Consider the following 57,671-nt stretch of genomic DNA (forward strand, 5'->3'; position numbering starts at 1 on the left):
TGTGAAGCTTGTAGGCTGTAGCCCATTCTTCTTCAGTGTGTTTTTTATACATGAAAACCCCGAAAGTTATGTCCAACTTTCGGGGTTCACATCATAGCCGGTGGTTCTTCATATGCGGGCCCTGCCCTAGAATACTAGCCACGCGTCACGTCGCGTTGCACGAATTGGCACCTGCATGATGTCCTTACCGGCGAGCCCGTAAACGGGCTAGACCTTCCCGAACATTGTCAGTTGGTCTCCGTACTTGTCTTCCTTCAGCTGATTTTGAATATACGCTGCTATTTTCGCAGTATTTTTACCAGTCGTGTCGACATAATAGCCTCGACACCAAAATTCCCGACCTCTGTACTTGATCTGTAGAGCGGGAAACTTTTCGTACAGCATCAGACTACTTTTCCCTTTCAAGTATCCGATAAAACCCGATACGCTAACTTTGGGCGGTATCTCAAGAAGCATATGGACGTGGTCGGGACACATTTCCGCCTCCACGATATTTATGCCTTTCCAGTTGCATAGCGTACGTAGGATTTTCCCGATCTCAACCTTTTTCTCTCCAAAAAAGACCTTTCTTCGAAATTTGGGAGCGAAAACTACATGATACTTGCAATTCCACGTTGTATGAGCCAACATGTTATGATTATTACTATTTTGCATTTTAACCTCTTGGTTGTTTTTGTTTTGCAGGATGCCAGTCCGCATTTCAAATCTAACCAAGAGTTTTTTGCTTTCTCAAGGACGCAACGCCAGAAGGCTCTATGGAACCACCAGCCTAGCTGGTGGTTTTCGTTTATACAACAAACGCCCCGACCACAAGGATCGAGGCGCTTGGTGTTTGGAGTGTTTAGAATGAATAGTTAGAAGTTCTTGCAGGTGCCTTTCCAGTGGCCACGTTCACCAATGATTTCACCATTGATGTAGCGACCGCTCGTGCCTACGAAATCAGCCTTGCGGAAGTCTTCGCCACCGAGGTGCCAACGCATCCAGGCAACCGTTGCAGCCATGCCGCCCCACGGACCGGAACCATGACCCCAGCCGCATTCACCCTGCTGGCATTCATTGCCCTGGCCGCCCGTCATCTTGATGAGGCATGCCGGAACCTTGACGCCGGGGTTGTTGTAGTCGGCTTCGGCGTTCGGGCGTTCCATACCGCCTTCGCCATACACGATACCGATTGTTTTGCCCTGCGGAACTTGAGACATTGCAGTATGTCCAAGGTCACCGCTATTGTTGAGCATAGCGGTAATAACGCGCTTGTCTTGAATGACCATTTGTTCGGATTCGAGTCCGCCCATAGAGTGTCCGGAACAACCAACAACATTCATGTCAAGTTTCTGGTACAAAGGATCATTCGGATCGTTATTCTTCTTTGCAAGCCAATCGAGAGCGGGCTTACCCTGCGAAGCGTTACCCGGAGATTCGCGGAGCGCAATCACCACGAAGCCATGAGAAGCAAGGCGACGGATCATTCCACCGTATGCACCCGGTTCCGTGCCGCCACCCGGACCCCACACGACAATAGCGTGCTTCTGGTCGTTAGAAAGCTGTTCCGGATAAGCAAGGATTCCACCACCATCGTGACCGGTGCGTTCAATGTACTTGACTCGCATCTGGTCCTTCGTTTCGTCCTTACCTTCGGCAAGGAAAACGCCCTTCGGCTTCGCCTCTTCGCTCGAGCTAGATTCGACCTTCTTTTCGGAGCTAGAAGAGCTAACAGCAGGAGCCTTTTCGGAACTGGAACTTGCAACCTTAGCTTCGCTAGAGGAACTTGCCGGTGCAACATCTGCGCTAGATGCGGGATCCGCTACAGAGCTGGAACTTGCAACAACATCAGCGGAAGATGCCGGATTTTGGGCTGTCGCGCTGCTAGATTCTGCTGCAGAGGAAATTTCAGTACCACTTTGCTGGTTTAATTCACTGCCCTGAACATCGGATGTAGAACTAGACGATTCATCGCCCGGCTGAACTTCTTGAACAGAGCTAGACGAAAAATTGCCATAGTTATTCATCGCAGAGGTGACTGCGTCTTCACCGCAATTCATGAAGGCCAATGAGCTGGCCAACACCATTGTCTTTAAGAGTTTAGATTTCATTTTGTTCTCCTATTTACCATAACCTGATTAGAAATTACCTAAAAAATCCTTGATATTACAAGGGTTGGAGAAAGTCTCATGGATAAAAAATCCAAATGATTAATTTATTCAAAATTCACAATTTACGAAAACATGATTTTCGAAACCACAATTTTTCAAATTCGCAAATCACAAAAATTAATTTGTTATAAACACAAAAAAATCCCGACCGCATGGGTCGGGACCTTTGGTTGTTGGAGTGTGGAAATATCTATTGCTTAATTAGAAGTTCTTGCACTGGGTTTTCCATTTACCCTGCTTACCAATGATGGAACCGTCAATGTACTTGCCACTGCTGCCGACGAAATCAGCCTTGCGTTCCGTTTCGCCACCGAGATGCCAACGCATCCATGCAACTGTTGCAGCCATGCCGTCCCAAGAACCGGAACCATGACCGTAACCGCCTTCGGAGTTACGCGGACCACCCGTCATTTCGATGAGGCAAGCCGGAGCCTTCACGCCAGCGTTGTTGTAATCGTTCTTGGCGTTGTCCTTTTCCATACCGACTTCACCGAAGAGGATTGCAATCGTTCTGTCCGTTGCGACCTTGTTGGCACCTGCACCATTCCAGTCACCACTGTTGTTGAGGAACGCTGTCAAGACGCGCTTATCCTTGATAACAGCCTGTTCAGATTCAAGACCACCCATGGAGTGACCGGAGCAACCGACCGTATTCATGTCGAGCTTGCCAAACAGCGGGCTATTCTGATCCTTGTTCTGCTTGTCGAGCCAATCCAAAGCCTTTATGGCCTGGGAAGCATCACCCGGAGATTCCTTGAGTGCAATCACAACAAAGCCATGCGAAGCCAAGCGACGGATCATGCCTTCATAAGCACCCGGTTCGGTACCGCCACCCGGTCCCCAAACCACGACGCCGTGCTTTTGAGTCGAAGAAAGTTGCTTCGGATACGAGAGGATTCCACCGCCATCCCAGCCGGTGCGGGTCTTGTATTCCACCTGCATCTGGTCCTTTTCTTCTTCCTTGCCACTAGCAAGGAAAATGCCCTTCGGGGCTTCGGCACTGGAGCTAGACTCCACCTTCTTTTCGCTGGAAGAAGACTCCACTTTCTTTTCGCTCGAAGAGCTTGCCGGTTTTTCAGCTACGCTGGAGCTAGAGGCCGGTTTTTGCACATCAGCGCTAGAAGTTGCACTTTGGGCGCCGGCGCTAGAAGCAGGCACAGCATCGCTGCTAGATGTCGGAAGCGGATTCGTGCCCGGGCCACAAGCGTCAGGCAAGCTAGAAGCCAAGCAGCTTTCATCGCTGCTAGAACTGAATACAGCATTCTCAGCCGTCGAACTGGACGAAACTTCGGCAGCTCCATTCTGCCCCTGCTGCTGACCAGCCTGTTCCACAGAGCTAGAAGAGCCCTCAACGCCCGGCTGGACTTCGCCTGCGGAACTGGAAGAGAATCCAGCTGCATAATTGTTAATTGCAGAAGTGACAGCCTCGTCTCCGCAATTGAAGAAGACCAATGAGCTGGCCAACACCACTGTTTTTAAGATTTTTGATTTCATTCTTTGTACTCCTCGTGTTTTTGGCAAAACCTACAACCCATCCATTAGCCTTTGAGGAGGCTATTTTTAAACTAAATCAAAACGGAAGGAGTAAATACTTATGTAAAATTCCTTTTATTGACAAAAAATCCATAACACCCCTAAAACAAAGAAAAGCCGGAACAAAAATTTCCGGCAAAATTGCATAAAACAGAATTTCAGCCCCAAAATGCACATGGTTTTTAACCGGGACAGGGCTCAAAAGGCAATCTAGACTATCTAGGAGCGTAAATGCGCGACATGAATTCCGCGCGGGTCTTTTCGTCAGTCTTGAAACGGCCCAAAAGCTGAGTGGTCACCATGGTTGCACCCGGCTTTTTCACACCGCGCATCGTCATGCACATGTGGCTAGCTTCGAGAACCACGGCAACACCCTTCGGCTGCAAAACCTTCTGGATGAGTTCTGCAATCTGGCGCGTCATGCGTTCCTGGATCTGCGGGAAACGTGCGTAAAATTCCACCACACGCGGGATTTTCGAAAGACCGACCACACAATCACCCGGGATATAGGCCACGTGAGCCTTACCCGTAAACGGCAGAAAATGGTGTTCGCACATGCTCGCAAACTCGATATCCGGCACGATAATCATTTCATCGTACTTTTCGTGGAAACGCGTCTTGAGGATGTCCTCGGCCTTCATTTCGCCCGTAAGGCTCGTCATGAGTTCGGCGTACATCTTCGCAACACGCTTTGGCGTATCGATAAGGCCTTCACGGTTCGGGTCTTCGCCCATGCCTTCCAGAATCATCCGGAAGCCGTCTTCCATTTTCTTGAAATCCATCATGCGAGCAATTATAAAAAAATATCCAGTGTCGGGCAACCGCAACCGGGTTGAAATTGCATCACGGCTTTTAAATCCAGCAATTGCGCCAGCGAGTAAATATCACTTTTTTACAAAGTAATAAGAACGTTTGCAAAGTCTTTCGCGTTTTGATTGTTAGACTATATGATACGCTATTTAATGATACACGAACGTATCATTATTAAAATTTCGCTTTAAAAAATTAAAAAAATTGATGTTTTTGCTCAAAAATTCGAGACTTTGTAATATTTTTTTATTGTCTTCAGAAATGTCGCGAAATTAAATTTATAGATGTCGGGGCGCATTGGTGCCAACTGAAAACGAAAGGAAAGTGAACATGAAGCCCATTCTTAATTATTTGGATTATCGTTGCTACATGCGCGATTTCTACGAGGAGCGGAAGAAGTCATCCGCGTTTTCGTGGAGGGAATTCGCCAAGCTAGCCGGATTCGTCTCGCCCACGTACTTGAAACTGGTGTGCGACGGAAAGACAAACTTGAGCAAGCCCGGCATTCAAAAAGTCGCGAAGGCTATGGGTCTCGAGGGATTCGAACGAACCTTCTTTGAAAACCTAGTGCAATTGGGCCATGTGAAAAGCGATGCCGAGAAGAAGACCGTGCTTGCAAAAATCCTGCAGTCGGCCAAGGAGAACAAGATGCACGTCCTGAATGCGGACGGTTTCCGCTTCTGTGAACATCCGGTGTGCCCGATCGTGCGGGAACTTGCCCCGCTGATGCCCGGCGCACTTCCAAGCGAAATGGCCGCAAAAATCAATTCCGAGGTCACGGCGCTCGATGTCCGCGATACACTCCAGTTCTTGGTAAAGACAGGACTTCTAAAAAAGACGGGCGAGAATTCCTACGAGCAGACTTCGAAAATGGTGAAGATTTCGAAGGACGCCTTGCCCCTGACGGTACGCTCCATGAACCGCGAAATGGGCCGTCTCGGCTTTCTGTCGCTGGACAACACAGAAGTTGACGAACGAAGCGTCTCGGGCCTCACCATGGGCGTCGACGAAATTACCTACCGCCGTATCGTGCGCGAGGTGGACGAGTGCCGCCGCAAGGTGGCCGCCATCGCCGGCGAATGCAAAAAAATTAACCAGGTCTACCGCCTGAATCTGCAACTTTTCCCCCTGACGAAAAAAGTCGATGAAACCTAGAGGAATGTATGAATATGCTGAAAACTTTGAGTAGCCTACCAATTGCCGCATCATTCCTTGCCGTCGCATTTTTCGGCGCCTGCTCCGAAACCGAGAACCCGCAGGATGCCGGCGTCTGGGTAGACGAACCCGCCATTGCGATTAATGAAAGTTCGTCCAGTTCAGAAAATTCGTCTAGTTCACTTTTGGAAATCAAATCCTCAAGTTCTGTCGTGGAGGAAAGCAGTTCCTCGGTGAAAGTAGAGTCATCGAGTTCATACAAAGTCGGAATACACTTTCCGGAACATAACGGATGCGGAATAGCACCCAAAATCTACACAGACCCACTGGAAACAATGCCCACTGCGAAAGCAGCAAAGATAAAAGCGGGATCCGCCAAGGAGCCCTCGTACGCAGCCATTATGATGAAAGATGAGGAACATGGAGTCCTGAGCGCCTTTGTCGAAAAACGTCTCGAGGTTCTTGAAAAACAAGGAGCAGCACACGATTCCGCTTGGATACAGGCGGCAGAAGAACTGTTGCAAGAACTCGGTCTAGACTCCCTGCTTGCCGATCGTCAAATGCCGGTATATTATATGGAATATACCTTGTTCTACCTTTACGGAAGTGGCAGCAATCAATTGAAAGCGTATTTGGTTGACGATTTTGCCGACGGCAAGCTTGAACCGAAAAATTACTGCTTCAGTAATAAGCCTTACGATAAATTTGACCAAGTTGCCTTTAATTTCATGCCCATAGGATGCGTATACGATGAACACGAGATTTTGGACCCGGAAGCCATCATCAAGAACATCTGGCGCAAGTGCTCCGGAATGCCGTACTGCAGCGATGCGATGGTCGGGATGTTCAACAAAGACAGTTCATTAGTATGCAAAAGTAGCAGGTATTACGCCTATACCATAAATGACGATACCTATACCAATTGGGAAATAGCCTCTCCACTGGATGTCGAAACGTCGGGAAACCCTTGCGACGCCGACGGCAAGTTCATCGTGAGCCGCAAGAACCCCGATCGCTCCTATATTTGCACAGCCGATAGTGGATGGGATTCAACAACGACCGTCAAGATCGAAATGAAGCAAATCCCGTGCGATACAGTAGGAGCATTGTTCAAGAGCAAACTGAATCCTGGAGGGGTTTATATTTGTAGGGATACCGTCTGGACCGGGGAATATCTCTGGAATCGAGAATATACCCTAAATACATGGGACAAGGCGACTCCTTTTGAAGCCGAAGTCGCGGACGTTCCCTGTGAAAAAAATGGGGAAATGATAAAAAGCGTCGTGGCTCCGGATTCATTCCATATTTGTAGGGACGGCATTTGGGGATTAGCCACCCGCTTGGAAAGGGAAACCTACAAGATCCCATGCGACGAAGAGGGCAAACATTTCGAAAGCCAAGAACTCCAATCTATGTATTATGTGTGCCATGAAGGCAAATGGCATCAATTTGACGAAATCACTTGCGAAAATGGCGCAAGGTACTCTACGGCCAATGAAAAGGACAAAAAATACAAGACGAATTATGCCTGCAAAGACGGAAAGTGGTATTCAAGCAAAGACGAATCCTGGGAAATTCCATACGAACTTTATTTCAATCCCAACATTGAATACGGCTCGTTTTCAGATCCGAGAGATGGTCGCACCTATCGTACCATTGGCTACCGAGGAACAACATGGATGGCCGAAAATCTCAAGTATCAAGGAACTCCAGAAACCTTTGAAGTTGACAAAAAATACTGCAAAAGTGACAATTGCAAAAATTCAGGTTACTACTATACCATAAATGCTGCGGAACAAGCCTGCCCGGAGGGATGGAGATTCCCGACAGATAACGAAGTTGCACTTCTAAGTACTCCTGACGACTCAGAAGAAGTTAGTGTGTCCTCGACGCGAAAGTTGTTCAATGCATTGTTCTCGCAGATGAATAGCTTGGGCCTTGGCTATGATGGATTGGATAAATATGGACTGAGTTTCACCAAGACCGGCCTATTTAATAGAGAAGTCTATGTGAATAGCGACTATCAGTACTTCTGGATCCAGGATACCGGATGGAAAGACATAACGGTAGCGGAAATAACAACCTACGAAATAAAGTCTCGCAAATTCTCCAGTGACATAAACAACATCAAGGCTCCCGTCCGCTGCGTCAAGGAATAAAAAAATAAATCCCGCGATTTTTTAACCGCGGGATTACCTGTATTAAACAAACACGACTTCGTTGCCTGTGCGGGGCGTTTCCGCGCGGTTCGGAAGTCCCGATTCCGTATCGGCATAGCCAATCGCCACAGAAGCGTAAACGCGTTCATCTTCCTTAAGACCAAGACCGCGCAGGTATTCCAAAAGCGTCGGGTCTTCATTCAGCCACTTGAGCTGATTGATGTAGCAACTGCCAAGGTCGAGCTCATTGGCGGCAAGCATCATGTTTTCGACAGCGCAGGCGACATCGGCCATGTTGTTGCCATATTCTTTCTGGCATGCAACAACAATCAGCACCGGCGCATTGTAGCAGAACGAATAATTGCCCTTGCGCGAAAGCGTGATGGAATTCTTGAGGCTCTTGTAAAGGTCTTCGCGGAGTTCCATCGCAGCAAAAGCAGACTGCACCAGTTCCTTGAGTTTTGCAATCACCGTCGCATCCGAAATCACAAAGAAGTGATTGGTCTGGCAGTTTCCGCCGGTAGGTCCAAAACGGCCCGCTTCGGCAATGGCTTGCAATTTTTCGAGTTCAACAGGCTGCGCCTTGAACTTGCGCGTGCTACGACGAGTCTTGATAGCTTCGAGTGTATTCATATAATCTCCAAATTTATTTATCCTTGACACAAAGTGTTTGCACCATCGGGTACAAATCCTTCGGGCAATCTACAACGCGACGACCTAATTCACCGCGGTCACGCCATGCAATTTCAAAACATTCCTGCGTTTTAGAATTCTTCTCAGTTGCAGACCAAAAGATGTCAAAATATACGTTATTGTTTTCGTAACATCCGCTCATATACAATTTAAAATACCACAAAACAGGAGAATCGTTCCGAAGCATCAAATCAGTCGTCAAATACGAAATATAATCTTCTTGCTTAAATTCTTCTATCGAAGGAATATGGAAACCCTCGGGACAAAACGACATTGCACTTGCCCAATCCATATAGGCAGTTTCATCAAAGTCCAACAAGGACACCGTTTCAACATTTGCGGAATGTCGATTACACTCGCTATATTTCTTGACATCGACTTTCCACGTTTCATAAAAAGTCTCAAAACTTTCACTTTTATTATCCAAAGAATCTAACGACAATCTTTCTTTTGAACGTTCCCGATGCAAGAATAAATTCTTATTGTAGAAATACGCATCATACCCACCGCTTGCCAAATCTACATGGGAAAGGAACATCGTATTTTTTGAAAGGATAAAACGGTAAAGATTGTTATCGACCGTTACAGAATACACCGAATCATCCGTAAACATTCCGCCCTTGAATTTTTCTTTTTTAAAGGACTCCGGCATTGTGTAAGGTTCTTTTCCCAAGCGAATTTCTCGCCAATCCAAAACGCTATCGATTTTTGTACAGCCAAAAAATGCATCCGCTTTTTCACTCCAATAAATCGTCTTTTGCAAATTCGAATTGCATTTGCCCAAGCTATCACGGAATGCATAAGGTTCTGCTTCTAACGCAGGCATTTCACGCCACGACCTTACAGAATCGCACATATAATAAGTTCCGCCATAACGCTTCACAAGTCCACACAAACTATCTGTACAGAACAGGCCATCTTTTTCAGGAGGCATTACAGAATCAGCAACTACAGGATACCAACGTCCATCCCTACATATAAAGAAATCATCTCCATAGCCAATTCTCAAATTAATCCGGTCCCTTTCACAAGGGATATTATCAATCATCGGCGGAATCATTTCGTCATCTTTTATTTTACGCCAATGACCGATACCCCAGCAACCGAATTTCACAAAGCCATCTTCTTCAATGCAATATTCCGCTTCGCAAATAAAATATGTACTATCATATTTTACAACATGATTTTGGAACCTAGAATCGCAAGTATCGTTAAAATACACAGGCGGATAAACTTCTCGCCATACAGGCGAATCAGAACCCGCCCAATAATCTTTACATGAATAGTAGACCCCAAGATGTTTGCCCACCTGATTAGTTTTCGTGCATCCGCCCAAATAATATATCAAGGAATCTAGTTGCACCCATCTTCCAAAAGAGCAATGCACAAAAACACTATCTAGCTGTTTTTTATTCCCATCGTCCTTACATTCCCCAAATTGATCAAGTGCTTTCGCATGCAATACTTCTGCATACAAAGAATCTTTTTCGTTAAAATCAGTTTTCACATATTTATCGGTCCAAGCGCAATTTTTCTCATCGAGACATTCACAATAGAAAAGCGAATCGTGCATATAAAAGGCATGATTCTTGGTAGCGTAACTACCGCATGTTCCAAACTTGTACGTCAGCAAAGTATCGCGGTTATTTTCGATTTTCCATACATTTTCATCTTTCTTGCATAAATAATTTAAACCGTTATGTTCGACAAGAGCCGTCTTCGACAGCAAACATGCTCCGATAGAATCTTCGAAAAGAGTCGCCAAACGGATATAGGAATTAGACCCGCCCCATTTTTCAAATTCACATACAAATCTACGACCATAAAAGTCGCTACTCTTTTTTTCAATTATCGCTTGGCAAGTATCGCACATCGAGAATTTTATTCCGTAACTATTTTGAATAAAATTATGCCAATATTTATACTCGTTCCAAAAGGTATTCCTCGAAGAACTCTTAAACGTAGGCTTACCATTCTCACCGATTGTATTTTCAAAAGTAGCAAGCCACGCATCGGCTGCACGAACAATCATCGAAGAATCGATACGGCCCGTCTTGCTAAAGCTATCGTACAGTTCCTTGTAATCGCTATAAAAAAGGCTATCTGAAATCTCGTGTCGGCAATAAAGATACGGTTTATACATTTCCCATTTATTTGCATAATGCACACCGTTATACCGGTTCGCATGGAGCGCGTTAAAATCCAGGCCAAACAATTGTGTCATTTCCGAATACGCCTTTTCTTCGGCAACGGCAAAATCAAGATTTTCTTTTTGCATCAAGTAATCAATACGCCCTGCAGCCAACGCCTCGTTAAGATTCAATTTCAAATTGCCGTTATTTTCTGTTAATCGAACATATTGCGGAAATTCAACTTTTTCATTTCCGTTCAAAAAAACAGCCACAATTTTAACATACGGATTTTTGTAATCGCGTTCGAAAGCCCTAAAAGCAAAAGCTGTCTTGATATTAGGATTTATTTCGACCTCAATCGAATCCATCGAACGGAAAGAGTCATCTAGGCGTTCAACCCTTACAAATTCAGGCACCAACGGGAGCGCATATTCAACCAAGCCCTGCAATCCCGTGGGAGAATATTGGAATCCATTGTCATCGTATCGGGAAAGAACAACACCTTCATCGCCATCGGAGCATGAAATTGCAAACAAGCTCAACAAAACAAGCAATAACGCAAGCATCTTTCGGAAATACATTTTACCTTTCCTTGATGCAAAGCGCTTGCACCATGGGGTACAAATCCTTAGGGCAATCTACAATACTCTTTTTCGATTTAGATCCGGCTGGGGTATTGATCCGATCATCTTCATAGCATTTTTGCGTTTCAGAATCAGTTTCATCACTCGTCCAGAAGAAATTAGAAACCAAATTACCACCTGAACAATTTTCTCCACTATCCATTTCATAAGTCCACACAGACTGCGAGCCCAATGCAGAATACGTAATATCAATTATGGAGTTCGTAAATTCCTCGGCCTTCAAAAGACGGAATCCCTTGGGGCAGAACTGGCTTGCGTGCGCAAAGTCCATGTAGGAATTATCATTAAAGTGATAAGCCAAGACAGACGCATCTTTGACCTCGGCCTTTTGCGTGCTGCATTCGCTATAACCCGTTGCGCGAGTTTTCCAGTCTTCGTAAAAAGCATCAAAACTAGCACTCTTATTTTCTATCAAATTCAATTGGACATTTTCGGCGCCGCGCTTACCACGTATAAACAAATTATCTTTATAAAAACTTGCATCATACACAGTTCCAGAAATTTCGACATTATCCAACACCCATTTATAAATATTGGAATTGTACCTACGGAACGTATATTTATTACCGTCAACAGTCACCGTGTAAACGCTATCGCCATCAACAACGCCTCCTGCAAACTTTCTTTTGTCCAAATAACTTGGAATAGAATCGTTGGGCGATGCAGACATTGGGGCCGTACTCCAAGTGTACTTTTTATCTACCGTTTGGCAGCTATAAAATGCTCCAGCCTCTTCATTCCAAACAATAGTCTTGTGAGAAATCGTATCGCAAGTACCGAGGCTATCTTTATATTTATAAGGCGCCGCAGAGCTAGCGTTCAATTCAATCCATTGATTAGATGTATTGCAAATATAATACGCCCCTTGATAGCCCTTTACAAGCCCATAATCCTTTATCGAACAAAGGAATCCTGCTTGTTCAATGGGCAATAAAGATTCTTTTTTTACATGAGACCAACCACCTATAAAGCACATATAAAATTCACCGTCATAGGCTTTTTTCATATTGTACTGATTCACGCCGCATGTATCCATATTTATTACGGGAGGAATCGCTTCTGCACTATCAAGCTTACGCCATTTGTAGACAACATCGGAAACGTCATTTCCCTCGCTACTCTTTTCGCAAATAAAATAATTTGTACTATCTGTTGTTACCTTTTTTAAATCTCCAGCAACAGAGCACTGTTCGCCCGCATAGACTGGCCACGGAATTTCGGCCCATACGGTATCGCTAGCATCGTAATCAGTGAAAACACGGCACCCATAATAAGTTCCATTGTATTCACCTTTCACACGATCCTTTGCGCAATGGCCAATATGGTATGTCAACGAATCCACCTCAAGCCATTTGGACGAAATGCACTGTATATACAAATCATCTAGCTTTTTCGTAGCGCCATAACCATTCGTATAGCATCTTCCGAATTGCTCGACCGCTTTCGCTTCGATATATTTTGCAAAAGCCGTAGAATCCTTTCGTGGAACTTCCTTGCCGGCATACTTATCGCTCCAAGCGCAATTGCCCGATTTATCGCACTCGCAAATAAACAAAGAATCCCTGGTATAAACAGCATCGCCATTATTTGATTTTTCGCAAACTTCATAATAGCTATCTAGCAGTTCATCATGAGATACATTCTTTCTCCAGATATTTGAGCCTTTGTCGCATAGATATTCATTGCCCTTATACGTGACAAGAGACTTTGTCTTAAGCAGGCACAATCCAAGGGTATCTTCAATGGGATTTTTAAATCGCCATTTAGAACTATAACGATCATTTTCTTCATTGTCATAATAAAAGTATTTTCCATAATAAGCACTAGACTTTTTATCAATCATCACAGAATCTTTCGTCGTGAATTTTATTTCGTAAATCTGACTGAAAAAATCCTTCTCCATATATCTCAACTTCACGCTAGTATCCCTCGAAACGCTTTCAAACTCAGATATGTGCGTACGTTCGTTAGGGATATTTTCAAACGTAGAAAGCCAGGCATCGGCTGCAGCAATGGCCATCGCTGTATCGACAAAGCTTTTCTCGGCATAGTATTCACGCAACTTCTTAAAATCACTAACGAACAAGCTATCCGAAATTTCATGTCTGCACATCACGTACAAAAGCAGATCATTAAGTCTAATGTCGGAAGAAGGGAATTCATACGTCATGAATCGATTTGCATTGAGGCCAAATCTTTTCGACATTTCTTCCATTACCGTATCCTCGGCATCTGCAAAGCTGTAATTTTCCTTCTTTACAAAATGCTCGATACGCGAAGATGCAAGTGCCATGTAAATATTCTGGCTAATGGTAGAGCGAGTTTCAGAACTCAGGCGATTGTACTGCGTAAATTCCACCTTGGAATTTTTTTCATACGGGAACTCCGTTATGATTTTCAAATACGGATATTTAATATCCTGAGATTTCATGGAAAAATATTTTCCCATCCAAGCCGATGTATCTTTGGACAGCTCAATTGTATCTACTGCATTCAGCTGGTCATCGACAACCTCAATACGGACGGCCGAAGGTTTCATCGTCGGCAAATACTCTACTACCACACTCAATGACATAGGTGAATACTGATACCCGCTTTCATCAATTCGGGCAATGACAACACCCTCATCGTTATCGGAACATGCGGCAAAATATAACGCCGCAAACATTGTCAAAACTGCACTTTTAAAACTCATCATTTCCTCCAAAATTATTTATCTTGCTTTTGCCAAAAGAAATTGCAACCAAGAGCGCGTTGCCTTTCAGGTACAGCAATTCCCTCTTCATTTTTACATTCATCTGTCGATTCACAAATAAAAGAATTACCATCATGTTCTACGACTTCGCCAAAATGCGAAACGAAACATTCATCGCCATAATATTCCGGAGCCGAAATTTCCTTCCATATATTCTGCCACGCCAAGTAATGTTCATCATACCGGCTCCCTTCACACGAATAATAAGCATCTAGATGTTGCGCTTTACTCCTCTCACAGCCACCCAGATAATACGTCAGAGAATCAATCCTCCCCCATTTATCAAATTGGCATTGGACAAAGACACTGTCAAGCGGATATTTATCGCCCGAATAAGTATTATTAATTTGGCACTTTCCAAACTTTTGCAAAGCCCTCGCATTCAGAACAGTAGCGTACAGAGAGTCCTTTTCGTTAATATCCTTATTCACATACTTATCTGTCCAAGAGCACTTATCACCATTACATTCACAAAAGAACAGCGAATCATTCAAGTAAAAAAACTGATTTTTCGTCGCCGAATTACCACACTCCCCGAACTTATATTTCAACAACGTATCGATTTCGCTTTCCGCCCTCCATACATTGTCCTTTTCCTTGCACACGTAATACGAGTCATCATATTCAGCAACGGTAGAAGTCTGCATCAAGCACAAGCCAAGCGAATCTTCAATAGGATCCAACAGACGATAATAACATGTGGACATCCAGCCATCATTTTCGCAAGGGCAAACAAACTTGCGACCATAAAACTCACTTTCTTCTTTTTCTATCACTGTTTGGCGATTATAGCTATCACATGATGGCATGGTTATTCCATACATACGCTCAAAAACGCGGCTATAATTAACGTAGTTGACAAACAACGTATCTCTCGAAAAATTCTTGTAAGTAGGCCTTCCGTTTTTATCCTTTCCTGGTGCAAATGTAGTGAGCCACGCATCCGCCGCACGGACAATCAACGAAGAATCGATTTTCCCCGTTTTGGCAAAATATTCACTCATTTCCTTGTAATCGTCATAAAAAAATCGATCCGAAATTTCATGACGGCAGTAGAGGTACGGTTCATACAATTCCCAGCGGTTAGTGTAATTTACACCATTAAACCGGTATGTATTCCATGCATTAAAATCAGCCCTGAAAATATCCGTCATCTCGGAATACGCCTTTTCTTCGGCTTTCAAAAAACTATAGCCTTCTTCCCGGACTAGCGTTTCAATGCGGCCCGCAGCAAGCGATGCATTCAAATTCAATTTCAAATCGTTATTGGATTCCCGCAAAGAAACGTACTGCGGAAACTCCACCTTCTTTTTTCCGTCCGAAAAGACCGCCACAAGCTTCACGTAAGGATTTTCATAATCGCGTTCGTAAACTTTAAAGACAAACGCATTCTTAATGGTCGAATCCAGAACTACATTGATGGAATCCAGCGAATTCAACATGCTATCGACACGGATAATCTTCACAGATTCTGGAACCAAGGGAGGAGCGTATTCGATAAAGCCTTGCAACTCCGTAGGAGAATACCGGAATCCGACATCGTCATACCTTGCCACGACATGTTCCTCACTTTCGGAACATGCCACCAGACTCAACAAAGCAAACAAAAGCCAGATTGCACTCATTCTCATCGCCAATTACTCCTCGTCACTTTCCACCAGTTTCCACGAGCTTCGGTAAGCGTCGTAATAAAATGAGCAACTCACAGATACGCTATCGATCTGTCTCACCTCACCATTCAATTCTTTCGAGCACCGACCAAAAAGCTTGACTGCCTTCGCATTCAATGCAGATGCATACAGCTTATCGCCTTTCTTGAACATACTATCGATGTACTTATCTGTCCAGTCACAAATATTTGAACTATCACATTCACAGACAAACAGGGAATCACTCAAATAGCCCGATTCGCCACTAGATATAGAGTGCCCTTTACAATATCCATACATCTTGTTCAAAATCGTATCGCGATTAGACTCTACATTCCATACCGCGGAGCCATACCTGCAGCGGTAATAAATACCATTGCTCACAGCAATAGAATCCTTCGAATACAGGCACACTCCAATCGAATCATCTAGCAATGTCTGCAAACGCCAATAGTTAAGCCCCTCATCATAAATAAATGTACGTCCTTTCAATGAGCTGTATTTATTATCCAGTTCAAAAAATTCGTTCTCGTACGATCTAGTTCTAGTTAACTTAAAAGAAACTCCATACGTATGCTTAAAAAAGTTCTCATCGAAAGCGCCCACGTTCACGACAGAATCTCTCGAAAAACTCCTATACTGAGTTTTTCCATTATCATCATCATAAACAACAAATGTAGAAAGCCAAGCATCGGCCGATTTCGCCATCAAAGCGGAATCCGCAACACCATTCTTAGCAAAACCTTCACGATACTCCTTGAACGTGCTATAAAAAACGCTATCCGAAACTTCGTGACGGCAATAGATGTACATCAGCAGGCCATTCAAGTTAGCCTCGCTTCTCATATATTCGTAGACATCTAAGCGTTTATCAAAAACGTCATTCCATACAGTGCTATAATTGGTGCCAACATTCGATACGAGATTATAGGCGAACTGCATTTCTTTTATCGCCTGAGTCATTGCCGAGTCAAATTCAAGTCCCTTTTCCCGCACCAACGTTTCAATACGCCCAGACATCACCGCTTCAGGGAGATTCAGCCTGATTTCAATATTAGATTCTCTCAAGCGCACATACTGAGCAAATTCCATCTTTTCATTTTTATCTAGCGGGAACACCGGCACAATCTTTACAAACGGAAATTCATAATCACGATCGTCCACCTTAAAGGTATACTCCCCGTCATAATTCTTTTCAACAGGCGCTTCAATAGAATCTACAGGATAAAGCTTTTCGTCAAGACGCATGACCTTGACATATTCCGGTTTCATGTTCTTCAGATAATGGACCGTCCCGCGCATATACGTAGGTGAATATCGATACCCGTCCTTATCGTAGCGAGCGAGGACATCATCAGTGCCATCGATGCTAGAACAGGCCATCAAGCCCAAAAGAGCCAACAGCAGCGCAAAAGCCGCTTTTTTCATTTTCATTTCTCCCTATTTTCTGTAAATATACAAACTCTATTTAGAACAGAGTATATAAAAAAGATAATCCGGCCTAATGGCCGGATGAAATGTCGAAAGACGGGGATTATTTTAATTCTAGTATTCTAGAGCATCAAAAGAAGCTTGGTCCGTATCAGGTTCCACTGGCGGATTATCCGAACCCTGAAGCAAGGCACATTCGCGAGCAAACCCAATTATTTCCATCACCGGCTTGACATATTCTTTTTTCTGTTCAGTTTTGTTATTCATAATATTCATTCCAAAAGTTGTAATTATTTCCTTTTACCATAGTAGGCGCCACGAGCCTTGCGCACGCCGTTTACCCTGCGGCCCTTCAGGTCATAAGTCTGCAAGGTCTTCAACTCGCCCGTACGCGTATTGATACGCCCGATAACAGTCGTTTTTTCATCGCCGTCACCTTCATCTTCAATAATATCGATTTCGTCAGGGAGCCCTATCGATGACGTTGCCTTTGCGCCAGCATAATTGGACTTGACCGTACTTGCTTCAGGAGCCTTGTAGAGATAGGCACGAAGCGGGCTAATATAGGCATCTGCACCAACCTTGACAAATTCGCCAACCTTGATACCCGACATAGCCTGACCCGCAAAGCCATAGACATGTCCGAGGTCACCGTTACCTTCTTCCCATTTTTGGTAAGCAAGGGTTCCACGGAACTCCCAACTTGTATTCCCCACCGCAGAGACGGGCTCTTTAGACTTTCTGAGCGTTACGCCACCCTTAACAACGAGAGTTTCATCCTTCATCATGACCATGTACGGCGTATTTGCGCTGAGTTCTATAGGAGTTGTAGACTCATCCGTCCAAAGGCGTTTTATACGAAGAGCCCAGCGTCCATTGTCTTGCAGAACAAATCCATCACAACGGCTAACTTTTTGCACGCCTCCAAGTTGATCCGTATTCACATCGAACGGGAACACAATCGTCGCATAAGCCCCAGCCGTGAACGTGCGCACGAAATCAATGGCATCAACATAGGTATCCTCGGTGATATTGACTGGTTCTGAGCCTATGAAATCACCTTCAAAATATGCATGCTTGTGATCTTCTCCATCGACGGACACGATAAGAGGATGCGTCGTGGGAGCAAGCGTTTTGCCTGCAATAGCATCAATCTGTTCGTCAGTGAGCGTTCCAAAGTACAGATTTCCATCACCATCCGTAAGAATCTGACCATCCTTGATTTTGACACTTCCTACAACATTTAACTCTGCTATGGTTAATACCTCATATTTGCCCGCCATAATACGATCAGTATCTTTAGTATAGCCAAGAGTAATATTACCTCCCAATGCTGCACTTATTCCGTAACAGCTACCAGAGGCATTACATGTTGCAGAAACAACACCGCCATTGATAATGACACTATCATTAAAAGCAATTCCACCAGGAGCAGCCGTTGTAACAAAGCCATTATTAACAATGAGAGTACCCCGCCCCTGACCACTAGACAAATACGTTGCAGAAACAACACCGCCATTGACTGTCACATTATTTACTGAAATTCGACTTGCGGTAATCTCACCGTCATTGACTGTCATACGAGTTCCCAAAATTTCATTTGCAGTAACATCACCGCCATTAATGGTCATTTCATATATATCAACACACTTTGACGACTTACTAGATGATGCAGAGACAGAGCCACTATTAAGAATTAATTTACTAGCAGAAAGTCCTGTTTTTTTATCGCTATAAGCTATAATTGAGCCGTCATTAACAATCATTCCCCCTACATCAACGCCATTTAATTTATCCGACGAAGCTGAGACAGAGCCTCCATCGATAATAAACTTACTAGTCTCAATTCCTGCACCATTATTGCTATGAGCTGTAATTGAGCCACCTGAAATTTTGATGGAGTCCGCATAAATGCCCACATAATTATCAGCATTTGCAGTCGCACTGACCGAACCTCCATTTACAACAAGATCACAGCGAGTCATCGAAATAGCACTATATTCCGAAGCATAGACATTGAGCGCTCCTGTCTGTTCACGTTGCCCATAAATAGTCAGTCTACCAACAAGGCCATGGATACCATGGTATCCGGTTACCGGATTTTCACTTGTACCAACATTTATCGTAACGTCATCAGCAAGGATAAGACGTACACTATCCCTAATATATAAAGTGCTATTATAAGTAAGATTACCTCTCGCAACAAACCATCCATTTTCAAGACTCGTTTCTTCACCAGTCAAAATACCGTAATCCACAATAGACTGTTCGTTACCATTTTCATCAACATATTGAATAGGAGGTAGTGCTGGTCTAAGACTCTTGCCGGCAATCGCTTCAATTTGTTCATCAGTAAGCGTACCGGAATAGACATTGTCGTCTTCATCCTTCAAAGACAGGTCATCCTTGATGGCAATAGAACCCCCTGCCTTGAAACTTTTAGCCTGTATACGATTCGTATCATAGGTATAGCCAAGGGAGATGTTTTCGGATGCGGAGACACCATCACCAACAACATTTGTTGCATATACTTTTCCACCATTTATAGCTATGCTTTTCTTTGAAAACAAACCATCACTTTTAGTTGTAGTCGCGCGGACATAGCCTCCATTAATAACGATATTTCCTTCAGCGCTTAACCCGTAATCTCCACCAGTAGCATAAATATCACCGCCATTGATAACGACATCACCCCCAGCTTTAATGCCTTCTGCCGCATTACTATTTGTTATGACATAACCTCGATTGATGATCAAATCGTGAGAAACATACAAACCATCACCATTAGTACCCACAGCATTCAAGAAGAATTGCCCACCATTTATAGTCATAGAAGAAACAGCAACGGCAGATGCAAAGTTATCGGTATAGGCAATTATCTTACCCCTTTGGGATTTTTGCCCATAAATAGTCCAGTTACCACCTACGATACCTAAACCATGCACAGGCTCCTTACTTGAGCCAATGCACATTTCGCTACCATCGTCCAAAACGATGTGGATATCACCAGACCCCTTTAAAGTTTCCGAATAAGAAATATTACTATAAACAACATACCATCCGCTGGAAATTTCCGTTTCGTTACCGGTTAAAATAGTGTATTCTGTGACAGTCTGCGTTTCGCCGTTCTCGTCGATATAAGAGAACGGAAACACGTAGTCAGCCCATGCCGCCGAAGTGCAAACGAGAGCAACAAGGAACGTCAACAGAATACGCACCTTGCCAAACATTCTGGCTAAATTCATACAAATAAGCTCCTATGAAAAATTTGTAGCAAATTTATAATAAAATTATCATTTCATCAATAACAAATGCCTTATAGACAAACAAAAAAGGCGCCGCAAAAACTGCAACGCCTTTAAAAGCAATACACAATATTTTACTTGTCCAGCGGGAACATCAATATTCTGGATTTACGTTTTTGATTGTAATGGTCACGTTTTGAAGGTGGCAATTCTTCAACGGTCCCATCAACAAATCCAAGTTGATAGAACCAATCGAGAGCCTGCGTCGTGAGCAAGAACAAAGTCTTGTAGCCCTTCATGCGGCCAAGTGAAATCAGGTGACGCACAATCGCTTCACCAATGCCCGACTTGCGATAGTTCGCACCGACTGCAATGCCAGCCACTTCGGCCATGTTGTTTTCGAACGCATGGAGAGCTCCGCAACCATGAATACTATTATCGATGCTATACACAACGTAATCAGCAAGCTTTTCGGAAATAGAATCCTGCGTACGCGGCACAAGGTAACCCTTTGCAATGTAATCCTGCATAATGCGCAAGATATCTGGGATATCTTCAATTGTTGCCGGACGAATGCAAGAATACTGGTTCGCGTACACCATCGTTCCATCACCGCGAGCAGAGAATACTTCTTGCAGCACGCTGCCCTGGAACTCACCGCTCAACAAATGCACACGGTTCGCACCCGCTTCGCATGCATGGATGGCATTCATCAAGTAATCCATCTGCGCAAAGTCAAGCACATCCGAATTGAGTTCCAAAAGTTCCTTCGCCTGATCGATATCCATAGCCGATATAAGCCCGTTATCGGTCGGTTCCAGATACTTCGTGTTCTTGCCAGTCACAAGGCCTTCGAGCTTAATGCCGCTTTCGCTTCCGATAAAGAACAGTTTCCCAACTTTAAGATACTTGCAGAGTTCGGTTGCAAGTTCAGTACTCGAAATATTGTAGGCATGCCCAATCTTGTTCCAGCCAATCGGCGGAATGATAGGCACGAACTTCTCGTTCATGAGCTGTTCCAAGAGGTCGCGCTGGATACGTTCAATACGACCGGTGCGCATGTAATCGACACCGTTAATCACGCCCATGCTGCGTGCCAGAATCCAGTTGCCCTGAATACCGCTGAGACCGCTCGCCGTAAGGTGGCTCATGATTCTTTGCGCAACGCCCAAAGACGCCTGTTCCACAAGCGGCAGCGCTTCTTCGTTCGTCAGGCGGACACCATTGTGAAACTTCGTTTCAAGGTCCCAGGCCTTAAGCTGTGCGTCGATGCTATTTCGCGTACCCGGCACAATGATAATGCGAATGCCCGCCTTATGCAAAAGGGCAATATCGCGCATCAGCACGGGGAACATCGGATGGTCCATCAGGCTATCGTCAATTTTCAAGACGAAAAGCTGACCCTTGAACCTATCCATGTAGCCAAACACTTCCCGGATGAATCCGGCAACTTCGAAGTGTTGAGAATAAAAATCAGACGCTGTACTCATAGCCTAAAAAGTAGCAACAAAAAAACGAAGGACTTCAAGTCCTTCGCTATTTGAGCAAAAATTTGGCAATTTTTATCGAGATGTTACAATCTGCAGGAGTTCAACCTCGAACACCAAAAGCGAGTTAGGCGGAATTGAAGGCGGAGCACCGGCCTCGCCATAGGCAAGCGAGCTCGGAATCCAGGCCTTTACCTTTTCGCCGACCTTCATTTCCAAAAGCAAATCCTGCCAACCTTCGATGACGGCAGAAACAGCAAATTCCAGCGGAGCGCCACGCTTGACGCTATTGTCAAACTCCGTTCCGTTAAGCAAAGTACCAACGTAATGAACCTTCACCTTGTCGGTTGCTCTAGGCTTATTGCCTGTTCCTTCCTTAAGGATTACATATTGCACGCCTTTTTTTGTGACCCAGACTCGCGGATCCTGGATATTTTTCGCAAGGAACGCCGCCTGATCGCTAAGCGCCTTCCGTGAAGCAGCAGCTTCGTCAATATCCTTCTGCATTTGCATCTGCGAAAGCAAATCCTGAAGTGCAGCTTCGGACTGCGAATCCGTCATGAGAACTTCACGGCTGGAATCAAGGACATCCCGCATGGCATCTACAAGAACTTCAAACTTTATAGGCACGTTGATATTCGAAAGTGCCCTACCGAAATCCACACCAAGCGCGTAGCTATAACGATCGACAGCATTATCCAAGAAAACTTTCTGTTCCTGGGTCTGTACAGGTTCCGGTACAGGGGTCAAATCGGGTACAACGGGAGCTGCATTGACTTCTAGGGCAGGAACAGTGCTCGGATTAACAGCAGTAGCAGGTTTGCTACCACCACAAGCAATAAGGCATCCCCCCACAAAAATTACGGGCACATAACGAAAAATTTTCATAAAAACGGATCCAATCCTAAATTTTGCCCTTTAAAAATACTTTTTTATGCGAAAAAAACACCAGGAAATGTGATTAAAACAGATATTTCAACATAATTGTAAAGAAAAACACACACTACCCCTTTAAAATTACTTACATTTTTGCTATATTCCTGTTCAAAGGAAATTTTACAATGAAAAACAGCTTTCAGTGTTATATTGATTCTGCAGCAGCTCAAAAAAAGCTGTTCGATGAATCTATTGACAGTGTCAAAGATTCATTGGTGGAAGTTGTAGCGGAATCTACCGCTCTCAGCGAAAAGAATCCGCAAATCTTCAAAGAGTCCGAGCCCGTCTACTCGACCGGTTGGCTTAAAGGTTCGCTCTCCTACCCTTGGGCAATTATCGTCGGAATTATCATTCCATCTTTCTTCGGAAACAAGTTTTAATTAAAATCAGCTAAGATTAATTTTTCATGTCACGCCCGCTACCAAGCGGGCTTTGCTTTTTTAAGAATAACGCCTCTTTTTATTTGTCATGCCTGCCACCGAGCAGGCATCTCCTTTTTTAAAGAAAAAACACCTTTGGCGGTTAGCCTATTTTTTTTAAATTTGGGAAAAACGGAGATTTTATGGCAGCACTCATTCTCGATGGCAAGGCTCTTGCCAAGACTACTGAAGAAGAACTCAGCGCCCGCGTGGCAGCCCTCAAGGAAAAAACCGGCAAGACCCCGATTCTTGCAACGATTCTCGTGGGCGACGATCCGGCTAGTGCCACTTACGTCAAGATGAAAGGCAACGCCTGCGCTCGCGTGGGCATGGAAAGCATCCGCGTAGTGATGGACAAGAACACCACAACGCAGGAACTCCTCAACAAGATTCAGGAACTCAACGAAAACCCGAACGTGCACGGCATCCTCTTGCAGCACCCGGTTCCGCGCCACATCGATGAACGCGCCGCGTTCGAAGCTATCGATGCTCGCAAGGACGTGGACGGCGTGACCTGCCTCGGCTTTGGCCGCATGTCCATGGGTGAAAAAGCTTACGGTTGCGCAACGCCGGCCGGCATCATGAGACTCCTCAAGGCTTACAACATTCCGCTTTCTGGCAAGCACGCTGTAGTCGTTGGCCGTAGCGCCATCCTCGGAAAGCCGATGGCCATGATGCTCCTCAACGCGAACTGCACCGTGACCATTTGCCACAGCAAGACCGAAAACCTTCCGGAATTCGTGAAGCAGGCAGACATCCTAGTCGGCGCTGTCGGCAAGCCGGAATTCATCAAGAAGTCCTGGATCAAGCCGGGTGCAGTCGTCGTGGACGCTGGTTACCATCCGGGTGGCGTCGGCGATATCGAGAAGGGTCTCGAAGAAGTCGCATCCGCATACACTCCGGTGCCGGGCGGTGTCGGCCCCATGACCATCAACACCCTCATCTACCAGAGCGTGGAATCCGGAGAATCTCTCATTAAGTAACGGCAAAGTTATTCTGATCGAAGTGCCAAAGAATCAAATGTTCATACCGTGTCATCCTGAGCGAAGTGCCGCAAGGCACGAAGCCGATATACGATACTTGGCAACTTGTTGCCTTAGTAGAGTTAGGTTCGAAGGAGCAGGATCTAGTTATTTCTGGATGATCAGCGATTTAATGAAAGGCGCCCTCGTGGCGCTTTTCGCTTTATGCACTTTGTGGCCAGCACAAGCGATCGCCGCCTCCGAGCTGCAAAAGCAAATGGTGCGCGACATGAAGAAATGCGGCAGCACCACCGAAGAAGTCGCATGCGCAATCGAGGGCAAGGACGGCTGGCTTTTTTTGCAAGAAAGCCTGCTGAACGCCACCAAGCGCTGGAACGACAACACGCCGCAAATCATCGCCTTCAAGGACTCTCTCGAAGCGCGTGGCATCAAGCTGATTATCGTCCCCGTTCCAGACAAGCTCTTAGCCGTCCCCGAGCAATATTCCGACAAGGCGAAAAAAGGAATCAAGCTCCCGCAATATGAAAAATGGGTCGAGAAACTCCGCAAGCATAACGTCACCGTCATCGACGCGCTCGACAAGATTAAAGAACTCCACAAAGAACAAAGCAATGAAACGCCCATGTTTGAGCCGTACGAAAGCCACTGCACAGGTCATGCAAGGTTCGTACTCGCAAAAATGGCCGCCGATTCCATCGCGCCTCTCCTCTACGGTATGAACCGTAAGCGCTACCCACTACGCGATACCATCGTCGATGGCACCGGGAATCTCTACGACTTGCTCCACGGCGAAGAAATTGAATACAAAATAAAAGAACAAAAAGTTCTAGGCACCGATGGCTACAAGTATCGCGGTTCCAAAAAAGCACCCATCGTCATCATCGGCGATAGCAATGTCGGGCAAGGAAAATCTTACGGAGCCCACATCGGTGCATACATCGCAGCAGCGACAAGCGTCGAAACGTTCACCATCAGCAAAGTCGGTGGAGGCAATATCGGACCGCAAATGTTCAAAGGCAAGTCTAGCTTTCTAGAAGGCAAAAAAGCCGTCGTCTGGGTATTCGACGGCCGCGAACTCTACGGGCATTTCAAAGCGCCGGAATTTTAATTTAAACAGGCTCTAAAGCCGAAAACTATAGAAGCCAAAACATTTCTACTTACATATAAATTCTTCCAAGAATTTCTTCGCATCACACGATTCGACAAGGTCTTCGCCTAGCAATTTCTGCAAGCGTTGCAAGTCATGGCGATCGACGCTATCAAGCACAACCGCTTTTTTAAAACGGTCGCGGTGGCGCAACAGGAATTCCAGATTGTTGATGTCCGTCTTCGGGAAACCGTAACCGATAAAATAAATTTCTTCGGCATTTTTCAGGTAGTAATCAGCCTTGGACCATAGCAAGTTGAAAAGACTCCCGCGCAAGAACGATTCCTTGGCGTGCGCCATCGGAATGAAGATGGGAGTGTCTTCGCAATAGATGGGAAAACTGCGGTCTTGCGGTTCGACTTCGCAGACATTTTTCAAGTCGAGTTCGTCGCTTGCGCCCTTGACGGGGAACCAGTTGAGCGAACCATGCAATTTGATAAGGTCAATCGTCCGGGTTTTCTTGCCGCGCTTTGCCGAGCGGTCGGCAGGGTCAATTTTTACGCCATAATCGACGGAAACTTGTTCGCAAAGTTCTTTGTCGTTTGCAATTGCGGTTTCAATCAGCGTGTCGTAATTGAACGAAAGCAAAAGCGTTTCGCGAGAGCCCGAAGTCGAATCATTTTCGCACGACACTAAAAAATTTTTGAGAATCGCAGCAGCCGATTCATCAAGCGCATTGTCGCTACGGATAACGCTTGCAATAAAACGCAACAGTTCAAAACGCAGCGACGCATGATAAAGTCGTTCACGCTCGCCCGGGAAAATCTGCGCCGAAAGAATTGATGTCGCTAAAGGTTCAATGCCCAAGTAATCGCTATCGCCGTTGCAGAGCTCCACAAAGCGCTTGCAGTAATCGCGAAAATGCGGAAAATCATCAGGAATACCGAAAGGGATAAGTTCATTCAAGTCGCGGAGCGTGGGCATCTGCGGCGAGAAAGACTTGCTGAATCCAGAACCAAGTACAAAAATACGGCGATAACAATTCGACTGCATCATACCGTTAATGTATAATTTTTAGACGAAAAAGCACTCTATTGCAAGAAAAAGAAAAACGGGCTGGATTTTTCCAGTCCGTTCTTTGCATTTATAGAATATTACCTAGTCCTTAACGCAGCGGATTGAGCAATAATTTTCTTTTGAAATCCATGTAGTTTTTGCGTCTGTATACGTATTCCCTAAATACAGACCATACAAAGCGTCTTTACTCCCTTGAGTAGATGAAACAAAATCTACATAGAGTCCTTCATAATCAAAACGAATTTCTTCACCTGTATCCGTCTTATATAGGACACCGTATCCAACAGGATAACCCGCAAATCCATAGCTGTCAAAACCATTACCATCACTATCATCACCATAATCATCCCAGCCGGTCCGTGATTTCAACAAGTTTCCTACAGAACTACTAACGTCACTCAAAGCTTTAACCAAATCGTCCCATTCCCCCTTACTTGGCAAATGCCAACCATCAGGACAAATCCCCTTGATATTGCCATTTAAATCTTTCTCCAATTCACATGAATGACCCAAACCACATTCGTCTTCCGCTTTATTCACAGCGGCAGCCCAACTGTAAAGACGTCCCTTATCCTTGCAATCTTCGGGAGCTTCATTTTCAGTTTTACTTTTATAACAATAACTATTTTCCACCTTGTAGTTCAAATTTTCTGCCATCCATGTCTTGGAATAAGTAGTTCCCTTTGGCTCAATAGTAACGATATTATAAACGACGCCACCCTCTCGCTCATCGCAAAGTTGCATCTTGGGTTTATACGTATTTTTACCGCATTCTTCAAGATCATAGATTTCTTGACTATAACAATACTGCTTGGAAGGATCAAAGTACAGTTCACCGCAAGAGCCATAAATTAATTTATTATGGCATAATTCTTTTTCCGGGTTATAAACTTTGCCATTACACAATAAATAGAGTTCGTTATTGTAACAAAAATGAGTTTCTGGGTCATAAGACTCTTTACCGCAAACAGCCATGGAAGATTGCCCATCCTTACCATTTTTAACTGTGACAGTTTTTCCATCGCACGTAATTTCAACACCACCCTCGATTTCCTTGGCAGTACATCCCTCGCCAGGTTCGCCCTTCAGCGAGGCAAGCCACTCGTCAATATCGGTAATAGTCTCATCCTTTTCCTGTGCAAGTTCAAAAGCAGACTTTCCGTCTGTTCCGTTCTTAAGTTCACCAATTGTCTTGTTGCCGCAATTTATCTGAATATTGCCGTTTTCAAGCACCGCGCCCGTGCAGTTTTCACCCTTCGGTCCAGTGATGCTTTCGCCATCTTTCCCGTTCGTAATCGTAACAGTATCATCACCGCAAACAAGGTCGTAGCCGTTCTTTTTATCGTTCTCTTTCACGGTGCAACTTTTGCCATCATTACCATTTTTGCCATTGTCGCCTTTTTCACCGTTCAGCAATTTGCCAACAACCTTGTCACCACATAACACATTGTATCCCGAACCATCTTTCAGAGGTTCGACAGTGCACGATGTTCCATCCTTGCCATTAGAACCATTGGTACCATTTTTTCCATCTTTGCCATCGGAACCATTGGCACCTTCTTTTCCATTCTTACCATCATTGCCGTTTATATCGTTCCACTTCTTGTCGGAACACAGATAAACCGCACTGGAATCTTTTACAAACACAAGTTCACCTTCGTTCTTGTCTTCGCATTTTGCGAGGTCTTCGTAAGCCACCACAGAAGACATGCCCGTATTCGTAATTTCAGTAATTTCATCACCGCAGGAACACAAAAGAGCCATCACTCCAACAACCGCAATGGCTTTTTTCTTAGTTACTTTATTCATGCTACAATTCCTTTATATTAATTAATCATACCACTTCATCTGCCGACATCAATAATTGCAAGAGACTAGGAGCAATGGTAGGATAATTATTTAAAATATAAGCATAATATAACAAAACAAAGCAAATCAAAAAAAATAACACCAACCTCCGGAGTAGAACCGTTATCGGAACGAACCTACCTCTCATAAAGATGATTCGGTCATTTTTTTGCATAAAGTAATTAAACACCTGCACATATTGCAAATGTTGTATTAATTTTACAAACTTTATCTAAAATATTTTAGAACTTCAACCAGCCCGTTTCCATTGCGGTTACAGGAGTTACTTTAACGTTACCCTTTTCAGGGACCTCAAAAGCAAGGCCCGTCAAGAAGTTCATCCAACATTTCGGTTGGAACTTGAAATTGCAGAAATGCGAGAGGCACGGCACAATCCAGGCATCGTGTGTCACGAAGATGTTGAAGCGTGTATCGGCTTTTGCAAACATCATTTCGCGCATCTGTTCCGCACGTTCATGGAGCGGATAGAACGCATCATGTTCGCCCGAGTCTAGCCATTCACAAATACCTTCGTAAAACCCTTCTCTCAAAGTTTGCTCATATGCAGGCACATCACGGACAAAGAAATCTCCAAGTTCATTAAGCGGAGTGACATTAACTGAGGCGCCCGAGCAAACTCCAAAACCCGCAAGCTTGCGGCCCTCGCCAATGCACTTCGCCGTTTCCACGCAACGCCCGACCGGGCTCGAAAAGTACACCGCATCGCCAATCGCAGGAATCACTTTCCCAAGCGCTACCGCCTGGCGACGCCCACAATCCGTAAGCCCTACATGCGCACCAAAGTCCTTATCGTCAGGCGTGATGTGGTTGCGTTCGGCATGGCGCAAGAGCAAATAAATTTTAGAATCCCAGTCAACCTGGGCAAAGAAATCGGAAATTTGTACAAAGTCGTTAGTCATTAGGTATTAGTCAGTAGCCATTAGTCAATGGTCAATAGTTTATAAAGGTGATTGGGCTTTCGCCCCATCCTCAGCGGCTCGGTCATGACAGTCTGCAAGCAGCCTGTCGCGACACTCACCTTGAAGGATGTCCCGCTCGGAGGCGGGAATGACAAATCAAGCGCCAATAGCTGCAGAAATCGGAATCCACAATGCATGTCCAAGCACAAAACTCAAAATGCCAAGCAAGAATCCACAGACAATGTCCGAGAACCAATGAACGCCAAAGTACACGCGCAAAAGACCCCACGTGAGCGGCAAAAGCATCATGATCCACCCGTACTGCGGCACGCAAAAGAACACAGTACTTGCAACCGCCAAGTTGTTCATCGTATGGCCCGACGGGAAACTGTACTTGTCAAGCGGCGGGACTTCGGCCTTGATTTGCGAATTTGCAGCAAACGGGCGCGGACGCTTGGTGCTAAGCTTGACGCCTTCGTAAATCAAAAGGCTCATCGCCAGCGACACAAGAGCCTGCCAAAGAATCGGCAAAAATCCATCGACCCCAATCATCCAAATCAAAAATGCGATGAACAAGGCCCAAATGTAGCCATCGCCCAAACGCACATAAAAACGGAGCCAGCCGTTCACTTTGCGCGAAAAATGGCGATTGGTCCAGTAAACCGAAACGCGGTTATCAAAATCTTTAATTTTATTAAGCATCAACGTGAATTTAGAATTTTCCCAATGCACCCTCCCTTGGAAATTCCTATTATTTAAACAAAACAGGTATTAGGTTTTACAGCCTACTAAACATTAACCACTAACCACTGACTACTAAAATGCGCGTACTCGTTCTTAACTGCGGCAGCTCTTCTGTGAAATTCGCTGTCATCGACACCCAGACCAAGGAATCCATCGCAAGCGGCCTCGTCGAAAATATCGGCGTCAACGGTCACACCAAGGCCAAGGGCCCCGAAGGCAAGATTGACTTCAACTTCGACTGCCCCACGCATGCCGAAGCCGTTGATCAGGTCAAGAAGTTCCTCGACGCCCAAAAACTCACTTCTACAATTGAAGCCATCGGCCACCGCGTCGTGCATGGCGGCAAGTACATCAAGAGCGAAAAGGTCTCTCAGGAAGTCATCGACTACATCCGCAGCATCACGCTCTTTGCCCCGCTCCACGAACCGGCACACGCAACGGGCATGGAATGCGCCACCAAGTTCTTCCCGGGTCTTCCGCAGGTCGCCGTGTTCGACACGGCATTCCACCAAACCATGCCGCAAAAGGCTTACCTCTACGGTATTCCGTACAAGTTCTACGAAAAGGACGGCATCCGCCGTTACGGCGCTCACGGCACAAGCCACCGCTTTGTAACTGCCGAAGCTTGCAAGGTTCTCGGCACCAAGCCCGAAGAAACCTGCCTTATCACGGCTCACCTCGGCAACGGTTCCAGCTGCTCCGCTATTTTGAATGGCCAGTGCGTCGACACTACGATGGGCTTTACACCGCTCGAAGGCCTTATCATGGGCACCCGCTCCGGCAGCCTCGACCCGGCAATTCTCTTCTACATCGCAAAGAAGTATGGTGAAGAATACGGCACCATCGACAAGCTCGACCACCTCGTGAACAAGGAATCCGGTTTGCTCGGTCTCTCCGGCCTTTCGAACGACATGCGTACACTCACGCAGGCTGCAAGCGAAGGCAACAAGCAGGCTCAAATCGCTCTCGATGTGTTCTGCTACCGCCTCACTCGCGAAATCGGCGGCATCGCCATGGCTCTCCCGCGCATCGACGCCATCGTGTTCACGGGCGGCATTGGCGAAAACAGCTTCTACGTCCGCAAGCAAGCTTTGGACAACTTGAAGCTCCTCGGCTACCAAGTCGATGAAGAACGCAACCTCAAGAGCGGCAAGGAATCCAACCACCTCATCACGAAGGATGGCACGCCGAAGGCAATCGTCGTTGCAACAAACGAAGAATTGCTCATCGCTCTCGACACCGAAGCATTGGTGAAGTAACACTTCGCGTCATCCTGATGCCTTATAGGCGGAAGACAACCTTAAAAGGCGAGCGTTGCAGCCATGCTTGCATGGATATAACCGAGCCTTAGAGGTTGGGGCTTGCCCCACCCAGTCACTTTTTTATATAAAAGAAAGGCTCCGCATTGCGGAGCCTTTCTTTATAAAAAAGTCGACCCCGAAACAAGTCCGGGGTGACATTTTAAACATCTACTAGATCCTTCGCGGTCCATGACCGCTCAGGATGACGCATGCAGCGCCTTACTTAATCGTCCAGGTCTGATTGTTCACGCGGAGGATCTTGCGACCCTGAACCTGAGCAGATGCACTCTTCACATCAGCCGGGTTCACCGGGAGCTTGGCCTTCCAGACCACACGGCCCTTCATATCCATGATAGCCACGCTTCCACGCTTTGCCATCACGGCGTTCTGCCAAGTGTTCTTCGGCTGAGCAAGCTGCGGCTTCATGCCTGCGCGCTTTTCATCAACGATAACATACAAAGGAATCGTAACGTTCATGCCGCTCGGGTCAGAAACCTTAACGCCGATAGCGTACTTGTTACCTTCCTTGAATGCGAGATCCTTGACTGCAGTCACTGTCAGCTCAGAACCCTTCATAGAAATGGTCATGTACTTTGCCAAGGCGCTCGTTTCGTTCGGCGAGAAGGTAAGCTTGTCACCATCAACATCCTTGACAAGCGAATCAAGATTCCACTTGACGCTCCAGTTTGTGCCATGCACAAATGCTGTATCACCATGCAAAAGTACAGGCTTGTCGTTCACCGGAGTAATATTCACGCAGAATTCAAAGCTCTTGGATCCAGACTTCTTATCGGTTGCAGTCACGACCACATAAGCCTTGCCTGTAGAATCCGGAGCAGAGTTGACTTCAAGAATACCCTTGTCCGTAATTTCGACCTTGAGCTTTCCATCCTTGCTCTTTGCGGAATATGTCAACGAATCGCCTTCCGGATCCTTGAACCAAGAAGCAACCACAGACTTCGTGTACTTCAAAGCTCTCGAAGACGGGAAATCTTCCGTGACAGTCGTATCGAGCGTTTCTGGCTTCACGACAACCGTCGGGAGCTGGTTGCGCTTTTCGACCACAATCGTTGCAACCCCAGCCTTGGACTTAGTGCCATTGATAACGGCGTAATAACCAAAGTAATCAACGCCTTCGAAGCCCTCAGCCGGCTTGTAAGTAAAGCTACCGTCCTTGTTGAGGGTAAGCGTACCATGAGCAGGCTTCTGAGCAAGTTCAGCTTCCATGCCCTTCGTTACACCTTCCGGATACGTATCGTTAGCAAGAACGCCCTTCTTAGCATCTACGGTAAGAGTGCTGTCGTTAAACGTGGTGTATTCGTCCTTCTCTGCCTGAGCGACATCCTTCGGGGAGACGAGCTTTACATAAAGAGTTACGCCCACGGAATCCTTTCCATCAGATGCGTACAAGAAGATAGAAGCCATACCACTAGCCTTGGCCACCGGCTTCAAAGAAATGAAGTAATTGCTTGCATTCACGCTATCAACGGTTGCAACAATTTTCGTTCCGACAGCCTTGTAAGTGAACTTCTGCGTACCTTCAGTCACTTCGCGATCGCTAAAGACCAAAGCCTTGGTCGAAATCTTGATTTGAGACACGGTATCTTCATCGAATTCCATGTCAAGTGCCAAAGTATCCTTGAGGAACGTGCTATCAGCAACCGTGACCGTCGGTTTTGCATTAATTGCTTCCACATGGATAACCACAGTAGCCTTGTTACTAATCATATCGTGGTTTGCAGTTTCCACAAGAACGTAGGTCAACGTGTCATCGCCACGGAAAGAGCTATCCGGCGTATAGACGAACGAGCCAAGCTGAGAGAATTCAGTCAACTTACCATGCTTGGTCGAATCTATAGGTACTACGAGGAAGTCATCGCCATCCGCATCAAAGCCAATCACAGCAAGGCCGCGGACAATCGGAACAATTAAGGATTCACCTTCCGTAACCGTGTACGAAGTATCTGCGGCAACAGGCGGGGTGTTAGAATCTTCGACAGTCACAACATAGTTGACCTGGACCAAGTCCGATTTTCCATCCGTCGCAAAGACAGAAACAACAAAAGTCGTGTCCTTCTTAACACCAAAAGGAATAATCTTAACAGTATCCTTCAAGGTGGCCTTGTCGTACGGCGTCAAGACTTTCATCAAGTCAGCGGAAAATTCCACAACAAAGGTGAGCTTGTCATTATCTTCGTCAGCGAAAAGATCGCCAAGCGCAATTTTCATCGTATCGGCTTCTTTCATGCCAACGATAGTAGCTTCGACATTGTACGGATCAAGCACAACCGTCGGGTGGTTCTCTGGAGGAGGATCATCCGGGCATTCCGGGTCACCAGGACAGGTCGGGCCGACAGGACCTTCACCTTCATCGGTAATCGTAATATTAAACTGGGTCTTTACAGATTCCGTTCCGCTCAAAGCCAAAACGGTAAGCGTCAAAGAGGTATCCTTATCAAGGTTCCTCGAGACATAGACGAGATCGTCACTCAAAGTCGGAGCACCCTCGGGCTTGACCTTCGTCAAAATATTGGCAACGGTCAAAGAGGTCGCAATCGTTACTTCAGCCCCTTCCTTCGCAGCAAAAATCTTCGAAAGAGGAATTTTCAAGGAATCGGATTCCTTCATGGTCACGGTCTGGACCTTGTCATACGGCTCGAGGAGTTTGAGGTCCGACTCTTCAACAACGGTCTCGCATTCACCAAGGGAAACGGCAGAAAAAGTAATAGTATTCTTGTTTCTTTCGGCATCGCTTTCTTCAAGATTCTTTGCAATGCCTTCCTTGTAGTTCACCTGGATAGCAGTCTGCTGGGTCAAATCCAGGGCAACTTCAGTACCCCAGCCACCTTCCTGGGCAAAACTCTGGAAATCAACGTACTTCGACACAAAATTTTCTTGTGCCGGAAGAATAATGCCATAGAAGTTATAGTCCGTCACGGAGGTCTGCTTCAGGTCTACACGGAACGGACGATCGGCCTTATACGTGATGCAAAGACCGGAATAAGCAGAGAGATCTATCGGAGCATCCTGGTTATTCGCAGATTTCCACACGAATCCGAAGCCACCAGTGCTATATTCACTAGAGTTCAGGTCCAATGCCACAGTAAACTGCTTATAACCCTCCTGGGTATCAACCAGCTTGCCCGTAGTTGAACCACCCTGAGCAAAGCTGAACCAGTTTTTTTCGGGCTGCACGTCATTGCCCGTCGGCTTATCAAAACTCCAAACCGTTGCGGCGTGACCCATCGTGACGCCAGCCAACGCCATCACCAAAGACAAAGATAGCGATTTCATTTCTAAAACTCCTCTAAATAAACACCAATACCCATTCAATGTAAATCTATATTATCCAATGAGAAATGTCACTAGGGGAGCGAAAAAAAATCACCCCAAATTGTCAAGTATCTCGAACCGCTCGTAAGCCTGTTCGAGCAAAGCCTCGTCATCGGCAATCTTTTTCTGGAGTTCCACAATGAGGGTCGCATTCGTATAGACCTCTGGTTTGGAAAGTTCCAGCTGGAAATCGGCGATTTCTTTTTCGAGTTTTTCGATTTTTTCGGGGAGGGCAGCGTATTCGCGCTCTTCGTTGTAGCTACGCTTTTTCTTTTTGGCGGGTGCGGGGGCCACAGAGGCGGCGCCGGCGCCAGCATTAGCGCGGGCCTGCTTTTCGGCTTCTTTCTCGGCGGCAATGCGGGCGGCATTGGCAGCTTCCTTGTCGCGAATCTTCTTGTTTGCCTCGTAATCGGAGTAGCCGCCGACCGCTTCGAAAACACGGCCGCCATCTTCGATGGCGAGGATGCCGGTAGCCACGGAATCGAGGAAGGCTCGGTCATGACTGACCGTCAGGACGGTGCCGTTATAGTCGGCCAAAAGTTCTGCCAAGAGGTCAAGCGTTTCCATGTCCAAGTCATTCGTCGGTTCGTCAAGCACCAAGACGTTGCTCGGGTGGCTAAAGAGGCATGCGAGCAAAAGGCGGTTGCGTTCACCGCCGCTTAGCGCACTAATCGGGCCGCGAGCGCGATCTGCCGAGAACAAAAAGTCTTGCAAATAACTTAACACATGTCGTTTGACACCGTTGAGCGTAATGTAAGCCTGACCGTCACCGATATTTTCGATGAGCGACTTGTCTTCGCGAAGGCGGGTACGCATCTGGTCGAAATAGGCAATATGAAGGTTACTGCCCAGGCGGACTTCACCCGATTCCGGTTGGAGTTCGCCAAGAATCAAACGCAAGAGCGTTGTCTTGCCGGAGCCATTCGGCCCCACAATGCCAATGCGGTCGCCACGGCTGATTTCGGTCGAGAGGTCGCTAATGAGCGGGCTCCCGTCATACGAATAGCTCACGTTCTTGAGGCGCGCAACGAGGCGCCCGGAACGGTCGGCTTCCGTAATCTGCATGTTCACATTGCCCGTACGGGAGCGGCGGGCCGCGCGTTCTTCGCGCATCTTGATGAGGGCGCGGACTCGCCCCTCGTTGCGCGTGCGACGTGCCTGAATACCCTTGCGGATCCAAACTTCTTCTTCGGCCAATTTCTTATCGAAAAGTGCATTCGCCTTTTCTTCTTCGGCAAGCGCCTGGTCCCTGAACTGCACAAATTTGTCGTACGGGAAATCCCAGCTGCGCACGCGCCCACGGTCAAGTTCAAAAATGCGGGTTGCCGTACGGCGGACAAATGCACGGTCATGGCTCACGAACATCACCGCGCAAGAAAGACGCGTCACAATCCCTTCCAGCCACTGGATGGCGGGAATGTCCAAATGGTTTGTCGGTTCATCAAGCAGCAACAAATCCGGATCTTCGGCCACGGCACGAGCGAAAAGCACACGGCGCTTCTGGCCACCGCTCAAGCTGTCATAAGGAGCATCCGCATCGATACCCGTCTTGCCGAGAATCGCCTCGGCAGTTGCATTATGGGCACCATCGTCCAGAATCTTTTTCGAAATCACGGAACCGCCACTCACCACGGACACACGGCCCATCACAATGTCACGAACGGTCCCGTCGAGATGTGCCGGGATTTCCTGAATCATGCGGGAAACCTTGAGTCCCGTCTTCTTGACGATTTCACCGGAATTCGTCTCCATTTCGCCCGTCAGCACCTTCAAAAGTGTGCTCTTGCCCTCTCCATTACGGCCCACAAGGCAAATGCGGTCGCCCGCCTCGATATCGAACGAGACATTATCCAAAAGCGGCGGACCGCCAAAACGGAGCAAAATATTCTGAGCAGACAAAATGGGCATAAACAAACCCTTCTATAATTACTTTTTCCCATTGAAAAATAGAAAAATCGTTTATTTATCTAAATTTGGGCGAAATGCGTTTCTTGACACAAAAGCTACTGGCACTTGCCGCCTTCGCGGCACCGGCATTCGCGGGGGAGATAGCAAAACCCTCCACTGACTCGACAGACAACTTCCAACGTTTTTCTGCCGTTCCGGTACTTGGCTACACCGAAGAAACGCAGTACCAATTCGGCGCCATGGCTATCATCTTCTTCAAACCCGAATTTGAAGGGGGAAAAGCCTCCGAACTAGACCTGTCCTTTTACGGAACATCGCGCAAACAGGTTACCGGCTCCATATCACCTAAATTCTACCTCTTGAACGACCGTATTTCGGGCAATGTAGAACTTCACTACGAAGACTGGGTCGGCAACTACTTCGCACGCAAGAACAATCCCGATATAGACGACTACCGCAAGTTCGATCGCCAAACTTTTTACCTCAAGACGCACATCAATACAAACTTCGGTACAAAGCAATGGCACCCCGACTTTAAGTACGGACTGTTCTTCGAATTCAACAGCACCAACATAGACTTCAACAATTACCACTATCACGGTAGCATCGAAGAACCCGAAAACACAGACGGATGGCGCAACGGCATCGGTTACCACCTGTCCATCGACACGCGCGACAACACCAACTGGGCCCGACATGGCTACCTAGTCCAGTGGGGGCACTACTTTTATAACAAAGGTTTAGGCGACTACAGCTACACCCATCAGGAACTCGACATCCGCGGCTACTCCGAATTTATCTGGAACACATCCATGGCCGTTGGCTTCCTCTGGCAGCGCGTCGACGGGAACGCCCCGTTCGACAAACTAGCAGGCTCAGACGGTCTCAAGCGATTCCGAGGAGTCGAAAAGAACTACTTCTACGGGGAGCAGGCTATGTTCTTGCAGGTCGAATTCCGCAAGAAGCTTTTCTGGAGACTCGCCGGAGATATCTTCTTTGAAGGCGGAAAAACAGGCGATTACTTTAGCGACCTTATGCGCAACAAGTGGCACAGGAGCCTAGGCTTCGGGGGGCGGTTCGCCCTCAACAAGAAGGAAAACCTGTACGCCCGCTGCGAACTTTCATGGGTTGACTTCAAGAACGTCGGCATGACAATGTACGTCCGCGACGCGTTCTAGAGTTTAGGAATAGGGGACAAACAAAAAGCGGATGCAAACCCGAAAGCCTGCATCCGCCATTTTGAGATAGAATAAACAACGTTTTAAGGACTAATCCTTAACGCTATTCCAGTCCAGGACGCCCTTCTTCAAGAGGTAAATGTAACCTGCTTCGAGAATCAGGAGGAATCCGAGGAGGATGAACAGCAATTCCCAGCCACCAGCGAGGAACTGGATGGTCCAGGGATAAATAAAGGCCACTTCGAGGTCAAATACCAAGAAAAGCATGGCGACCATGTAATATTTCACCGGATAACGTTCATTTGCGGTACCGGAAACATGAGCCAAACCGCATTCATAAGCAGAACCCTTGATAATGGTATGCTTAACCTTGCCCGGGTGAAGCACCCAGTTGGCAACAAGAAGAACGGTCGGGATGCAGAGAGCCATGATCACGAGAATCGTCATGGCGAAGGTTGTGTCGAATATTTCAACATTGCTCATAGTGATTCCAAAGATAGTAAAAAAGTTTTTGCCATTTCAATTCATTTTTGTAAACTATATTTGGTAATCATGAAGAAAAAAATTGCTGCCATTGGTTTTGTAGGGGTTGTTTCTTTATTGTTTGGTTGTTCTGATGACGCACCGAGCCCGGCTGCGCCACCTATAGCTTATAATGAATCTTCGTCATCCGTTGTTACGGGAGCATCCTCCAGCTCCTTCCAACAGCAGACGCCAACGTCTTCTGCTGTAAACAATGGTGGAAAAACCATCTATGAGCACAAGATTATAGACGTTCCGGCGGAAAACGTCGATTATCCGAACATCGTCGAAGAAAAGATGTTCTGCTGGACACCTGGTTGCGAAGCAACCGTGGTGCCGCCGTCATCTTCGTCTAAGGCCGCTCCGAAGTCGTCTTCGCAAAACGCGATCACCATCGATACGCCCGAAAACAAGCCGCCTATCGTTAACGGCATGACAATGACCGACGCCCGCGACAACAAGACGTACCAGCTTATGCAGATTGGCGGAAAGCTCTGGATGGCACAAGACATCAACTATGCCGGTGTCACGAGCGAATGTTTCAACGAACAAGAATCTAATTGCACTTCTAACGGCCGACTCTACACCTTCAACTCGGCACAAAAGGCATGCCCGACAGGTTGGAGACTCCCGAACCGCGAAGAAGCTCAAGCTGCGCTTGACGATGCAACCGTCCCATGGAGCTACAGCGGCCGCTGCAAGGATGGCGACTGCAATTTCATGGGCCAGATGGGCTTCCACTGGACATCTGCAACACCGCAGGACGGCGACAAGAATTTCGAAGATAACAAGGGTGATTCCTACACTGTTATCATTGTAGAAAAAGACCCCGATTACGCAGGCGAAAAAGAACGCCTGTTCTTCCAGGTAGACTCGAAGACAAAGCGCTTTAGCGTCCGCTGCGTCCAAGAGTAATCTTTAAAAGTTTCCTCCTTACACAAAGGACCTTGCTTGCTTATGCAGGCGAGGTCCTTTTCCATTTTAAACGGGAACCTGACTTTCAACTTTACTAAATTCTGTCTTATGCTACGTTCAAAGTACCAAATGTTCGCAGACTCCCTGTCCGAGAACGTTTTCAAGACGAAGACCCAGGCCAACCCCATCATGTTGGTGGTCCTCGCCTACCTTCTGCTCATTGTCATTGGCACGGCGCTACTCAGCCTCCCTCAAGCGGCAAGCCGCCCGATCAGTTTAATCGAAGCCTTTTTTACGGCCATGTCTGCCGTCTGCGTCACAGGACTTTCTGTTGTCGATATTCCTTCCACGTTTACGCACACCGGACTTTGGATCATAGTCGTATTGATGCAGTTCGGCGGTCTCGGCATCATGACCGCATCTACAACGCTTATCCTGCTTGCCGGCATGCATCCGGGATTTAGCCACCAGTCCGTATTCCTCTCCGAATTTACGCAAGAAGGTAACATCGATGCAGGCCGCATCCTCAGAGCAATTATCCCCTTTACGTTTGGGCTAGAACTGATTGGCGGCACAGTCTACTTCACGCAGTTCGAATCCATGGAAATGTACGACCGCGTCTTCTGCTCGATTTTCCAAGCCGTCAGTTCATTCTGCGGTGTGGGCTTCACGCTATTCCCCGACTCGCTCGTGAGCTTCCAATACAATCCCATCATGAACATCACCACCTGCATCCTCGTACTGGCAGGCGGATTCGGATTTTTGGCCATCGCAGAACTGCGCTACCTTTTCGACTTCAAGCACAAGGAAGTCCGCCGCCTCTCGTTACACACACGCATCGCGACTTACGGAACCTTTATCGTCATTGGCGTAAGTATCCTCGTCTTTGCGTTCACCGAACACAGCAACCTCTTTAGCGGTCACACCTTTAGCGAAAACGCTCAATCCGTTCTGTTCATGGCATTTACAAGCCGCACGGCAGGGCTCAATTCCGTCAACATTCCCGACCTCACGCAAGCATCGCTGTTCTTCTTTATCATTATCATGTTCATCGGTGCAAACCCCGGTAGCTGCGGTGGCGGCATCAAGATTACTACGGCCGCGGTCATCGGGCTCCTCGGATTCAATAGGCTCCTTGGCAGGGAAAAGACCCAAGTAATGGGTCGTACCATTCCGAACAGCACCATCGACAAGGCCATTCGAATTTTCGTCGTCGCAATCGTCGTGATCGGAACAGCCACGCTCATTCTCCTCAACACCGAAATTCCATCAGGTTCAAGATACGCCGCCGACAGCGGGCCATTCCTCAAGATTCTTTTTGAAGTCGTGAGCGCCTATGCCACATGCGGACTTTCGATGGGACTTACCGAAGAACTCTCCACGGTCGGAAAAATCGTCATTTGCATTGTCATGTTCATTGGCCGTATGGGTCCCTTGTTCCTCATTTCCGCAGTTGCAGGCAAGCTCCAGGACACCGCCTATTACGCCGAAGAAGATATAATGGTCGGCTAGTTTATAGTACCAACCACAAACCACTATACTATATTTAAACCATGGCTTCTAGACAATTCGTTATTATCGGTCTTGGAAATTCAGCAAACTACCTTGCACGTCATTTGACCTCGCTCGGTCATGACATCATGGTCATTGACTCGCATCCTGAAAAAATCCAGGACATATCAAGCATGGTCTCGCAAGCCGTAGTTGCTGACGGCACCCGCAAAAAGCAGCTCGCCTCCATCCCGTCCTTGACAAAGGCCGATAGCGTCATTGTCTGCATCGGCGACAATCTGGAAGCTTCGCTCCTCACTATCCTCAACTTGAAGGAACTCGGAGTCAAGCACATCATCGCAAAGTCAAGCAGTGCCGCCCACACAAGCATCTTGGAAAAGCTCGGCGTCACGGACATTTTCCATCCGGAACGCGATGCTGCCATCAGCCTTGCCGAACGATTGAACCGTCCGAACATGGTCGACTTCCTCCCGTTCATGGAAGGCTACTCCATCGTGGAACTTGTCTGTCCCAAGCAATTTATCGGAAAGACATTGAAGACGCTGTCTCTTACGCACAAATACGGAGTACAAGTCATTGCTATCCGTGACCCGCAAGAGCCCACGCCTAAAATCGGTAACATTGCAGACGTCATCTTGCAAGAAGACGACGTATTGTTCCTCATCGGACCGAACGAAGCGCTCGATAAACTTAAAGATTAGTCCGCGACTTTACACGCGCACTTGTCGCAAAGCCCGAACATATAAAGTGAAGTTCCCATCAAGGTAAATCCCGCGGGAATCATTTGTGAGCAATCCGGCGGCGGAAGCATCACGTCAAATACTTTGCCGCACCCTTTGCATTTGAAATGGCTATGCGGAGTGCAATCCGCATCGTAACGCAAAAAGCCATCGCCAAAGTCCAGCGAAATCGCCAAATCGTTTGTTATCAACAGCTCAAGCGTATTGTAGACCGTCGTACGAGAAAGCGACGGGTATTCCGGCAACAGTGCCGAATAAATTTCATCGACAGTCGGGTGAGTCTTGACACCCCGCAAATAGCGATAGACACAGGCTCTCTGCAACGAAGGTCTGATGCCATGATCTTTGAGTATGTTTGCCGTTTCTTGCATAATCACACCCTCTTAAAAACTCCCATTAAACACCTTTAAAAAAGCGGCTCTCTTTCGAGAACCGCCCTTACACCTCAAAACTACTTGAAGTAACGACCCAGCAAGCCCTGGAATGCAGAACCATGGCGTGCTTCGTCCTTGCACATTTCATGAACAGTGTCGTGGATTGCATCGTAACCGAGTTCCTTGGCACGCTTAGCAAGAGCGAGCTTGCCTTCGGTAGCGCCAGCTTCGGCAGCAACACGAAGTTCCAAGTTCTTCTTGGTATCGGCGTAAACGACTTCGCCCAAGAGTTCAGCAAACTTGGCAGCATGTTCGGCTTCTTCGAAAGCGATACGCTTATAAGCTTCGGCAACTTCCGGGAATCCTTCGCGGTCCGCCTGGCGGCTCATGGCAAGGTACATACCCACTTCGGTACATTCACCCGCAAAGTTCTCACGGAGCCCCTGCACCACTTCGGCATCAAGGCCCTGAGCGACACCGACCTTGTGTTCGTCAGCCCAGACAATCTTGCCGGCTGCCGGCTGTTCAACCTTTTCGAAGAACTTGCTCTTCGGAGCGTGGCACTGCGGGCATTCTTCCGGTGCTTCCGGACCCATGTGGACATAACCGCAAACTTTGCAAACCCAGACTTTCATATCTTCTCCTTTCCGCTACGCGGATTTGATGTAGAAATTCATGATTATTTTGTGATTATATTTGTAATCATTATAAATATATAATTATTTCAAATATTGTCAAGTCAAAACAACCACTTTTTATAAATATTCATTAATTTTTTTGAAAATTACCGCAAAAACTTTTTTTTCGCAAAAAAGTACGGCAAAGGCATAAAAAAACAGCCCGTTGAAGGCTGTTTAAAAATCAATTTGTTTTATGGATTAGAACACCGGAGCTTCAGCAGGCTTTTCGCGGCGCTTGGTCTCGGCTTCAGTTGCAAGCTGGCGGTGTGTTACAGAACCCACTGCATAATAGCGGTTACCCTTCTGAATTACAGCCGTGTAGGCATCCAAAATCTTCACCGAGAACCATTCCTGATAAAGATTATGCACGTTTTCTTTAAGGGTAGAAACTTCGCTGATAGCCGGAGAACCCGATGGCTTGCCATACTTGAGCGTGAACTGATCGGACATGTAGGCAACCGCTTCGAAGGTCTTGCTCAAACGAGCACGTTCAACGCGGCCTGTACGGATTTCAAAGGCATAGAACTTGTCGTTCTTATTGAAAATGAAATCGACCTGAACTGGCAGTTCACCGAACATATAAACAGGAATGACCACTCGTTCGCCAATACCGGTCTGACCGTAAGGTTCGTAACCTTTTTTCATCATTTCTTCAATGACGGTCTCACGAGTGGAGCCAAAAGGAATGCCGGCAAAATTATTCTGAGACTGTGCCTGCACGTGTAGCGAAAGCACAAGAATCAAAAAAGTAACGACAATGCCAAATTTGGACACAATAGACTCCTCTAGATATTGTAAAAGATAGTAAACTTTTTCCAAGTAAGCAAAAATTTTTCATAAAAAAAAGATTTTTTGGTCCAGTATCTATATTTGGTCACATGTCAAGCACATTTGGAAAGATATTTTCTGTCACAACATGGGGTGAATCCCATGGTCCTGCCGTTGGAGCCGTCCTCGATGGATGCCCCGCCGGTCTCCCGATTACCGAAGAAATGATTCAGGCCGAACTGAACCGCAGGCGCCCGGGTCAGGGCAAGGTCACGACCGCCCGTAACGAAAAGGACCAGGTAAAGATTCTTTCCGGTGTTTTTGAAGGAAAAACGACAGGAACCCCCATTTCTTTCGTCGTTTTCAACGAAGACCAGCACAGTAACGACTATGCCGACATTGCCAAGTGGTACAGACCGGGACATGCCGACCTCTGCTATGACCTTAAATACGGATTCCGCGATTACCGCGGCGGCGGCAGAAGTTCTGCCCGCGAGACCATCGGTCGCGTAGCCGCAGGCGCCGTCGCGAAAGCATTTTTGAAGACGGTCGCAGGTACAGAATTTCTCTCGTGGGTCGCTTCTGTCGGCAATGTTGATTGCGCCATGCCGAATCTGGAAACCCTCACGCTTGACCAAATTGAAGCATCCCCCGTCCGCTGCCCGGACGAAACAGCCAGCAAAAAGATGGAAGAAGCCATCCTTGAGGCGAAGTCCAACGGCGACAGCATCGGCGGAACCGTCTCGCTTTTCGTAAAAAACGTCCCGGTAGCCCTCGGTGAACCGGTATTCGACAGGCTCGACGCACTTCTTGCCCAGGCGATGCTTTCTATCCCGGCATGCAAGGGATTCGAAATCGGTAGCGGTTTTGCAGCAGCCCGCATGCACGGCAGTGAACACAACGACGAGATTTATGTTGACGGCAACACCTACCGCACGCGTACAAACAACGCGGGCGGTAGCCTTGGCGGCATTTCGAATGGCGAACCCATCTATTGCCGCATGGCGTTCAAGCCGACAGCCACCATTTCGCAATTGCAAAAGACCGCCGGCCGAGGTCTCGAAAACGGAGAACTTGCCGCCAAGGGAAGGCACGATCCTTGTGTTGCCGTCCGCGCTCCGGTGATTGTGGAAAGCATGGCAGCTCTCGTGCTCGCAGATCTATACTTGCAGCAGAAACGCAATTGCCTTTAATTAAGCGACAGCTCTCTTCGTCAAGCTGTCACCCCGGATTTATTGTGCAAGCGCAAGGCCCTTCGGCTCAGCTATGTCAAAGATTAAAATCTTTGACGCAGCGTTCGCCTCGTTCGCCTTTCCGGGGTCGCCATCTCGCTTATGAAAAGGCGATGCCGGCACGTAGACCGGCATGACATGCATCGAGGCATTGCCAATGAAACACATAACGAAGTCTTTCCGCCTTGTCGCATCCGCATTTTACCGAATTGCGTACAAACTGCACCACAAGCTCTTTTTGCGCCCTCAACCGCAACTACGCGTTCCCGTTTTCATTGTCGGGAGCTATTTAGCAGGGGGTGCCGGCAAGACGCCTTTTACCATCTGGCTTGCAAAACATTTTCAAGAACAAGGTAAGAAAATTGCTATCCTATGTCACAGCGCCGCATGGGATGAATTTATCATGATTGAGCGGGAATTTCAATCCGCCAAATCTACACAAATAAAAGTATTCGCGACCAAAAATCGCTACAAGACAGCCAAAGAAATTCAAGACAAATTCGACATTATCCTCTGCGACGACGGATTCGAAGATTCGCGCTTTACAGGCGCCCACCGCATTTGCCTTGACTGGCAGGAACCGCCGCAATCCATAGCAAGCCTTTTGCCGAGCGGCCCGTTCCGCAGTTTAAAGCAGGACCACGACGAAACCGAAATCATCCATCTTGATTGCGTAGGCAACAACGGACATTGCGTCAATTCGCCCGCCATCAATTTTTCCATCGAGTCCATCACAAACTTTGCAGCGGGCAAACCGCTTACCGCTACAGCCATTTGCGGGCTCGGCAATCCCAAGCGATTCGTCGAAGACATCCGTACATTCGGAATAAATGTCGAAAAAGCAATCGTCCGCCGCGATCACGACAAGCACTTCCAGCAAACCGTCCAAGCGGAACTTGCGCAAGACAAAGACATCGTCATTTCGCAAAAAGATGCGTGCCGTTTGCAGCAGTCGCTCCTCGCCCATCCAAAGCTCCACACCGCTATACAAAAAATAACAGTCTCCGACAACATCCTAAAAAAATTGCTCTAGCCGTAAATTTTTGAGCAAAACTTTGTTCTTCATTTTTTTTGTAAAGAGTAATTTATCCATTTCTTTTTTTGTATTTTATTCTTTATGAACAAAAGTACTATCGGCAGATTTTGGTTTAATGGGATGTTTGCCGTTATTTCGGCAAGCACATTTTTTGCATGCGATTCATCTAGTTCAAGCGTTTCAGATCCAGGAGATGGCATTACCATAAACCCCTTGGAAGTCGAAACGGGTTCAATCACCGACAACCGTGATGGGGAGACATATAGAATCGTCACCATCGGTGAACAAACTTGGATGGCCGAAAACCTCAAGTACAATTACAGCGACACAGACGCAAGTAGCTATTGCTATAAAGACAAAGACAGCAACTGCGACAAGTACGGCAGATTGTACACTTGGTCCGAAGACATGGCTCGCAACATCTGCCCTTCGGGCTGGCACCTCCCCGACAACGAAGATTGGAAAACCTTAATCAACTCCACAGGCGGAGTTGATTACGCAGGTCGCAAACTCAAAGCAAAATCCACGTGGAATAGCGACGGCAACGGTTCCGACGCTTACAGCTTTACAGCACTCGCTGCAGGCTTCCGCAATACTTCCAAAAATTATGAGGAACAAGGTTCCTATGCCTCGTTCTGGTCCGCAACTCGGTACGATTACTCCGATGTTCTTTACTGGAGCCTTAATGCTGACAACAAGCTCGTCATCCGCGATGCAGGCAATCGCAACAACGCATTTTCTATTCGATGCATCAAAGGCAGCAAGACTTTCTACTACAGTTCCATGCGCTCTAGTAGTTCTAGCGCCAAGAGTAGCTCCAGTGCTCAAAGCAGCTCTAGTGTCCAAAGCAGTTCAAGCGCCATCAGCAGCTCTAGCATCAGAAGCAGTTCAAGCGCCATCAGCAGCTCTAGTGCCCAAAGCAGTTCAAGCGCCATCAGCAGCTCTAGTGTCCAAAGCAGTTCAAGCGCTACTTCAAACAGCTCCAATTACAAGTACGACCCCGCCAAAGTCATCCACGGGACCATAACAGATTCCCGTGACGGACAAGAATACAAGACCGTCACCATCGGCAATCAAACTTGGATGGCTGAAAACTTAAGATACGAGATTCCTAGGGATGCCGCAGATACTGTCGATGTCTTTTGTCCTCAAGATCCTGACACTCTCGCACTCGTAGGCTGTTATTACACTTGGAGAGCCGCAATAAAAGCCTGTCCTAACGGTTGGGTATTACCAAGTCAAAGCAATTGGAAAACATTGATCAATCAAATTTCTTGGACTGCTCCATGGGGCATCCTCGAAACTATATGCAACACCAATTCCTTGACGTACAACTCGATTCAAGGGAATGACGTGTACGGTCTCAACATCACACCGTCTGGAACATGTAATTCCATTACAAAAAAGATCATTTTTGGTGGATCAGCCGAATTTTGGACATCAACAGCCCTAAATGAATTTTTCCACGGAATAGCTGTATTTTCATTCATAAACGACAACTTAAAAACAGATTCATACACTGAACATTCGGCATTCAAAAGCGTTCGTTGCCTAAAGAGGTAAAAAGATGAAACAGATTTTATGGACTCTTTCCCTTGGCCTAGCCACCTCCTTTATCGCATGTTCAGAATCTGCAACATCTGTAGAGAACAACAACGAGCATGAACCACTTGAATCGTTTACCGATTCCCGCGACAACCGGGAATACAAGAAGGTGACCATCGGCGATCAAACTTGGATGGCCGAAAACCTTTATTTTGAAAAATATTTCTACACCTGGGAAGAAGCAAAAAAAGCATGTCCTGAAGGCTGGCATCTCCCCAATGACGACGAATGGAAAACTCTATTTGAAGAAGTCGGCGGCGTAGAAAAAGCTGGCCTCCAGTTGAAATCCACTTCGGGCTGGGAAACAGGCAAAAACGGAAAAGACAAATATGGCTTTGAAGCATCCCCAATGGGTTACCGCGACGCTCTCGACGAGCGACAAAAGAAAGGCTATAGGGCATTGTTCTGGTCCGCTACAGAGCTAGACAGTAAAAACGCCTTCAACTGGAGATTCGACGGCGTAAGCGATTACGTATTCTATGAAGACTATCCAAAAAATTTTAGACTCTCTGTCCGTTGCATAGAAAATAACTTCATCGAGGAATCATCCAGTTCATCGGATGAAATATCGAGTTCTTCGAACAAAGTTCAATCCAGTTCATCTTCTAATGATCGATCAAGTTCTTCGATAACAAAACAATCCAGCTCCTCTTCCAAAAATCAATCAAGCTCTTCCATAACAAAACAATCCAGTTCCAGCATTCATTCATCTAGCTCGGCAAAGTCTTCAAGCTCGGAATCAAGCAGTTCTATGAGCTCGTCGTCATCCAGTAGCAGCTCTTCAAGCATAGTTTCCAGTTCTAGCGAACCCCCTCGTCCAACAGTCTATGACCCCATCAAAAAGACGTTGACGGACGGTCGTGACGGACATATTTATAGAACTACAACCATCAACAATCGCGTATGGATGGCAGAAAACCTGAATTACGCATACTACTTTAAGTCGGCAAGAAGTTTCTGCTACCAAAATGATACTGCCTACTGCACAAAGTACGGACGACTTTACACTTGGAGCGCCGCCATGGACTCGGTAGGAGCTTTTTCAAACGACTCTAAGCTATGCGGCCTAAGATCAAAATCAAATTGCAAGCCTGCTGAAGTCGTCCAAGGAATGTGCCCAGAAGGGTGGCACTTGCCCAATCGAGCAGAATGGAATGAATTGTTCTATTATATTGGTGGTTACAACACCCAAAAGCTAAAGGCAAAACAAGGTTGGGACGGATCCGAAGGAACCGACGATTTTGAGTTCTCTATGTTGGCCGCAGGAACGCGAACAACAAAAGCTGAATTCACAACCGAAAAAGAGATTGCCTATTTCTGGACTTCTGACAAAGAAGATGCCAACGCCATTCTTTTTGACCATACACAACAATACTACATCAGAATGGTTACGGAGGATTACGCATATTCCATCCGTTGCTTAATGAACTACGAAGATAAAAACAACATTCCCAAGCCCGATCATGAAATAGTCTATGGCACACTTGAAGATTCCAGAGACGGCAATGTTTACAAGACCGTAGAAATTGGGGACCAGACATGGATGGTTGAAAATCTGAGACTCGAGTATCACGAGGGATCTGCCGAAAGCTCTTGCCCAACGGACGATCCGGAATATTGCAATACCTTTGGCAGATTATACACATGGTCGGCAGCTATGGATTCAGCTGAAATTTATTCTAATGACGGCGCCGGATGTGGTTATCACCTTACATGTAATCCCAAAACATTCGCCAAAGGGATTTGCCCAGACGGGTACCGCCTCCCAAACAAAGACGATTTCCTAAAGCTTCAGGAAGCAACAGGAGGCAACGTTCTCTCAGGACAGAACCTGAAAGGACTTGAAGGCTGGCCAAGAAACGGCAATGGCTATGATTTATATGGATTCAACGCAACACCAATTAGCGAAAAAGATGCTGTATATTATTGGGGTTCATCAGAAGATGACCAAAAGTACAGTGCCAGAACTCTCTGTTTCACACTTACAACAATGAATTCCGACATCTGTTATTCAACTAAAACAGCAACAAACCCAATTCGCTGCATCAAGATGATTCCAGAAGAAATAACGGCCAAACAAACCGCAGATTAGTGTTTTTTTGCCCTTTTCTCCTTTTTTTATTGTATTTTTAAAAACAAGAACTAGGGAGAAAAAAATGAATTTGCGTCAACGTTTTGCCGAACTTCTTCAAATAATCACAAAAAATATTCCCGAACGAGAATACCACGTGCAGTTGGGTTTTCTCACCACGCTCATTCAGGAACCTTTTTATTTGTACGGCCATCCCGGCTGCGGTAGTTCCCTTATCATCCGCAGAATTTCAAACACATTCAAGAACGCAAAAATTTTAAGGCTCGGAAAAAAGCAAAAAGAACTCCCTGACAATATTAACGATTACAACCTGATTATCTTCGACAACTTTACACCGGGCGATGAACAGAACAAAAGTAATCTCCAAATAGTTGTCCACGACCACGAAAAAAATTCCATTATTATTTCGGGCGACCAAAAACCGGAATCCGCGCTGTGCAGATCCGAAGTGAGTGACCAGGTCACGCTCACCATCATGCTCCCCGAAAATATATCGTCTGACGCTCTTTGCGCATTGCTCCAAATCCACGGAACCGAAAGCGAAGAACCAGTCCCGGACAACCTCGCCATTAGCGCCGAAGAACAGGCCCAATGGATAAAAGAAATCCACAAGGTTACGCTCTCCCCGAATACTCTTGCTGTCATCGGCAAGGTATCAGAAACCTGCACCCAGAACGGCGTCTACGTCTCCATCCGCAGATGGATCGCCCTTTCGAACATGATTAAGGCAATCGCGTTCCTCAATGGCCGCAACGAAACTAAACTTATAGACACCTTCTTCTTGGGAACATCCATTTGGGGACGCAGCGCTTCGAATACCGCCATTTCCGAAAGCTACCGCGAAATTCTCAAAACGCAACTATACAAGAACACGCCGAGCCTTCTCGAAAAGCCCTACAACGCCGACGACTTGCTCATGCGCGTGAACCACCTCGTCCACAGTTCGAACAACCTTTACGAGACTAAACCGTTCAACGGCGAAAAGTGCCTTGCATACCGCATTACCATTGCAGGCGAATCCGTGCCGCTTTACGCACCACTCAAATACATTGAAACCGATGTAAGTTTCAACCCTTACAACGAACTCCGTCAAATTGAGAAGCGCGTACTCTGCAATTACCACGGGACATCGAACTGCACCATTTCCATTGACCCGCAGGTCCGTACAAGCGGCCTCCGCAGCTCCGTCAATCAATCAAGCAACACCTCTACCAAGTTCGAGGAATTTGGCACACTCCCAACGTACATCTTAAGAGAAAACGCTCCCGAAATTATCGAACAAAAGAAAACTCTCCGCGATTCGTTGAACAGCGAAATCAAGGAATCCATGGAGCGCGAAACCGCAAACCTCGTCGCGCTCCGAAATACATACAAACTCTTTAACGAATCGAAAGACGACTTGTTCTGCTTTACGCAGATGTTCAATTCAGTCCAGGAAGATATCAAGGCTCAGTTCGACAACACAGCAAACATCATCAAGACTATCAAGAAAGCAAGCGAAACAATCGCCTCGTTCTCGAACAACATGCTTAAAACCCCTAACTTGGTTGGCAAGCAACAAGCCAAGCCGCAAGCGGCTCAAGGTCAACAAAACACCGAGAAATAGCCCGCAAGCACTGCAAAACAACATTAATTTTTAGCAATACTCCGTCACGCTTCCAATATTTGCCTATATTGGTCTCGTGAACTTGGTTTTCCTCTGGGCGGGTATCGCATTACTTTGGCTGATATGCATCTGCATGACCAAAAAAGGTCGTGCAGTTATTCGCATTTTTTGTAGAAGTATCAAAGTCAAGCTCATCATCATTGCATGGGTTCTTGGAATTGCAGCGATAGCCACTGCTTATGCGACACACCCCGAAGAAGAACCTCGCCCGACAATCGATGAGCAACTCGAATACCAGAAGTACACCACGTCCGCGATTCAAAAGCTTTGCGACCAAGGCGAGCTCATCATCGACATGAACTGTAACCTCGACAGTGCCGCAGCAGAACTCGCCTACATCCTCCCCACCGTCATCAACAATTACAATCTCGTTGTCACGCGCCCCACGACACCGATTCTCGAAAAAATCAAGGACACGTTACAGATAAAGATGATCGGTTACAAAAAATTCAAGAACAGGGGAATCCGCTTGATCAAAGCGCTTCAGCGTGATTTAGGCATTCGTTATGAGCTGTCCATCATGTCCGATAGCACGGACCACACACTTATAATAACCTATAACAGTAAGCCCTGGGACAGCGAACACCTTTGCAACTTGCCCGTTCTTGAAGCATGTCTCCGCGAGCGCACTGATCCGGCAGTCCTCATGTCCATCATCCATCACACTTCCGGATTCCAGATGAACTATCAGGGCAAAAACAACACGTCCGGGTTACTCGCACTCGACACAGGCAAAGGTTTAGAACAAATTGGCATAGGCGCCCACCGCCTTAAAACTGCACTTGCGACATCACCCACACTTGCCGACGCCATCGCGCAATTCTACCCCGATGCAGAACACCGCAACAGGTTCGAGAACTGGCGCAAGGACCCGCAAAAGCATTACTGGGTCGGTCAAGTGCTCACGGATATTCAATACTACCGTAGCAACGGGATGACGCTCAAGCCACGCAAACGCGAACGCGCAGAATAACGGGCTACATCATCCGAATATTTTATCTTTTATTAGCCCACGTCACAGTCAAAGACGCTGTAAAAAGATATCTTCCATATTTTGATATATCAGACGCATTAAAAAAACGTCTCTGAACGCGAACTGCCAAAGACAAACTATTAATAACGTCAGTTGCACTCCGGCGATATCTTGAAAAAAATCCAAAGTCCAAAGCCCAATAGTCTTGCCCACCCTCTTTCGTGCCACTAAAAGGTGCATACGAATTATGAGTAATATTTTCTTCTAGTCCAAATCGCAAACTTTCAGTCGGAAGCACTTGTTGAACAAGGCCAGCCCCATAATTGAATTGATCCAAATCCCCTAAAAGCGAAAAGAAATCAACCCAACCTCGTAAGGCGACAAAACGATTGCCAAAGCCCAAATCAATAATAGGCAACCACTGAAAAGAAAAACCTGCTACACAATAATCCAAGAAAACAAGATTTCCGCCAATATCCCAATACGACGGTATAGCCCACATTTTATCAGTGTAATCGCCACCCCGAGCAGAGACATACCCTACACCAAATCCACGCCCGTCTTTGGGATGTTCCTTATCAAAGACTTCCATAAATGCACTCGCATCCGGAGCATGCATGGCACAACTCGAAAAGAGCACAACAAAAGAACAAAGGACTGCGAGCTTTTTCATACCAAGTTAAATATACTAGAACTTGTACAAAACAAACCCGCCTAGCGCAGCTACAATGACTCTAGGATAATCATCCGAATCTATAAATGTCTGTCGGTACACAAGCCCAGCCCTAAAATGTTCTAGGAAATCGGCACCGATGTGGGTGTAAAATCCATGGCTATAAGACGAAAAATAGGTATCGTCTTTTGTTGTATTTTTACCATCCAATTCGCCAAAGCAATAGGTCAAACGTCCATAATGGAGACCAAGGTCGACATAACCAATATCGAACGGATGAGCATTTATCGAGAACGATACATACGGAACAACAAAGCTCATTTTGCCGCTATGCCCCGCGCGTTCAAACGACCAGCCATTGCGATTAAAGCCAATCGAAGGCGTCCACGAAAAATACCTAGCAAAACGGAACTCACGGCCAAACTGTAACCAAAAATCGCCATTGCCATTGAAAGTAAGCGATTCCCTAAAAATGGACAACTTCGAATAGTAAAATTCCGTCTGTGCGACAAAGCGGGATTTAGGCAACTCGGTACTCGGCACACCATTTTGGGCAAATAGCGAAGTCACCGCAAAAAGAGCAATCAAAAGCAAACGTTTCACCATCTATTATTCCTGCTTCTTAACGATTCCAAAGTAAAACTCGTCGTATCGAGATAACTGCCAAACGTCCCGCAATTCGAGGCGCCCTGCGCACGGACAAACGACTTGGCCGGTTCATCATGACGATTAAAATAAAAGAACGTTCCTCGGCTCCAGGGTTCCAAATAGGGATTCAGCTCCATCGTCATCACATTGCCATTCAAAATCGGGGTTATCAATCCAGACCCAACCAACGGTAAAGTCTGCGAGTTTGCAGCCCACACATAGACATCCCAACTGTCATTGACTTCACCCCATTTCGAAACGACACTCGTCTCCGAAATATACCCATACATTTCCACCGAAGCATTCCCGTCGGAAGTGTTGGTAACAACAGTAAAAGAAGTATCTGCATTAAAGCATATTTCCTGGCAACCCGATTCTGTCGAGACCCAGCATCCAACAAGTCTACCATAGGCCGGCGTAAAATCACTATCGTCATCCACATCCGCCAAAGAGCAGGCAAACAGCATCAAAGATACTATCCATAAAAAGTATTTCATAAATTTTCCTTTTGCACAATCGCTTCTGCACAAACGTCTAGAATAAAATAGAAATTACTAGAAGCTAGATTGCCGCGTCCCCTTACAGGGGCCTCGCAATGACGTGAAAGGTGAATGGCACAACCATCATGCCAGCGTTATGCCCGCCATCTCGTAAAAAAGCTAGTCTAACTTATACTTGTCTTTCGCGGCTTCGAGTTCGGCGCTAGCCTTTTCCCAAGCAGCGTAAAGTTCTTCCGTCAGCTTCTTGTTTTCGTCCATATCTTTTGCAATGGACGTAATCGCATTGCCATCGCCAGATTCCGAGGCAGCCACAAGTTTTGCTTCAAGTTCGCCTCCGAGAGCTTCAGCCTTCGCAATTTCTGCTTCGAGGCGAGCGGTCTCTTTTTCGAGCGGCTTAATGACCTTGCTACGTTCGGCAATGTAGTCTGCACGCGCCCTACGGTCTTCCTTGGTGCGCGGCGTCGAACTCACGGGCTTGTCGTCCGTGACGTCGATATTCGAGACCTTGATGTTTGCGGAGTTCGCGCCGCCCGGCTTCTTTTCAGAAGCCCAGCCAACCTTTTCAAGGAAGTCCGCGTAAGTGCCTTCGAAGATACGGCACTTACCACCATCGAAGACGATGAGGCGCGTCGCAAAAGCGTGCAGCAGTTCTTCATCATGCGTCACGACAAGTGCGGTACCATCGTAATCTTCGAGCGCATCGATCAAGCTCTCGATGCTTTCCATGTCCAAATGGTTCGTCGGTTCGTCCAGCAAAAGCATATTGCTTTCGTTCGCCAAAATCTTGCCCAAAAGCACACGGCTGCGTTCACCACCCGAAAGCACCTTCACCTTCTTCATGGCAGTGTCACCGCTGAACATCATCACGCCCGCGAGGCTACGCGCACGACTCTTCTGCGACACATCCGCAATCGCACTTGCAATTTCTTCTTCGACCGTATTTTCAAGATTCAGGCGATTGATATTCGTCTGTCCAAAGTAATTTATCTTGAGGTTCGGGTTGTAATTGATTGTACCCTGGGTCGGTTCAAATTCTTTGGCAATCAAGTTCAAGAGCGTCGTTTTACCGCGACCGTTCGGACCGATAATTGCAATGCGGTCGCCCTTGAACACTTCCAACTCGAGGTCCGAAATCAGCTCTGGACCGTAGCCGTCTTCGTTCTTGTACGCAAAAGAGAGCCCGTGAATTTGGAGCATGCGCTTGCCCGGAAATTCCGCGTTCTTGAAATTGAAATCCAAGTTGCGTTCGTGCGTGAGGCGCTCGCCCGTCGCAAGCTTTGCAGCCGCCTTGATTTTTGACTGCACCATCGCAGCTTTCGCCGCCTTGTAACGGAAACGCTCGATAACCTTTTCGAGCTGTTCCTTTTTGCGCTGCTCGTTTTCTTGCGTGCGCATTGCCACTTCTTCTTCTTCGGCAATCGTCTCACGCAACTTTTCGACCGTTCCCTTGACCTTGCGCATCTTGTGGCGGTGAATCCCCACCGTATGTGTGCAGACCTCATCCATAAAGTGGTGGTCATGCGTAATCAAGAGCACTTCGCCCTTCCACATGCGCAAAAAGCGGCTGAGCCAGCGCATGGAAACAATGTCCAAATAGTTCGTCGGTTCGTCAAGCAAAAGCATGTCCGGTTCCGACGCCAAGACCTTCGCCAAATTCAAACGGATCTGGAAACCACCCGACAAAAGCATCGGGTCTTTCTGCATGCTCTCTTCGTCAAAGCCAAGACCAAAGAGAATCGCCTCGACCTTGTGTTCTTCGAGCCAGCCATCCTCATTCACCTTGAGCACGCTGCACGCCTCTTCGTGAACCGTCGGGTGCGTAAACTTGATGTGCTGCTGCAAATAGCCAATCGTATAGCCCTTCGGGATGTCGATGTTACCGCCATCGAGGCATTCCTGCCCGAGAATCATCTTGAAAAGGGTCGATTTGCCACAACCATTGCGACCAACAAGACCGACGCGTTCATGGTCGGCAACAAGCATGCTAGCGCCATCCAAAAGGACCTGCATGCCAAAAGACTTAGAGACGTTCTGAATTTGAATCACGAAACCAAAGATAGAAAAAGGGCGCCCAGAGGGCGTCCTTTCAAACCTTTAGAGGCGACCGATAGATTACTTCCAGTCAAGAACTTCGCGGTTCCAGGAAACCGGAGAACCCGTCATGATCAAGTTCTTATCATAGCCGCGACCATTGCTCATCTGCTTTGCAACAAAGCCAGACTTGTACATGGTAGCCTTCTTGCCGTCCTTGTTCTTGCCATCATAGACAATATCAAATCCGACCCATCTGTAAAGGACAAAGCCGAAGAAGTTTCTGCGGTATTCCCAAGAGTCGCTCGTGATGATGAGCTTCTTGATCTTGTAACCCTTCACGAGAGCCTTGAGTTCCTTTTCAATCTTCGGACCCTTCCAAGTCTGCTTCGGAAGGTCTGCCATCTTGACCGGAGTCGGGCCACGCTTGATAGCTTCCTGAACTTCTTCGATCGGAGACTTGCCCACGATTTCCTTGAAGTCAGTCACTTCAACTTCGTAGAACTTTTCCGGGAAAGCAACGCCCTTGTAAACACCCTGGTCGATATAGCCGTATCCTTCCGGCACATAGAAGAACTTGCCACCCTTCTTGTAAACGAAAGCCATCGCAAAAGCGTTCTTGTCGTTGTACTTCATGATGGAGCCAAAGCGGTAAGCGCGCACGAATTCGCTTTCGCCCTGTTCCTTGTCGGACGGGCCAATCCAGCGGGACTTGAGGTTTCTGATGTCGTTGTCCTTCGTGATCATGTAGACTTCAGCCGGCAATTCGCCTTCAACCATCGTCTTGGTGGTATCGTCGATTTTCTTCGGATCCCAGTCATACACGAGAGCCTTCGGGGTATTCGGGGTCGGGCCATCGACAACCGGCTTGCCAAAGCACTTGACACACTTTGCAACATGGTCTTTCCAGAAAATGACATTGCTGTCAGCATCCCTGTAAAGAACGTCGTAGTTCAAGACATCCGGTTCGCGTTCTTCGGCAAGTTCATCCGTGTGGATAAACACCTTGATGATGCCCTTTTCCTTGTTGTCCTTCCAGTGGTAGAAAACGCGTTCGAGGTAACGGTTAGAAATATCGGCGCCCACCGGGAGTTCGCTTCTAGCCATCGTCGGCTTGTCAGAAGCAGGTGCAAAAGCAGCATCAGCAGGGACATCATCCTGAGCATTCGCCATAGAGAAGGCGAAAAGCCCTGCAGCAAGAGTCTTGAGAATCAGTTTCATTCCATTCAACCTTACGGGTTCCAAATGACAAACGACATTCCCGGCGAACCCACATTAGCCAAGAATGCGCATTTTTTTGGACAATGTAAATAAAAAAGAAACGTTTGGCAACAAATGATGACGGAATTACTACAAAAAACTTTAAAACCTTCAACAGTTTTCAACATCTATCAACACCCATTGTAAATAGAAATTGGGTATAAAGAAAGTCCCGCATGTAACCCGTTAAGTTTCAAAGAGTTACTTTCCGCGAGACTTATTCTTAAACTGTTGATAAGTTGTGGTTATTTCTTGCCGTGGCGGCGAATGCCCAAATTGAACGTTTCGTCAAACTTCCCGACAATATTTGTATCGGAGAAAATCTTGAACCGGAGTTTTGCAATATACACGCCCGTTCCGACAAAACGTCCCTTGTTGCTGCGGGCATCCCACATCAAGAACATATTGCCCGGATTATCCACGCAGTCTGTCCCGAAGATAGCCTTATCGCTGCAAGCCACCTCGCCCTTCTTCGAATTGACAAAATGCCCAAGGCTCGAGAAGTATTCCACTTCCCACTTGATCTTGACCTTCGAAAGCACAACGCTCCTCGGCTCATCAGAATTCAACAGCAATGACTTGCCAACTTCGCTCAAGTCAAACGAAATCAGTTCACCAGGGTAACCTGTTTCGGCCACGATATCTTCAATCTTCTTCGAAACGTCAACACGGATAGGAGCAACATTATCCTGATACGGCCACTTTTCCGGTGTCCAAGTCGCAGGGTCAATTCCGACAACGCGAGGCGTTTCGATACCCACGCGCTGTTCGCCTTCAATACGACGCCACGGATTATCCACATGCGGCACATTCCCCTGCAAATCCGGCAGCACGCCCGGAATCAAGCGCACCATAAAGCCCACTTCC

General features: G+C 46.8%; 44 protein-coding genes and 1 pseudogene (1 of these 45 running past the window's edge). 16 read left to right on the forward strand and 29 right to left on the reverse strand.

The window, feature by feature from the left end; all coding sequences use genetic code 11:
* Window positions 1-134 precede the first annotated feature (134 nt).
* The 4 genes and pseudogenes from tnpA to folE all read right to left on the reverse strand — a co-directional run bounded on the left by tnpA (window position 135) and on the right by folE (window position 4,468).
* Window positions 135-654, reverse strand: a pseudogene (tnpA, locus tag BUA34_RS14830) (IS200/IS605 family transposase).
* Between the two features lie 200 nt (window positions 655-854).
* Window positions 855-2,090, reverse strand: a complete 1,236-nt coding sequence (locus BUA34_RS14835) for a poly(ethylene terephthalate) hydrolase family protein (protein ID WP_072830949.1) — start codon at window positions 2,088-2,090, stop codon at window positions 855-857.
* A gap of 261 nt (window positions 2,091-2,351) precedes the next feature.
* Window positions 2,352-3,644, reverse strand: coding sequence for an alpha/beta hydrolase family protein (locus tag BUA34_RS14840; RefSeq protein ID WP_072830951.1), 1,293 nt, complete (start codon window positions 3,642-3,644; stop codon window positions 2,352-2,354).
* Between the two features lie 254 nt (window positions 3,645-3,898).
* Window positions 3,899-4,468, reverse strand: a complete 570-nt coding sequence (gene folE / locus BUA34_RS14845) for a GTP cyclohydrolase I FolE (RefSeq protein ID WP_072831026.1) — start codon at window positions 4,466-4,468, stop codon at window positions 3,899-3,901.
* A gap of 355 nt (window positions 4,469-4,823) precedes the next feature.
* Between folE and BUA34_RS14850 the strand changes: the two genes are divergently transcribed.
* Both BUA34_RS14850 and BUA34_RS14855 read left to right on the forward strand, forming a co-directional pair.
* Entirely contained in the window at window positions 4,824-5,648 is an 825-nt protein-coding gene (locus tag BUA34_RS14850) for a TIGR02147 family protein (protein ID WP_072830953.1), read from the forward strand.
* Between the two features lie 8 nt (window positions 5,649-5,656).
* Window positions 5,657-7,807: an FISUMP domain-containing protein gene (locus BUA34_RS14855; RefSeq protein WP_072830955.1), complete on the forward strand. Its 2,151-nt coding sequence runs from the start codon at window positions 5,657-5,659 to the stop codon at window positions 7,805-7,807.
* A 42-nt stretch (window positions 7,808-7,849) separates the two neighbouring features.
* Here the strand turns inward: BUA34_RS14855 and BUA34_RS14860 are convergent, their stop codons facing one another.
* The 9 genes from BUA34_RS14860 to BUA34_RS14895 all read right to left on the reverse strand — a co-directional run bounded on the left by BUA34_RS14860 (window position 7,850) and on the right by BUA34_RS14895 (window position 22,731).
* Window positions 7,850-8,440 carry a nitroreductase gene (locus tag BUA34_RS14860; protein ID WP_072830957.1) on the reverse strand — a complete coding sequence of 197 codons (591 nt, stop codon included), beginning with the start codon at window positions 8,438-8,440 and terminating at the stop codon, window positions 7,850-7,852.
* Window positions 8,441-8,453: 13 nt separating this feature from the next.
* Window positions 8,454-11,213, reverse strand: a complete 2,760-nt coding sequence (locus tag BUA34_RS15970; RefSeq protein WP_072830959.1) for a hypothetical protein — start codon at window positions 11,211-11,213, stop codon at window positions 8,454-8,456.
* Between the two features lies 1 nt (window position 11,214).
* Window positions 11,215-13,974 (reverse strand): hypothetical protein, encoded by a 2,760-nt coding sequence (locus BUA34_RS14870; RefSeq protein ID WP_139255962.1) that lies wholly within the window; start codon window positions 13,972-13,974, stop codon window positions 11,215-11,217.
* Between the two features lie 11 nt (window positions 13,975-13,985).
* On the reverse strand, window positions 13,986-15,656 hold the full coding sequence (locus BUA34_RS14875; protein WP_254794514.1) for a hypothetical protein: 1,671 nt from the start codon (window positions 15,654-15,656) through the stop codon (window positions 13,986-13,988).
* A 12-nt stretch (window positions 15,657-15,668) separates the two neighbouring features.
* The gene (locus BUA34_RS14880; protein ID WP_254794515.1) at window positions 15,669-17,114 is read right to left on the reverse strand and encodes a hypothetical protein; all 1,446 of its coding nucleotides are present in this window, start codon (window positions 17,112-17,114) and stop codon (window positions 15,669-15,671) included.
* Window positions 17,115-17,225: 111 nt separating this feature from the next.
* Entirely contained in the window at window positions 17,226-17,378 is a 153-nt protein-coding gene (locus BUA34_RS15975; RefSeq protein ID WP_175545468.1) for a hypothetical protein, read from the reverse strand.
* Window positions 17,379-17,401: 23 nt separating this feature from the next.
* Window positions 17,402-20,356 (reverse strand): carbohydrate-binding domain-containing protein, encoded by a 2,955-nt coding sequence (locus BUA34_RS14885; protein ID WP_139255963.1) that lies wholly within the window; start codon window positions 20,354-20,356, stop codon window positions 17,402-17,404.
* A 134-nt stretch (window positions 20,357-20,490) separates the two neighbouring features.
* Window positions 20,491-21,846: an amino-acid N-acetyltransferase gene (gene argA, locus BUA34_RS14890; RefSeq protein WP_072830966.1), complete on the reverse strand. Its 1,356-nt coding sequence runs from the start codon at window positions 21,844-21,846 to the stop codon at window positions 20,491-20,493.
* Window positions 21,847-21,918: 72 nt separating this feature from the next.
* Window positions 21,919-22,731 carry an FKBP-type peptidyl-prolyl cis-trans isomerase gene (locus tag BUA34_RS14895; protein WP_083579814.1) on the reverse strand — a complete coding sequence of 271 codons (813 nt, stop codon included), beginning with the start codon at window positions 22,729-22,731 and terminating at the stop codon, window positions 21,919-21,921.
* 173 nt (window positions 22,732-22,904) lie between these two features.
* Here BUA34_RS14895 and BUA34_RS14900 point away from each other — a divergent pair, with 173 nt between their 5' ends.
* The 3 genes from BUA34_RS14900 (at window position 22,905) to BUA34_RS14910 (ending at window position 25,289) form a co-directional block, all read left to right on the forward strand.
* Window positions 22,905-23,159, forward strand: coding sequence for a hypothetical protein (locus BUA34_RS14900; RefSeq protein ID WP_072830968.1), 255 nt, complete (start codon window positions 22,905-22,907; stop codon window positions 23,157-23,159).
* 182 nt (window positions 23,160-23,341) lie between these two features.
* The gene (folD, locus tag BUA34_RS14905) at window positions 23,342-24,181 is read left to right on the forward strand and encodes a bifunctional methylenetetrahydrofolate dehydrogenase/methenyltetrahydrofolate cyclohydrolase FolD (RefSeq protein WP_072830970.1); all 840 of its coding nucleotides are present in this window, start codon (window positions 23,342-23,344) and stop codon (window positions 24,179-24,181) included.
* Window positions 24,182-24,338: 157 nt separating this feature from the next.
* Window positions 24,339-25,289 (forward strand): alginate O-acetyltransferase AlgX-related protein, encoded by a 951-nt coding sequence (locus BUA34_RS14910; RefSeq protein WP_072830972.1) that lies wholly within the window; start codon window positions 24,339-24,341, stop codon window positions 25,287-25,289.
* A 45-nt stretch (window positions 25,290-25,334) separates the two neighbouring features.
* On the opposite strand, the gene BUA34_RS14915 is transcribed toward BUA34_RS14910, so the two are convergent.
* The 4 genes from BUA34_RS14915 to BUA34_RS14930 all read right to left on the reverse strand — a co-directional run bounded on the left by BUA34_RS14915 (window position 25,335) and on the right by BUA34_RS14930 (window position 29,815).
* The gene (locus BUA34_RS14915) at window positions 25,335-26,324 is read right to left on the reverse strand and encodes an SIR2 family protein (RefSeq protein ID WP_072830974.1); all 990 of its coding nucleotides are present in this window, start codon (window positions 26,322-26,324) and stop codon (window positions 25,335-25,337) included.
* Window positions 26,325-26,426: 102 nt separating this feature from the next.
* On the reverse strand, window positions 26,427-28,154 hold the full coding sequence (locus BUA34_RS14920) for an FISUMP domain-containing protein (RefSeq protein WP_072830976.1): 1,728 nt from the start codon (window positions 28,152-28,154) through the stop codon (window positions 26,427-26,429).
* Window positions 28,155-28,435: 281 nt separating this feature from the next.
* The gene (locus tag BUA34_RS14925; RefSeq protein WP_072830978.1) at window positions 28,436-29,113 is read right to left on the reverse strand and encodes a histidine phosphatase family protein; all 678 of its coding nucleotides are present in this window, start codon (window positions 29,111-29,113) and stop codon (window positions 28,436-28,438) included.
* 156 nt (window positions 29,114-29,269) lie between these two features.
* On the reverse strand, window positions 29,270-29,815 hold the full coding sequence (locus tag BUA34_RS14930; protein ID WP_072830980.1) for a phosphatase PAP2 family protein: 546 nt from the start codon (window positions 29,813-29,815) through the stop codon (window positions 29,270-29,272).
* A gap of 119 nt (window positions 29,816-29,934) precedes the next feature.
* Between BUA34_RS14930 and BUA34_RS14935 the strand changes: the two genes are divergently transcribed.
* Window positions 29,935-31,116 carry an acetate/propionate family kinase gene (locus BUA34_RS14935; RefSeq protein WP_072830982.1) on the forward strand — a complete coding sequence of 394 codons (1,182 nt, stop codon included), beginning with the start codon at window positions 29,935-29,937 and terminating at the stop codon, window positions 31,114-31,116.
* A 261-nt stretch (window positions 31,117-31,377) separates the two neighbouring features.
* Here BUA34_RS14935 and BUA34_RS14940 read toward each other — a convergent pair whose 3' ends face one another.
* Together BUA34_RS14940 and BUA34_RS14945 are read right to left on the reverse strand one after the other, a co-directional pair.
* Window positions 31,378-34,452 carry an Ig-like domain-containing protein gene (locus tag BUA34_RS14940; protein ID WP_072830984.1) on the reverse strand — a complete coding sequence of 1,025 codons (3,075 nt, stop codon included), beginning with the start codon at window positions 34,450-34,452 and terminating at the stop codon, window positions 31,378-31,380.
* A gap of 90 nt (window positions 34,453-34,542) precedes the next feature.
* Complete coding sequence (locus BUA34_RS14945; RefSeq protein ID WP_072830986.1) at window positions 34,543-36,399, reverse strand: ATP-binding cassette domain-containing protein; 1,857 nt, start codon at window positions 36,397-36,399, stop codon at window positions 34,543-34,545.
* 74 nt (window positions 36,400-36,473) lie between these two features.
* Between BUA34_RS14945 and BUA34_RS14950 the strand changes: the two genes are divergently transcribed.
* Complete coding sequence (locus BUA34_RS14950) at window positions 36,474-37,577, forward strand: BamA/TamA family outer membrane protein (RefSeq protein ID WP_072831032.1); 1,104 nt, start codon at window positions 36,474-36,476, stop codon at window positions 37,575-37,577.
* Window positions 37,578-37,667: 90 nt separating this feature from the next.
* Here the strand turns inward: BUA34_RS14950 and BUA34_RS14955 are convergent, their stop codons facing one another.
* Window positions 37,668-38,060 (reverse strand): NADH-quinone oxidoreductase subunit A, encoded by a 393-nt coding sequence (locus BUA34_RS14955; RefSeq protein ID WP_072830988.1) that lies wholly within the window; start codon window positions 38,058-38,060, stop codon window positions 37,668-37,670.
* A 69-nt stretch (window positions 38,061-38,129) separates the two neighbouring features.
* Here BUA34_RS14955 and BUA34_RS14960 point away from each other — a divergent pair, with 69 nt between their 5' ends.
* The 3 genes from BUA34_RS14960 to BUA34_RS14970 all read left to right on the forward strand — a co-directional run bounded on the left by BUA34_RS14960 (window position 38,130) and on the right by BUA34_RS14970 (window position 41,227).
* On the forward strand, window positions 38,130-39,014 hold the full coding sequence (locus BUA34_RS14960; protein WP_072830990.1) for an FISUMP domain-containing protein: 885 nt from the start codon (window positions 38,130-38,132) through the stop codon (window positions 39,012-39,014).
* A gap of 108 nt (window positions 39,015-39,122) precedes the next feature.
* Complete coding sequence (locus BUA34_RS14965; protein WP_072830992.1) at window positions 39,123-40,526, forward strand: TrkH family potassium uptake protein; 1,404 nt, start codon at window positions 39,123-39,125, stop codon at window positions 40,524-40,526.
* Between the two features lie 41 nt (window positions 40,527-40,567).
* Window positions 40,568-41,227 (forward strand): potassium channel family protein, encoded by a 660-nt coding sequence (locus tag BUA34_RS14970; protein WP_072830994.1) that lies wholly within the window; start codon window positions 40,568-40,570, stop codon window positions 41,225-41,227.
* On the opposite strand, the gene BUA34_RS14975 is transcribed toward BUA34_RS14970, so the two are convergent.
* The 3 genes from BUA34_RS14975 to BUA34_RS14985 form a co-directional block, all read right to left on the reverse strand.
* Window positions 41,224-41,637, reverse strand: a complete 414-nt coding sequence (locus tag BUA34_RS14975) for a Fur family transcriptional regulator (RefSeq protein ID WP_072830996.1) — start codon at window positions 41,635-41,637, stop codon at window positions 41,224-41,226. The genes BUA34_RS14970 and BUA34_RS14975 overlap by 4 nt on opposite strands.
* Before the next feature lie 80 nt (window positions 41,638-41,717).
* Window positions 41,718-42,275 carry an NADH peroxidase gene (locus BUA34_RS14980; protein WP_072830998.1) on the reverse strand — a complete coding sequence of 186 codons (558 nt, stop codon included), beginning with the start codon at window positions 42,273-42,275 and terminating at the stop codon, window positions 41,718-41,720.
* A 243-nt stretch (window positions 42,276-42,518) separates the two neighbouring features.
* The gene (locus BUA34_RS14985) at window positions 42,519-43,094 is read right to left on the reverse strand and encodes a hypothetical protein (RefSeq protein WP_072831000.1); all 576 of its coding nucleotides are present in this window, start codon (window positions 43,092-43,094) and stop codon (window positions 42,519-42,521) included.
* Window positions 43,095-43,198: 104 nt separating this feature from the next.
* Between BUA34_RS14985 and aroC the strand changes: the two genes are divergently transcribed.
* From aroC to BUA34_RS15015, 6 genes are all read left to right on the forward strand, one after another.
* A complete protein-coding gene (gene aroC, locus BUA34_RS14990; protein ID WP_072831002.1) occupies window positions 43,199-44,281 on the forward strand; it encodes a chorismate synthase in 1,083 nt (360 codons plus the stop codon).
* 196 nt (window positions 44,282-44,477) lie between these two features.
* On the forward strand, window positions 44,478-45,353 hold the full coding sequence (locus BUA34_RS14995) for a tetraacyldisaccharide 4'-kinase (protein ID WP_072831034.1): 876 nt from the start codon (window positions 44,478-44,480) through the stop codon (window positions 45,351-45,353).
* An 84-nt stretch (window positions 45,354-45,437) separates the two neighbouring features.
* Window positions 45,438-46,919 carry an FISUMP domain-containing protein gene (locus tag BUA34_RS15000; protein ID WP_083579815.1) on the forward strand — a complete coding sequence of 494 codons (1,482 nt, stop codon included), beginning with the start codon at window positions 45,438-45,440 and terminating at the stop codon, window positions 46,917-46,919.
* A 4-nt stretch (window positions 46,920-46,923) separates the two neighbouring features.
* Window positions 46,924-49,053 carry an FISUMP domain-containing protein gene (locus tag BUA34_RS15005; protein ID WP_072831006.1) on the forward strand — a complete coding sequence of 710 codons (2,130 nt, stop codon included), beginning with the start codon at window positions 46,924-46,926 and terminating at the stop codon, window positions 49,051-49,053.
* Between the two features lie 64 nt (window positions 49,054-49,117).
* Window positions 49,118-50,659 (forward strand): hypothetical protein, encoded by a 1,542-nt coding sequence (locus BUA34_RS15010; protein ID WP_254794516.1) that lies wholly within the window; start codon window positions 49,118-49,120, stop codon window positions 50,657-50,659.
* A gap of 133 nt (window positions 50,660-50,792) precedes the next feature.
* Window positions 50,793-51,692: a hypothetical protein gene (locus tag BUA34_RS15015; protein ID WP_254794517.1), complete on the forward strand. Its 900-nt coding sequence runs from the start codon at window positions 50,793-50,795 to the stop codon at window positions 51,690-51,692.
* Between the two features lie 22 nt (window positions 51,693-51,714).
* Here BUA34_RS15015 and BUA34_RS15020 read toward each other — a convergent pair whose 3' ends face one another.
* The 6 genes from BUA34_RS15020 to BUA34_RS15045 all read right to left on the reverse strand — a co-directional run.
* A complete protein-coding gene (locus BUA34_RS15020) occupies window positions 51,715-52,284 on the reverse strand; it encodes a hypothetical protein (RefSeq protein ID WP_254794518.1) in 570 nt (189 codons plus the stop codon).
* A gap of 96 nt (window positions 52,285-52,380) precedes the next feature.
* A complete protein-coding gene (locus BUA34_RS15025; protein ID WP_072831012.1) occupies window positions 52,381-52,971 on the reverse strand; it encodes a hypothetical protein in 591 nt (196 codons plus the stop codon).
* Window positions 52,965-53,510 (reverse strand): hypothetical protein, encoded by a 546-nt coding sequence (locus BUA34_RS15030; protein WP_072831014.1) that lies wholly within the window; start codon window positions 53,508-53,510, stop codon window positions 52,965-52,967. Before BUA34_RS15030 ends, BUA34_RS15025 begins: the two co-directional genes overlap by 7 nt.
* A 162-nt stretch (window positions 53,511-53,672) precedes the next feature.
* Window positions 53,673-55,559: an ABC-F family ATP-binding cassette domain-containing protein gene (locus BUA34_RS15035; protein WP_072831016.1), complete on the reverse strand. Its 1,887-nt coding sequence runs from the start codon at window positions 55,557-55,559 to the stop codon at window positions 53,673-53,675.
* 66 nt (window positions 55,560-55,625) lie between these two features.
* Entirely contained in the window at window positions 55,626-56,765 is a 1,140-nt protein-coding gene (locus BUA34_RS15040) for a hypothetical protein (RefSeq protein WP_072831018.1), read from the reverse strand.
* 284 nt (window positions 56,766-57,049) lie between these two features.
* A protein-coding gene (locus tag BUA34_RS15045) for a fibro-slime domain-containing protein (RefSeq protein ID WP_072831020.1) crosses the window boundary here: on the reverse strand, window positions 57,050-57,671 show its 3' portion. Its footprint extends 3,659 nt past the window's final position; only the last 622 of its 4,281 coding nucleotides appear in the window; its start codon lies beyond the right edge, outside the window; its stop codon occupies window positions 57,050-57,052.

This window comes from Fibrobacter sp. UWB12 (genome assembly GCF_900142485.1).
Classification (GTDB): domain Bacteria; phylum Fibrobacterota; class Fibrobacteria; order Fibrobacterales; family Fibrobacteraceae; genus Fibrobacter.

What these genes read in the sequence shown, in the direction of transcription:
- BUA34_RS14835 (WP_072830949.1), bottom strand. Translation starts at nt 2,090, where the DNA reads ATGAAATCTAAACTCTTAAAGACAATGGTGTTGGCCAGCTCATTGGCC.
- BUA34_RS14840 (WP_072830951.1), bottom strand. Translation starts at nt 3,644, where the DNA reads ATGAAATCAAAAATCTTAAAAACAGTGGTGTTGGCCAGCTCATTGGTC.
- folE (WP_072831026.1), bottom strand. Translation starts at nt 4,468, where the DNA reads ATGATGGATTTCAAGAAAATGGAAGACGGCTTCCGGATGATTCTGGAA.
- BUA34_RS14850 (WP_072830953.1), top strand. Translation starts at nt 4,824, where the DNA reads ATGAAGCCCATTCTTAATTATTTGGATTATCGTTGCTACATGCGCGAT.
- BUA34_RS14855 (WP_072830955.1), top strand. Translation starts at nt 5,657, where the DNA reads ATGAATATGCTGAAAACTTTGAGTAGCCTACCAATTGCCGCATCATTC.
- BUA34_RS14860 (WP_072830957.1), bottom strand. Translation starts at nt 8,440, where the DNA reads ATGAATACACTCGAAGCTATCAAGACTCGTCGTAGCACGCGCAAGTTC.
- BUA34_RS15970 (WP_072830959.1), bottom strand. Translation starts at nt 11,213, where the DNA reads ATGTATTTCCGAAAGATGCTTGCGTTATTGCTTGTTTTGTTGAGCTTG.
- BUA34_RS14870 (WP_139255962.1), bottom strand. Translation starts at nt 13,974, where the DNA reads ATGATGAGTTTTAAAAGTGCAGTTTTGACAATGTTTGCGGCGTTATAT.
- BUA34_RS14875 (WP_254794514.1), bottom strand. Translation starts at nt 15,656, where the DNA reads ATGAGTGCAATCTGGCTTTTGTTTGCTTTGTTGAGTCTGGTGGCATGT.
- BUA34_RS14880 (WP_254794515.1), bottom strand. Translation starts at nt 17,114, where the DNA reads ATGAAAATGAAAAAAGCGGCTTTTGCGCTGCTGTTGGCTCTTTTGGGC.
- BUA34_RS15975 (WP_175545468.1), bottom strand. Translation starts at nt 17,378, where the DNA reads ATGAATAACAAAACTGAACAGAAAAAAGAATATGTCAAGCCGGTGATG.
- BUA34_RS14885 (WP_139255963.1), bottom strand. Translation starts at nt 20,356, where the DNA reads ATGAATTTAGCCAGAATGTTTGGCAAGGTGCGTATTCTGTTGACGTTC.
- argA (WP_072830966.1), bottom strand. Translation starts at nt 21,846, where the DNA reads ATGAGTACAGCGTCTGATTTTTATTCTCAACACTTCGAAGTTGCCGGA.
- BUA34_RS14895 (WP_083579814.1), bottom strand. Translation starts at nt 22,731, where the DNA reads ATGAAAATTTTTCGTTATGTGCCCGTAATTTTTGTGGGGGGATGCCTT.
- BUA34_RS14900 (WP_072830968.1), top strand. Translation starts at nt 22,905, where the DNA reads ATGAAAAACAGCTTTCAGTGTTATATTGATTCTGCAGCAGCTCAAAAA.
- folD (WP_072830970.1), top strand. Translation starts at nt 23,342, where the DNA reads ATGGCAGCACTCATTCTCGATGGCAAGGCTCTTGCCAAGACTACTGAA.
- BUA34_RS14910 (WP_072830972.1), top strand. Translation starts at nt 24,339, where the DNA reads ATGATCAGCGATTTAATGAAAGGCGCCCTCGTGGCGCTTTTCGCTTTA.
- BUA34_RS14915 (WP_072830974.1), bottom strand. Translation starts at nt 26,324, where the DNA reads ATGATGCAGTCGAATTGTTATCGCCGTATTTTTGTACTTGGTTCTGGA.
- BUA34_RS14920 (WP_072830976.1), bottom strand. Translation starts at nt 28,154, where the DNA reads ATGAATAAAGTAACTAAGAAAAAAGCCATTGCGGTTGTTGGAGTGATG.
- BUA34_RS14925 (WP_072830978.1), bottom strand. Translation starts at nt 29,113, where the DNA reads ATGACTAACGACTTTGTACAAATTTCCGATTTCTTTGCCCAGGTTGAC.
- BUA34_RS14930 (WP_072830980.1), bottom strand. Translation starts at nt 29,815, where the DNA reads ATGCTTAATAAAATTAAAGATTTTGATAACCGCGTTTCGGTTTACTGG.
- BUA34_RS14935 (WP_072830982.1), top strand. Translation starts at nt 29,935, where the DNA reads ATGCGCGTACTCGTTCTTAACTGCGGCAGCTCTTCTGTGAAATTCGCT.
- BUA34_RS14940 (WP_072830984.1), bottom strand. Translation starts at nt 34,452, where the DNA reads ATGAAATCGCTATCTTTGTCTTTGGTGATGGCGTTGGCTGGCGTCACG.
- BUA34_RS14945 (WP_072830986.1), bottom strand. Translation starts at nt 36,399, where the DNA reads ATGCCCATTTTGTCTGCTCAGAATATTTTGCTCCGTTTTGGCGGTCCG.
- BUA34_RS14950 (WP_072831032.1), top strand. Translation starts at nt 36,474, where the DNA reads ATGCGTTTCTTGACACAAAAGCTACTGGCACTTGCCGCCTTCGCGGCA.
- BUA34_RS14955 (WP_072830988.1), bottom strand. Translation starts at nt 38,060, where the DNA reads ATGAGCAATGTTGAAATATTCGACACAACCTTCGCCATGACGATTCTC.
- BUA34_RS14960 (WP_072830990.1), top strand. Translation starts at nt 38,130, where the DNA reads ATGAAGAAAAAAATTGCTGCCATTGGTTTTGTAGGGGTTGTTTCTTTA.
- BUA34_RS14965 (WP_072830992.1), top strand. Translation starts at nt 39,123, where the DNA reads ATGCTACGTTCAAAGTACCAAATGTTCGCAGACTCCCTGTCCGAGAAC.
- BUA34_RS14970 (WP_072830994.1), top strand. Translation starts at nt 40,568, where the DNA reads ATGGCTTCTAGACAATTCGTTATTATCGGTCTTGGAAATTCAGCAAAC.
- BUA34_RS14975 (WP_072830996.1), bottom strand. Translation starts at nt 41,637, where the DNA reads ATGCAAGAAACGGCAAACATACTCAAAGATCATGGCATCAGACCTTCG.
- BUA34_RS14980 (WP_072830998.1), bottom strand. Translation starts at nt 42,275, where the DNA reads ATGAAAGTCTGGGTTTGCAAAGTTTGCGGTTATGTCCACATGGGTCCG.
- aroC (WP_072831002.1), top strand. Translation starts at nt 43,199, where the DNA reads ATGTCAAGCACATTTGGAAAGATATTTTCTGTCACAACATGGGGTGAA.
- BUA34_RS14995 (WP_072831034.1), top strand. Translation starts at nt 44,478, where the DNA reads ATGAAACACATAACGAAGTCTTTCCGCCTTGTCGCATCCGCATTTTAC.
- BUA34_RS15000 (WP_083579815.1), top strand. Translation starts at nt 45,438, where the DNA reads ATGAACAAAAGTACTATCGGCAGATTTTGGTTTAATGGGATGTTTGCC.
- BUA34_RS15005 (WP_072831006.1), top strand. Translation starts at nt 46,924, where the DNA reads ATGAAACAGATTTTATGGACTCTTTCCCTTGGCCTAGCCACCTCCTTT.
- BUA34_RS15010 (WP_254794516.1), top strand. Translation starts at nt 49,118, where the DNA reads ATGAATTTGCGTCAACGTTTTGCCGAACTTCTTCAAATAATCACAAAA.
- BUA34_RS15015 (WP_254794517.1), top strand. Translation starts at nt 50,793, where the DNA reads ATGACCAAAAAAGGTCGTGCAGTTATTCGCATTTTTTGTAGAAGTATC.
- BUA34_RS15020 (WP_254794518.1), bottom strand. Translation starts at nt 52,284, where the DNA reads ATGGAAGTCTTTGATAAGGAACATCCCAAAGACGGGCGTGGATTTGGT.
- BUA34_RS15025 (WP_072831012.1), bottom strand. Translation starts at nt 52,971, where the DNA reads ATGGTGAAACGTTTGCTTTTGATTGCTCTTTTTGCGGTGACTTCGCTA.
- BUA34_RS15030 (WP_072831014.1), bottom strand. Translation starts at nt 53,510, where the DNA reads ATGAAATACTTTTTATGGATAGTATCTTTGATGCTGTTTGCCTGCTCT.
- BUA34_RS15040 (WP_072831018.1), bottom strand. Translation starts at nt 56,765, where the DNA reads ATGAAACTGATTCTCAAGACTCTTGCTGCAGGGCTTTTCGCCTTCTCT.